Genomic DNA, 54,908 nt, shown 5'->3' with positions numbered 1-54,908 from the left:
GCCCCTTCCAGTTGCGGGGCGTCGTAGCCGATCCAGGTGATCGAGGCGACGTCCTTGCTGGGGTCGGCGGCCTTCGAGGCGGTCCACAGGTCCTTGGCCCGGTCGGCGTCGCCACCGCCGGCACCGCCGATCTTGGTGCCGAGGCCGGGCACGTAGGAGACCACGTCGGTGGCGGTGTCCGGGTTGCCGAAGGAGATCGCGGCCCGGCCCTGGCCGACCGTGTCGATCGCGAGCAGGTAGGGCTGCGGGTTGCTCTCCGGCATCTTCCGGTGCGCCTCGTCCTCGCTGGCCACCCGCTGCTTGATCGCCCGGAAACCGGTCAGCTGCTCCTGCTCCGCGGCGCTGAGTTGGCCCCGGTTCTCCAGCTGGCTGATGGTGCGGTCGAGGTTGGCCCGGTTGGCCTGGTCGCGGACCGGGGACGGGATGCCGTCGAGGTTGCCGATCTGCTGGGGGTGGTTCTGGAGCAGGCGCTGCTGCTCCTCCGGGGGGAGGCCCTTCCACCAGGCGTTGACCTGGGTCGGGGAGCTGCCCTGCTTGGGTATCGCGGAGTCGACCAGGTCCTCCTTGCGGAGGTTGCGCATCGCGTTGAGGCCGCCCGCGATCCGGGTGAGTCCCTTGCCGGTGCGGGCGTCGTCGGTGAGCGCGCGCAGGCGTTCGGAGATGACCTGGTCGGCGTGCTCGGCCTCCTTCAGGACCTGCTCGATCTGCATGCCGTAGGCGGTCGCCTGCATCTCGCGGGCCTGCTGCTGGAACATCTGGTCGATGGTGATGCCCTGGTCGGGCGCGGTGGGCGTGGCCGGCTGCCAGGAGACCGAGCCGTCCGCGCCGACCTGGTAGCCGTCGGCCTTGGCGTCCGTGAGGAGGGCGGCGAGCTTGTTCTGGGCGAGCATGAAGGCTTCGGCGCCCTCGCGCAGGACCGGGGCGATGCTGCACAGTTCGCCGGCCGCCGCCTGCACCTTGATGCCGGTCTCGCTCAGCGAGGCGTCCGCCTTGTCGGCGGCCTGGCCGGTCCAGCCGGAATTGCGGGCCCGGCCCTGGACGCCGTTGTTCCAGGTGCTGGAGTGGTCGGCGAAGGCGCTGCCGATCCGGTCGTACGCGTCCGCGGCCGCGAACATCCCGTCGTAGCGGCCGTCCTGCAGAGTCTTGATGTCCATCACAGGCCCCGGGCGTTGCGGTCGAAGTAGAACGCGCGCGGGTCGGCGGGCTGTTCCACGTGGTGGATCTCGAACTCGGGCTCGGGCGCGGGCGCGGGCGCGGGGTCGAAGGCGTCGCGGAAGCGCTCGGACTGCTCGGGCGGGAGCTTGTAGGGCGCGCCGGTGCCGAAGCCGTCGGGGACGACCGGGACGGGGTTCGGGGCGGGCGGGTCGAAGGCGCGGCGGAAGCGGTCGGACTCGCCCGGCGGGATCAGGTACGGCTTGGTGGTGACCTGCGGGCCGTCGAACGGGCCCGGGACGCGCGCCGCCTCGTCCGGGGTGAGCAGGTGCGGCTGGGTCGTGACCTGCGGGCCGTCGAAGGCGCCGCGCAGCAGCCGCTCTCCGACCGGGGTCGCCCGGCCCGGAGCACCCGCGCCCGCGCTGGCGAGGGACGGGCCGCTGAGGGCGCGCACGTTGGAGTCGGTCGGGACCAGGCCCTGGTTCGCGCCCTCCTCGCCCTTGCGGTAGTTCGCCGCGGTCTGGATCAGCTTGTCGCCCTGGGAGTCCATCTCCCGGGAGAGCTCGTCCAGCACCCGCCGCCACTCGTCCGTGCAGGCGTTCAGCTCGATCCCGGTCCGCCAACCCCGCAGGCCGCCCTCGGCCTGGTCGGAGGCAGCCAGAACGGCCGTGGTCTCACCGGGAATCGTCTCCGCAGTCTGCCGCGCCGTCCGGCCGGACTGCTCCAACTCGTCCGGGGAGACGGCGAAACCGCTGCCGCCCCCGCCGCCCCCCGTTTCGATCGGCTGTCGCCCCATCGTGCCCCCCATGGCTCGCGTTGCGTGTGGTCGCGTGTAGTTGTCGTGACGAATGTGTCGGCCACGCTATCGGGGAACGGGTGGGGCGGAAGGGGAAACGTGTACTGCCCACCGTTGCCGCAAGGCCGAAGCGGCACCTTTCGGGCGAACTGATGATCAGTCAAGGTCCGGCAAAGGAAGGCGAGTCGGGGCGAATCCAGACGTTCCACTTCGGCCCTCCGACCTGTGATCCGCCTCACAGCGGAGCCGCCCGCCCGGCAGGCTTCGGACGGCGGGCGGACGGCGGGCGGACGGGCGGTCGGGCCGGGGGTGGCGGACGGGTCGACTCGGGGTTGTGTGCGGGCGTCGCACGGATGCGTCGGTCGCGCCATCAGGGGGTGGGCGGGATGGAAAGGGGAACGTGTACGGTCGACCGGTGCGGCGGTGATTCGGGTTTACGGCTGACGCACAGTCAAGATCGGGCAAAGAAAGGCGAGTCGGGGACGGAGCGGACGTTTCGGCCCGGATCCTCGGCCCGCGCTCCCGTCGACGCCGTCAGCCCCGGTCCGGAGGGGTGTGCGTGAGGGGATTTGTCCGTAGCTGGGGCCCGGATCGGACCGGACCGGGCCGACGAGTGGTCCACTTATGCGGCGAACTTCCCTGAACTATGGTCGGATTGTGCTTCGGACCGCCGATGGTGCCGGTCCGTTCGTTCCTGGACCTGGTGGTGTCGACCCGGACTGCACGGGAGCCAACCGGGGAAGGTAGTGCGCGGACGTCGGGCCACGACCGGTGCCGGCGGCGCACTCCAGGGGGCGCAGTAGCGTTCGGGTACCCGGGACGGGGTGCCTCGGGGGAGGTTGGGCATGGCTGAGCAGGATCAACTGGCGGGGCGGGCCCCGGCTACGGGGTTCGGGAGGACCGCGGTGGACGTGGTGCCGGAGCAGCGCGGCCCCGACGGGCGGGAGCGGTACGCCTTCCCGTCCGGGGAGCAGCAGGCCGAGGGCGGCCGCGGCGCGAACTCGCGCCTGCGGGTGGACGCCCGGCGGAACCTGGAGAGCGTGCTGCGGGCCGCCCGCGAGGTCTTCGGCGAACTCGGTTACGGCGCGCCGATGGAGGAGGTCGCCCGGCGGGCCGGGGTCGGCGTCGGCACCGTGTACCGGCGCTTCCCGAGCAAGGAGGTGCTGGTCCAGCGGATCGCCGCCGAGGAGGTGTCCTGGCTGACCGCGCAGGCCCGGGAGTCGCTGTACGGCGGGCTGACCGGCCCGTGGGACGCGCTGGCGGGCTTCCTGCAGCGGGCGGCGGCCTCGGGCGCCGGGCGGCTGCTGCCGCCGGAGGCGTTCCGGTACGCCGAGGAGATCGGCCGGGTGCCCGAGCAGCGCGGCACCGAGCTGCGGGCGTTCGGCGGCGCGCCGGTGGCCGAGGGCGAGCAGGGCGCCGACCCGCGGCTGCTGCTGCAACTGCTGGCGGCCCTGGTGGCCCGGGCGGGCGCGGCCGGCGAGCTGCGCCCCGGGGTGTCGGTGGCCGACGTGGTGCTGGTGCTGACCGCGGCGGTGCCGGTGCACGCCTCGGCGGCCGTCCCGGTGCGCGAGGGCGACCCCGAGGGCGGGGCGGGGCACCGGCTGCTGCAGATCCTGTTGCAGGGGCTGCGCGCGGCCTGAACACCGCTGTCGTGCCGGGTTCTTGACGGCACGCGGGGTCTGCCGCGGCGCGCGGGGTCCTTGCCCGGGCACGGGGAGCCTTGACGGCACAGGGGGACTTGACGGTGCGTACGGATCGCCGCCCGGCGGGGGGCCGGGTCGCGGCTCCGGCGCGCCGTTCGGGTGACGGGGGGCGGCCGGGAGCGGCCCCCGGGGCCGGCGGCGCGCGGGACGTTCCGGGTACGCGCGGTGCCTGCGCCGCCGCGCCCCGAACACTTCCGCGAACGGCGGCCCGGACGGGTGGGAGGCGGCGGACCCGGCTACCGGTGCCCGCTGCGCTATGCCATTCTTTGCCCGTGGTTGGAGCCATTGTCCCGTTGCGCACCGTGACCGCCGTCGACTCCGGGGGGCGGTCCCGACCGTGCGCCGTGCACCGGGGCGGTGCCAGGTGAACCCCGACGAGCAGGGCGACCCGGGCGAGTCCGGCTCCGGCCTGGAGACGCCGGGCCAGGTCCCGGACCAGGGCGGCAGTCCGGCCCGCGAGTCGCTGCACGGCCGGGTGCCCGGCCAGGCGGCGGCCGGGCGGGGCGGCGTCGCCCCCGAGGCGTTCATCGGCGAGGAGTTCCCGGTGCGCGCCGTGGTGCCCGCCCCCGCCGATCCGGTGGACGGTGAACGGCCGCCCTCCGACTCGGAGTTGACGGCCCGGGTGCGGGCCGGGGACGACGCCGCGTACGAGGAGATCTACCGCCGGCACGCGGACGCCGTCCGCCGCTACGCCCGGACCTGCTGCCGGGACAGCTTCACCGCGGAGGACCTCGCGGGCGAGGTGTTCGCCCGCACCCTGCAGGCGCTGAAGGCGGGCAAGGGGCCCGAGTTCGCCGTCCGGGCCTACCTGTTGACCGCGGTGCGGAACGTGGCCGCGGCCTGGGCCAGGTCGGACCGGCGCGAGCAGCTGATCGACGACTTCACCGGTTTCGCCGAAGCCTCCGCCGCCACCGTCGAGTTCGACCTCGCCGACCCGGGCGCGGACGCCTGGGCGCTGGCCCTCGCCGACCAGCGGATGGTGATGCGCGCGTACGCCGAACTGCCCGAGGACGACCGGGTGGTGCTCTGGCACACCGAGGTCGAGCGGGAGTCGCCGAAGACCGTCGCGGTGATGCTCGGCAAGACCGCCAACGCCACCGCCGTCCAGGCCCACCGGGCCCGCGACCGGCTGGCCGCCGCGTTCCTGCAGGCGCACGTGTCGGGCAGCCAGGAGTCCGGCTGCGCGGGGTACGCCAACCGGCTCGGCGCGTACGCCCGCGGCTCGCTGCGCAAGCGCGCCTCGGCGGAGGTCGGCAAGCACGTGCAGGACTGCGCGAGGTGCACCGCCGCGTACCTCGAACTCGCCGACATCAACCACAGCCTGCGGGCCGTGCTGCCCGGCGGGGCGCTGCTCTGGATCGGCACCGGCTGGTTCACCGTCGCGGCCGCGGCCGTCGGCGGGGCCGCCGTCACCGGCGCGGTGGTCGGCGGGGCGGCGGTGGCCGGCGGCGGGGCTGCGGCGACGGCTGGTGGGACGACGGCGGGCACCGCCGGGGCGGCGGGTGGCGCCGGGTCGTCCGGCGGCGGGGCGGCCGGAGCGGCGGGGGAAGGGCTCGGCACCGCCGCGAAGGCCGGCATCGCGGCCGGCATCGCCGTGGTCGCGGCGGCGGTCGCCGCGTTCGCGCTCACCGGCTCGCCGGAGCCCGCGCCGCCGGAGGCCGCGCCGCCGGCGGTGAGCGCCGTGCCGGAGGCACCGCTGCCGCCCGCGCCCGCCCCGAGGCCGTCGCCCACGCCGCCGCCCGCCCCGACGCCGAGCCCCAGCCCGACGCCGTCCCCCACGCCGAGCCGCCCGCCGTCGCCGTCGCCGTCGCCCTCGCCCTCGGCGAAGCGGGTGCCGCCGCCGGCCGCGTCCCCGGACCCGGTGCCGACCCCGGTGCCGACCCCGGTGCCGACCCCGGCGCCGACTCCGACGCCGTCACCCACGCCGACGCCGACCCCGACGCCGAGCCCGAGCCCGACGGTGGCGCCGGCCCGCCAGTTCTGGCTGGACGAGGTGCCGCTGAACCGGGGCCACCGCGACGCCGCCGGCACGCCGAGCATCCGCGGCGGCGGCCAGGTGCTGCAGCGGCCGTCGGCCTGGCTGAGCGGCACCCGCTACCAGCACGTGCTGGCGGCCCGGGTGCCGTCCCGGGTGACCGTCGACCTGAACCGGCCGTGCCGCTCGTTCGACGCCGTCGCGGGCCTGGACGACTTCGGCGTCACGTACGGCGAGGTGGTGTTCTCGGTGCAGGACGAGGACGGGCGGGTGCTGTGGAGCTCCCCCGCGCTCTCCGCGGGGGACCGCCCGGTCGCCGTGCACGTGCCGCTGGACGGGCTGTCGTCGATCCGGCTGGTGGTCACCCCGGTGCGCGGCTCGCTGCCGGTGATCGACCTGGGCGACTGGGCGCAGGCCCGGATCACCTGCTGACGGGGGACGGCGGGCCCGCGCCGCCCGCCGTCCCGTCCGCCGCCGCGGGGTGCCGTGCCGTGCTGTGCCGTCCGCTCAGATCGCGCAGCTGCCGTCCTCGCAGGTGGCGGCGGGCGGGGCGAGCGGGGTGATCCGCTGGGCGGTCTCGGCCTCGACCTGGCGCAGCACCTGGAGGAAGGTCTCGGCCTCCTGGCCGCCCTGGACCGCCCACTTGCCCTCGAAGACGAAGGTGGGGACGGCGGTGACGCCGATCGCGCGGGCCTCGTCGAGGGCGGCGCGGGTCTCGGCCGCGCCCTCGTCGCCGGCCAGGTAGGCGGCGGCGCGCTCGCGGTCGATGCCGGTCTCGGCGGCGAGGCCGGCCAGCGCCTCGACGTCGCCGACGTTCACGCCCTCGGAGAAGTGCGCCTTGAGCAGCCGCTCCTTGAGCGCGGCCTGCACGGCCGGGCCGTACTCGGTCTCGGCGAGGTGCAGCAGGCGGTGCGCTCGGAAGGTGTTGACCTCGACGGCGGTGTCGAAGTCGTAGTCGATGCCGATGCCCTTGCCGACCTCGGTGATCCGGTCGTCCATGGCGAGGGACTGCGGCCCGTAGCGCTCGGCGAGCCACTCGCGGTGCGGCCGGGCCTGCTCGGGGGCGTCGGGGACGAGCTGGTAGGGGCGGTAGACGACCTCGACGCCGTCCTTGCCCTCGAACCGGTCGAGCGCCTGCTCGAAGCGCCGCTTCCCGACGTAGCACCAGGGACATGCGATGTCCGAGTAGATCTCGACCTTCATGGCGGGGTGCGCTCCTGTCCGGGGTGGCGGTGCGACGGCCGGGCGGCCGTTCGACAGAAGGTGAACGCTCAACCATCCGCGGACATTCCGGTCAGGGCCGCGCCGCCTCCGCCGTCTCCGCCGCGGGCGCCGGGACGACCAGCACCGGGCAGGTCGCGTGGTGCACGGCGGCGGTGCTGACCGAGCCGAGCAGCAGCCGGGAGAAGCCGCCGTTGCCGCGGGTGCCGACCACCAGGGTGTGCCGCCCGTCGGCGGCCCGCAGCAGCACGTCCACCACGTTGCCGAGGACGACGTGGAGGGTGAGCCGCCCGGCGTACGGGCGGGCCCGGGCGGACTGCACGGTGTCGACGGCCCGGCGCAGGCCGTCCGACATGCTCGCGGTCAGCCGCTCGACGCTCTCCTGGACCAGGTCGGCCATGCCGGGCGGGTAGCCGGTCGGCGAGGGGTTGACCACGGCGAGGACGTGCAGCGGCAGGCGGTGCGCCTCCGCCTCGGCCATCGCCCGGTCGAGGGCCCAGAGCGCGGCGTCCGAGCCGTCGCAGCCGACCAGGATCGCGGCGCCGGGCGGCGGCGGCGCGGCGTGGACGGGGAGGGTGGCGGTCATAGCGCGGGCTCCGGAGGGGGGACGGGCACGGGGTTCCCGACGCTATCCAGCCGCCGTCCGCCCGCCGCGCAGGCGCACCGGGCCTCCCCCGGCCTCCCCCGGCTCCGCCCCGGCCCGGCCCGGCCCGGCGGGCGGTTCAGGTCTCCAGCGCGGTGCGGCGCGGCGCGGGCAGGCCGGTCCAGGAGGAGCCGGGGCGGCGGGCGGCCAGCCGGCGCAGCCAGAGTTCGACGGCGAGCAGGTCGGCGAGCGCGGCGAGGGTGCCGGGCGGGGCGCTCTGCCCGGGGTCGGTGGCGGCGGCGAGGGTCTTGCGGGCGGCGGGGGCGTCGAGCAGGCCGGCCTCGCCGAGCAGCGGGCGGTCGAGCAGTTCGGTGAGCGCGGGCGCGGCGGCGCGCAGGCCGCGGCGGGCCGGGTCGTGCGGGTCGGGGCCCGGGGTGCGGCCCCAGCCGGCCGGGAGGTCGGTGCGGCCGGCGCCGGCCAGCACGGCGGCGAGCAGGGCGGGCCGGGCGCCGGGCTGGAGGCGCAGGTCGTCGGGGAGCAGGCGGGCGGCGCGGACCACCTGGTTGTCGAGGAAGGGGGCGTGCAGGCGCTGGCCGTGCTGTTCGGTGGCCTGCACCAGGGTGCGGTAGTGGGCGGCGTGCCGGTGCAGGGCGAGCCGGGCGCGGCGGGCGCCGGGGGGTTCGGTGGGGGCGCCGGCCCGGGCGGCGGTGCGCAGGTGCTGGGCGAGGGCGGCGAGCGGTTCGTCGGCGAGCAGGTGGGCGGCGGGCCCGGGGCGGTGCCAGGCGAGGTCGGCGGCCAGTGCGCGGCCCACCGTCCGCTGCTGTGAAGGCTCCTGACGGAGTGTCAGTTTCAGGGCCAGGTCGTCGAGGGCGTCGGCGTAGCGGGTGCGGGCCAGTCGGCGGGCGGCGCGCAGCACGGTGACGGGGGTGTGCAGGGTGCCGGTGAGGGCGCCGGCGGTGGCGCGGTCGGCGCCGGCCAGGGCGGCGAGCGGGGCGAGCAGGTCGAGCGGGCGGCCGGCGCGGACCAGGTCGGCGAGCCGGGCGGGGTGGCCGTCGAGGACCTGGCGGGCGCCGTGGCCGGTGAGGTGGTCGGCGCCGCCGGCCCGGTGCGCGGCGGCGTACCGGGCGGCGTCGACCAGGGCGGGGCCGGGTTCGTCGGTGAGCGGTCCGGCGAGCGGGTCGGCCAGGCCGGCGTACGGGACGACCGGCGGGAGGACCAGGTGGCGCAGGCGGGGGGCGTGCACGGCGAGGACGGGGGCGTCCTGCTCGCCGAGGGTGACGGCGGGCAGCGGCTCGGGTTCGGGGGGTTCGGCGCGGCGGGCCCAGGAGCCGCGGACGGCGCCGCTGCGGGCGGCGGGCCGGCTGTCGCCACCCGCTCCCCCACCCCCACCGCCGCCCCCGGCGGGCAGCGGGACGGCGGCGGCGAGCAGCGCGACGGTGGCGGAGGCGGTGCCGTAGGAGAGGTCGACGCCGAGCCGGGGCCGGTCGGCGGGCGCGGTGGCGCGGACCCGGCAGCGGACGGCGGCCAGCAGGGCGCGGGTGAGTTCGCGGACGGCGGGCGCCTCGCCGCGTTCGGCCGCCGGTTCGTCGCGGTGGTCGTCGTACGGGGTGTGGTCGGCGCGGCCGCCGCGGATGCCGAGCGCGTGGCCGGGCGGGACGCGGCGCACGCCGCGGTAGGGGGTGCGGTCGCCGAGCGCCTCGGGGGTGTCGGGGACGGCGAGCCGGGCGGCCAGGTGGGCGGCGTCGACGGGGGCGCCGACCAGGTCGGCGAGCGGGAGGGCGGCGGTGGCGTAGGCGGTGCCGCCGGCGAACGGGGTGTGGAAGGCCGGTTGGGCGCCGGACAGGTCGGCGAGCAGCACGGTGGAGCGGGTGCCGGTGCGCAGCACGACGGTGTAGCTGCCGGGCCAGTGGGTGAGGTGGCGCAGTGCGCCGCCGCGGGCGGCGGCGAGGCCGTCGGCGAGTTCGCGGTCGGTGGCGCCGCAGCGGCCGGCGACGGCGAGGCGCAGGGTGGCGGGGGTGTCGTGGTCGGCGTCGTCGGCGGCGTGGCGCGGGTCGAGTCCGCCGCGGACGGCGGCGGGGCCGCCGGGGCGGAGCACGGCGAGGCGGAGTTCGTCGGGGCGCCAGTCGCCGACCGCCCAGAGCGGGTTCGGGCCGCCCCAGAGCAGGGTGCCGGCGAGCGGGCGGACCGCGGCGAGGGCCGGGTCGGCGGCGGTCAGGCCGCTCCAGCCGGTGAGCCAGCGCATCGCGCCTCCCCTGTGGTGCCGTGGCGCGCGCTGAACTCCCGGGCGGGCGTTCGGGGTCGGCGCGCCGTCAGGAGACATCGTGCCACCGATGGGGCCGGTGGGAGCCGTGCTTTCGGGCACCGGGAGGGACGCACGGACCGGGCCTCCCCCTCCGGGGCCCGGGCCGTGCGGGTCTCGAACTCCCGTCCGGGGTACGGCCGGTGGCGACGGGCGGCGGTGCGGGAGCGGGTCACGGACGACACGGGCCGGCCGAAGTTGGCCGAAAGCCGTCGCACGGACCGGGAGGGCATCCGCATGCCCTCCCGGACGCGCAGCTGCCCGCGGGGAATTGAGGCAGCGTTTCCCCCGGCCCGCCGGGTCCTCGACGGCGGGCCGATCCACAGGCTTCAGCGAATCGTCCACCTGCCGTTGCGGCCAGGGGGCACGGGTGGCGCACGCGGGCACGGGACCGGAGCACGGGCGTCCGGCAACTGCCCGGGGAGCGGCCGGCGGGCGCCCCGCGGCGCGGTCCGGACGCGGCGCGTTCCCGCCAACCGGAATGCGGCCTCTTAACCGTCGGAACGCGGGCGACTACGCTAGGTGCAGCAGTCCGGCGGCGTACTGCGGTCCGGCCTGCCACGCCGCCATCCGCGCACGACGTCGCCCGGGGGTGCCAGCGCCACCATGACCGTCAGCTCACGAGGGCCGAACGACCGGCTCGGGGCCCTCCTCGCGCTTGCCCAGATCAGCAACGCCGGGCTCGCCCGCCGGGTCAACGACCTGGGCGCGCAGCGCGGCCTGACCCTCCGCTACGACAAGACCTCGGTGGCCCGCTGGGTGACCAAGGGGATGGTCCCGCAGCGCCCGGTGCCGCACCTGATCGCCACCGCGCTCGGCAACAAGCTGGGCCGCCCCGTCCCACTGGAGGAGATCGGCCTCGCCGACTCGCACCCGACGCCCGAACTCGGCCTGGAGTTCCCGCGCGAGGTGCCGGAGGCGGTCCGCTCCGCCACCGAGCTGTGGCGGGTCGACCTGGACCTGCGGCGCGGCCCCGGCGGCGGCCGGTGGAGCGACAGCCTGGCCGGCACCTTCTCGGTCGCCGCGTACGCCACGCCCGTCTCGCGCTGGCTGATCACGCCCGCCGACGGCTCGGTGGCCCGCGAGGCCGTCCCCGACCTGACCGGCTACCGGGTCGGGCACGCGGACGCCGCGAAGCTGCGCGAGGCCGCCCAGGAGGCCCGCCGCTGGGACTCCAAGTACGGCGGCGGCGACTGGCGCTCCTCGATGGTGCCGGAGTGCCTGCGGGTCGAGGCCGCCCCGCTGCTGCTCGCCTCGTACAGCGACGCGGTCGGCCGGGCGCTGTTCGGCGCCACCGCCGAACTGACCAGACTGGCGGGCTGGATGGCCTTCGACACCGGCCAGCACGAGGCCGCCCAGCGCTACTACATCCAGGCCCTGCGGCTGGCCCGGGCGGCCGGCGACGTACCGCTCGGCGGGTACGTGCTGGCCTCGATGAGCCTGCAGGCCGCCTACCGCTCCTTCCCGGACGAGGCGGTCGACCTGGCCCAGGCCGCCCTGGAGCGCAACCGGGGCCTGGCCACCGCCCGCACCATGAGCTTCTTCCACCTGGTCGAGGCCCGCGCGCACGCCAAGGCCGGCAACGCCGCCGCCTGCGGCACCGCGCTGGCCGCCGCCGAGACCGCCCTGGACCGCTCCCGCCCCGGCGACCCGGACCCGGCCTGGATCGACTTCTTCGCCTACGACCGGCTGGCCGCCGACGCCGCCGAGTGCTTCCGCGACCTCGGGGTCCCGTCCAAGGTCCGGCAGTTCACCCGCGAGGCGCTGGCCCGCCCGACCGAGGGCTACGTCCGCTCGCACGGCCTGCGGCTGGTGGTCTCGGCGATGGCCGAGGCCGAGGCCGGCGACCTGGACGCCGCGGTGGCGGCCGGCGAGCGGGCCGTCGAGGTGGCCGGGCGGATCTCCTCGCACCGCAGCCGCGAGTACGTGGTCGAGCTGCTGCGCCGCCTGGAGCCCTACCAGAACGAGCAGCGGGTCAGGGAGCTCACCGAGCGGGCCCGCCTGGTCCTCGCCACGTCCTGAGGCATCCGCCACCGCCCCCGCCCCCGCCCGTGGCACCATCGGGGGCGGGGAGCGGGTCTCACACAGCCGAGGGGTGGCGGGGTTGGAGCACGACGTCGAGGTCCTGGTGGTCGGCGGCGGCATCGTCGGCCTGTCCACCGCGTACGCGCTGACCCGCGAGCACCCGGGGACGCGGGTCGCCGTGCTGGAGAAGGAGTCCGCGCCGGCGGCGCACCAGACCGGGCGCAACAGCGGGGTGATCCACAGCGGCGTGTACTACCGGCCCGGGTCGCTGAAGGCCGCGTACGCGACCGGCGGGGCGCGCGAGATGGTCGCGTTCTGCCGCGAGCAGGGCATCGCGCACGAGGTCACCGGCAAGCTGATCGTCGCCACCGACCGGGCCGAACTGCCCCGGCTGGCCGCCCTCGCCGAGCGCGGCCGGGCCAACGGCATCCCGCTGGTCGAGCTCGACCCGGCCGGGATCCGCGGGTACGAGCCCGAGGTCACCGGCATCGCCGGACTGCACCTGGCCACCACCGGCATCTGCGACTACCCCGAGGTGGCCCGGCGCTACGCCGCGCTGGCCGGCGAGCGCGGCGCCGAACTGCGGCTGAACACCCCGGTGCTGGACATCGCCCGGCGCCCGGACGGCGTCACCGTCACCACCCCGCACGGCGAGGTCCGCTGCGCGGTGCTGGTCAACTGCGCCGGGCTGCACAGCGACCGGATCGCCCGGCTGGCCGGCGACGACCCCGGCGTGCGGATCGTGCCGTTCCGCGGCGAGTACTACGAACTCGCCGAGGAGCGGCGGAAGCTGGTCCGCGGGCTGGTCTACCCGGTGCCCGACCCGGCGTTCCCGTTCCTCGGCGTGCACCTCACCCGGGGCGTCCACGGCGACGTCCACGTCGGCCCGAACGCGGTGCCCGCGCTGGCCCGCGAGGGCTACGACTGGCGCACCCTGAACGTCCGCGACCTGGCCGAGACCGCCCGCTTCCCCGGCACCTGGACGATCGCCCGCCGGCACTGGCGGTACGAACTCGGCGAGCTGCGCCGCTCGCTCTCCAAGCGGGCCTTCACCGCCGCCGTCCGCCGTCTGCTGCCCGCCGTCACCGAGGCCGACCTGGTCCCCGCCACCGCCGGCGTCCGCGCCCAGGCGGTGGCCCGCGACGGCACCCTGCTGGACGACTTCGCCTTCGCCGGCTTCGACCCGGCCGACCCGCGCTCCCCGCGCCGCACCGTGCACGTCCTGAACGCCCCCTCCCCCGCGGCGACGGCCTCGCTCGGCATCGGCCGCGAGGTGGCCCGCCGGGCGGTGGCGGCGCTGCGGGCGGGGTGAGCGGCGCCGCGGGCGGGGCGCGGGCGGAGGCGTAACGGTTCTCTCCCGTACCGTCCGGATCGGGCCCTCCGGGCGGGCTGCGGACTCCCTTAGACTGGTGCGATTGTGACCTCCTCCGCCCCCAGCCCCCAGTTGTCCGCGTCGGCCCGGCTCTCCGCCGCCCCGGCGGCGTACCCCGCGCCGATGTACCCGCACAAGGCCACCGAGGCCCAGCACCGCGAGCAGCGGATCCGCAGCTTCCAGCCGCGCCGCGGCCGGATGACCAAGGCGCAGGCGAGCGCGCTGGACCGCGGCTGGGAGCGGTTCGGGCTGGCCATCGACGGGACCCCGCTGGACCTGCCGACCCTGTTCGAGGGCCGGCCGGTGACGCTGGAGATCGGCTTCGGGATGGGCGACACCACGGCGGCGATGGCCGCCGCGGACCCGACCGCGGGCATCCTCGCGGCGGACGTGCACACCCCGGGCCACGGCAACCTGCTGCAGTTCCTGGAGCGGGACGGCTCGGAGAACGTCCGGCTGGCGGCGGGCGACGCGGTCATCCTGCTCCGCGACATGCTGCCGGACGCCTCGCTGGCGGGCCTGCGGGTGTACTTCCCGGACCCGTGGCCGAAGCCCAAGCACCACAAGCGCCGGCTGATCCAGTCCTCGTTCCTGGAGCTGGTGCTGCCCCGGCTGGCGCCGGGCGCGCTGGTGCACTGCGCGACCGACTGGGAGCCGTACGCGGAGCAGATGGTCCAGGTCCTGGAAGCCTCCCCCGAGCTGGAGAACCTGCACCCGGAGGGCGACGGCTCCGACTGGCTGGAACCGGCCGAGCACCCGGCGGGCACCCGGCCCGGCTACGCGCCGCGGCCGGACTGGCGCCCGGTGACGAAGTTCGAGCGGACCGGCCTGGCCAAGGGCCACGTGGTGCACGACCTGCTGTTCCGCCGCCGCTGACCGCTCCGCGCGGGGAGGATCAGGCGGTGGCCTTGCCGGCGGCGACCAGCGCGCCGAGCGCCGTCCGCTGGACGTGGGCGAGCAGGGCCACCGTCACCGCGCCCATCGCCAGCGCGAACAGCACGTGCCCGAGCGCACCGGTCACCGCCGCGCCGAGCAGGCCCAGCACCAGATGGCTGCCGACCCGCAGGCCGACCAGGCCGAACGCGACCTTGCGGGTCCCCCGGCCGCGCCACAGCAGCCTGGCGAGCCTCAGGCGGCCGCGCATCAGGGTCAGCGAGACCGCCAGGTTGACGGCCCCCAGCGCGACCAGCGCGGGCCAGCACCCCGGCGCGGCGCGCAGCAGGTCGAAGGCCCCGGCCAGCAGGCCCTCGAAGCCGAAGAACCAGACCGGCAGCCGCAGCTCCGCGACGGTGGCGGTCGGCTCCACCCCCGGCACCGCGCCCGGCTCCACAGCCGGTTGCACGCCCGGTTCCACGTCTGCCCTCACGCCCGGCCCCACGCCCGGTTCCGTGGTCGCCGCCAGCACGCTGCCCATCCGGATCTCCCCCTGTTTCCCGGTCCTTCCCGACGTCCACCACTGTGCCCGCGCGGGCCGGACCGGCCCCAGGCCCCGGCGTCACCGGTCCGGCATGACGGATGTCACGGACGGTGGACGGGCCCCGGCGAGCTGACGATGGGTCATCGCGCGGACACGGATCGTACCGACCCCTCCCCCCGGAGCGCGGGCTTCCCCTACGCTTCTGCAGGTGAGCAGTCCGCCCGGCGGCGAGGCACCCCCCGGCCCGCCCGGGGTGGCCGCCGCCACGGCCGCCGGCTCCCCGACTCCCCCCACCGGCGCGCGGTCGCTTCCGGAGCCGACCGCGCGCCGGTCCGGCGGCCTGCTCCCGGAGCCCTCGCGGCGCCCGCCGCAGCCGGCACCGCCGGCGCTGCGCGGGCGGATCCCCGGCCAGCAGGGCGGCGGGACGCCGAGGCCGCCGGGGCCGGGCCGGGTCCGGTCGCTGGGGCGGCGGCTGTGGCCGCTGCGGCGGCCGGCGCTCTCCTCGGCGGTGGCGGCGCTGGCGCTGGCCGGCTCGGGGGTGCTGATCCTGCGCCTGGTGCAGCGGCAGACCGGGACGACGGGGCTGCTGGTCGGCCTGGGCCTGGCGCTGCTGCCGCTGCCGTTCGTGCTGGGGGCGCTGGCCTGGCTGAACCAGACCGCGCGGGTGCCGGTCCGGCACTCGCTGTTCTGCCTGGCGTGGGGGGCGTGCGCCGCGACCACGATGGCGATCCTGGCGAACGGGTGGGCGAGCGACTTCCTGATCGCCCACCGGGGCGCGCGCGGGGAGACGCTGGGCGCGGAGTTCGCGACGCCGCTGATCGAGGAGCTGGCCAAGGGCGCGGCGCTGCTGGTCCTGCTGCTGCCGCTGCGGCGGCGGCACCGCTGCGAGGAGGGCCGCCCGTGCGGCCGGCTGCGCCGCCTGCTGTGGCACCGGCCGGGCCGCCCGGCGCACTTCCGCCCGTCCCCGGCGGGCCGGGTCCGGGCCCGCTCGCGGCCGCGCACGCTGGCCGCCGGGGTGGTGCTGGGCGGGGTGACGGCCTGCGGCTTCGCGTTCACCGAGAACGCGCTCTACCTGGGCCGGGCCTTCACCGCGGACCGGCAGGCCCGGCTGGACGCGATCGGCCTGGGCGAGTCGCCCAGCCTGCGGGACTTCGACGGGACGGTGCACACCTTCGTCCTGCGGGCCCTGCTCTCCCCGTTCGCGCACCCGCTGTTCACCGCGCTGACCGGCCTCGGCCTCGCCCTGACCCTGGCCACCGGCCGCCGCTGGCTCGCCCGCCTCGGCGCCCCGATCGGCCTGCTGCTGGCGATGGGCCTGCACGGCGTCTGGAACGCCGCCGCCGGCCTGGGCACGGACGGCTTCCTGCTGGTCTACGGCCTGGTGATGGTCCCGTGCTTCGCCGCCCTGGTCTGCTTCGCGGTCTGGGCCCAGACCCGCCGCACCCGGCAGCCGTCCCGCCCCGACTGAGCTGCGGGAACGCCCCGGACGGAAACCGATTTCCCTTTCCGTCGGGGCTCCCGTAGAGTCGTGTTCACCGACGCGGGGTGGAGCAGCTCGGTAGCTCGCTGGGCTCATAACCCAGAGGTCGCAGGTTCAAATCCTGTCCCCGCTACTCAGTAGCCCGAAGGCCCGGAGGCACCGCCTCCGGGCCTTCGGCGTTCCCGCCAGGGAGCAGTTCCGCAACCTCGGCCGCGGCCGCGGCCCGGGCCTGGTCGATCGGTTCCGGCTCCGGCCAGCGCGGGCGGTGCTCGGCCCGCCAGGCGGCGAAGTCCTCGGCCAGGTGGCGCGGGTCGACCGGCTTGAGGCGCAGTTGCGGACGATCGTCGGCCCACCAGACCTCGTACTCGGCCCGTTCGCCGACCCGCGGCCAGCGCTGGGCGTCCGCCGGCAGCAGCAGGACGTCGACGAAGCCGCCGACGGGCAGGCCGACGTCGACGAAGATCCCGGTCGCGCCCGGGTTCGGGACGGCGGTGACCGTCCCGGTGAGCCGCTGTCCGAACCGCAGTCCGGCGCGGATCCGCGCCCATTCCGTGGGGTTCACCATCCGGGCATCCTGGCAGCCGCCGGGTGGCGGTGGTGCGGCTCCCCCGTCGCGGTGCTGTAGGGTGGTGTTCACCGACGCGGGGTGGAGCAGCTCGGTAGCTCGCTGGGCTCATAACCCAGAGGTCGCAGGTTCAAATCCTGTCCCCGCTACTCAGTAGCCCGAAGGCCCGGAGGCACCGCCTCCGGGCCTTCGGCGTTCCCGCCGGAGGATCCCGGCGAATAAATCCGTTGCCCGGGACGGTGGGCGGTGCCTATGGTGGCCGCACACTGAAAGGAGGTGATCCGTGCGACGCGGAAGTCGCTGCCTTTCAGCGGCCCACAGCCAGGAGAGAGACGTGGGCCCCGACCCGTGACCGATGGTCGGTCCCCAGCCTCGGGTGCGTCGGCGGTAACGCCGGGGTGCTGAGCCGAGGTGGTCAAGCCCAAGAGCAGGACGGGCCATCGTCCAGCAACAGGCGAAGGGGAAGCTCGGACGGGAGAGCGAAAGCGAACCCTTGTTCTTACAGGTCGTTATCCTTACGCCGCGTCAATGGCATGTAGTCGGCGGCGGAAACCTCTGGTGCTGCGAAGCACAACACGGCGCGAAGCCTTTTTACTGGCTCATGGGGTTGAATCACCCCGCGCGTAGGTCACCGTGGAGGTCGGCTTAAAGAGGGCTCCCACCCCGAGCGCAACTGAGGGCAGTGGAACGCGGAAACCCCGTATCGGTCCGGTGTGTCAGCCGGTAGGCCGGAGGCAACGAAGGCTGAACTCCGGTGCGGGAACAGGAAGGTCCAAGAAGCGAACGCCGCCAGGGCGAAAGCCCGGGGGAAACGCCGGAATCAAGGGAACTCTCTCCCTCCGGCCATAACCCGGCGGATACCGGCAGGTGCCGGACGCGAAAGCGGGCAGACGTGGACCTGGTAGGCCATGTAGTGATGATGAGGCGGAGACTTGCACCGAGGCGCAAGTTGGACTGAGAGGGGGACGCACGTGCTCGACACTGGCGTGGGCCCCTCGATGAACGGAACCGAGGGCGACGCCGAATTCTGGCACAGCATCGACTGGCGCCAGGAAGAGGAGTCCGTAAAGCGACTCCGTCAGCGAATCTACAGGGCCGCTCGTGCAGGAAACCTGAAGCAGGTGCGCAACCTGCAAAAGCTCATGCTGAGGTCCAGGGCCAACACACTGACGAGTGTCAGGCGGGTCACCCAGCAGAGCACCGGAAAGAAGACGGCGGGGATCGACGGGGTAACGGCCCTCGATCCCGAGAAGCGGGGAAGGCTGGCACGGCAGGTCATCGCCGTAGCGGAGATCCCCGCCACACCCGTCAAGCGTGTGCACATCCCGAAGGCGAACGGCAGGACGAGACCGCTCGGCATCCCGGTGATCCGGGACAGGGTCCACCAGGCACGGGTCAAGAACGCTCTTGAGCCGGAATGGGAGGCCCGGTTCGAGGGGCGGAGCTACGGCTTCCGCCCTGGACGGAACTGCCAGGACGCGATCGAGTCGATCTTCAAGGTCATCGCCAAGAAGGACTGCCGCAGGCCGTGGGTTCTCGACGCGGATCTGTCGGCGGCCTTCGACCGCATCAGCCACCAGCACCTGATGGACTCGCTCGGTCTCTTCCCGGGGCGCGAGCAGGTCCGGGGGTGGCTGCGGGCCGGTGTGATGGAGCAGGGCACGTTCGCCCACACAGTGGAGGGCACCCCGCAAGGCGGGGTCATCAGCCCCCTGCTGCTGAACGTGGCCCTGCACGGGATGGGCGACGCCATCGGCGCGAACCTCCCCACCGGAGGGAAGCACATGGCGTCGCCGGCTCTTGTCCGGTACGCGGACGACTTCGTGGTGCTGTGCGGCACGAAGGAGGAAGCGGAGGATCGCAGGGGTGAACTCGCGGAATGGCTGGCACCCAGAGGGCTTTCCTTCAACGAGGAGAAGACGCGCGTCGTCCACCTCGACGAAGGATTCGACTTCCTGGGGTTCAACGTCCGTAAGTACAACGATAAGGCGATCATCAAGCCAAGCAAGGACGCGGTACAGCGGGCCAGGAAGAGGATCAAGGAGACCATCCGCAGGCATCGGGGTCAACCGGCTGAAAATCTGGTCGATAAACTGAACCCGTACGTCCGGGGCTGGTCAACCTACTACCGGCACGTTATCTCGAAAGAAACCTTCGGGAATCTCGACACCTATACCTATTGGGCCTTGAGGCGATGGGCGCTGTACTGCCATCCGAACAAGACCGGCCGATGGATTCGGGAAAGGTACTGGGGTCAGCATCGGAAGGGGAGGAACGACAGGTGGGTGTTCGGCAATTCCGACAGACACCTGACGAAATTCTCCTGGACGCCGATCGTCCGACACATCGCGGTCAAGGGGGATTCGTCCCGCGACGACCCGGCGTTGGAGGACTACTGGAGGAACCGGGCCCGGAAGCGAATGCCCAGCGTGGAATCCAAACGGATTCTGGCGATGGCAGACCGGCAGAAGGGACTGTGTCCCAGGTGCGGACAGGACCTGATCGAGGGCGCGGGGTACGACCCCGATGACGTCCGGGATTGGGCGAGGTGGTTCACCGCCTCGTATCGGGGAGTGCACGTGCACCACCTGACCTACCGCAGTAAAGGTGGCAGCGACCACCCGAGCAATCTGGAGCTGATTCACACGCTGTGCCACCGGCAACTCCATGCCGGCGACCGGAGAAAGGACCTGAACAGTGGCCAAAAGCCCGCTTGAGCCGGATGCGGTGAACAGCCGCACGTCCGGTTCTGAGGGGGCCGGGGCGCAGCAATGCGCTCCGGCTACCCGACTGAGTTGAGTAACTACGCAACTGCGCACGTAAGCGCGTCTGACTCGCTCGGGCGCGCCTCCGCTGAGGTTACGGCCTAGCCGTAGCCCAGCGGACGGGAACGCGCAGAAGTTGTCGTGCCCCCGGGACCCCCTCAAATCGAGGCCCCGGGGGTTCGGCATGTCGGGGCCCGGCCGCCCGTGGGGGACGTGGTGACCGCCGGGCCGGTCTGGGTCAGCCTCGGACGGGAACCGGGTTCTCCGAATGGTCCAGCCACACCGTGTGGCCGTTCGGGGTCACGGTGAGTCCGAAGCGGTCGAAGTCGGGACGGCCTTGGTCGTCCCACCAGCGCCAGGCGGCCTCCACCTCGTCCCAGAGGTTGCGGGGGCCGGACTGGTACACCTCGTACTCCGTGCGGTCCCGCTCGTAGTCGGCGGAGGCCCACGACCGGGTGTCCCGGCTGTAGAGCCACAGCGTGTACGCGCCGTTGTCGTAGCGCTCCGCCCGCCAGAACGTCCCGGGCACGGCCGCCCCGATGACGAACTGCTCGAACCACCCACCTGTGTCCGGAGGGGCCAGCGTGGTGGTGCTTCTCGCGGCGTCGGCAGGCCATTCCCGGCCACGTAGGTAGTCCTCGAAGGGCGGCCGGTCGGTGCGCTGCTGGCGCAGCCGCATGAACGCCGAGCTTCGGGTGAACGTGCCGTGCGCGCTGGTCCCGTCGTCGTTCACGGTCAGCCGGACGATCTGCTCTCCGCCGTACTCGGTGCCGAACGGGGCAACGATGATCCCGCCGGGGGCCGTCTGCTCCAGCCAAGCCGCAGGGATCTCCAGCAGGGAGCACGTGGCGATGATCCGGCTGTAGGGAGCGCCCTTGGCCCACCCCGACCGCCCGTCTCCCTCGATCACGGTTGGCTCAAGTCCGGCCCGGTCCAGGTTCGACCGAGCGCCACGGGAAACGTTCGGGTCGTACTCGACAGTCACCACGTTGGCGTCGCCCTGGCGGTGAGCCAGCAGGCCGGCGTTCCAGCCCGTCCCGGTCCCGACCTCCAGCACCGTGTCACCGGGGCGTACGTCGAGGTCTCGGAGCATCGAAAACACCATCGTGGGCATGGAGTTGGATGAACTCGGGGTCGTGCCCAGCCCGTCGCCCTCGTGTTCTCCGTCGTCCCACTGCGTGGTCAGCGGGATGTCCGAGTAGACCGCCCTTCGCCACGCCTCGGGATCCTGCGACCGGTACACGACGGGGTTCTGTTTCGTGCCGTCCGCGATGCCCGGCCAGATGCGATCCGGGACGAACAGCTCACGGGGCACGGCCTTGAAGGACGGGAGCCAGTCCGAGGAAAGCGCGCCGCTGGCCACCAGCGCGGAGGCGAGCCCCTGGGGACCCGCCTCCTTGAGCGTCTCGCCGGTCACTTGCCGCCCGCCGGGCTCTGGCCGTCCGAGGTGTTGCCGCCCTCGTCGGACCCGCCGCCGCCGTGCCCGGAGCCCTTGTTGCTGTCGTCCTGCTGCTTGCCGCCGTCACCGGCGCCCGTGCCGCCGCCGCGCTTACCCATCTCAGTACCTCCGTGCCGTTTGACCCAACTGGCTTTTGCCTGCCGGGTTTTGCGACCCGTCCCGGCCATTCCTTCCCCAGGTGGCCGGGACGGGAGTTCTGTTGGGCGCGTCAGCGCCTCGGGTGGTTCGCCTCACGCACCCGGGCCAGCAGCACCGCCCGGCGCTGCCGATCCTCCGGCGACAGGGGCACCTCGGTGTGCTCCTCCGGGCTGAGAACGGGCCGGGGCCCGGCGGGCCGCCTACGGGGCCACGGGTGGGTCCTCAGCCACTCGAAGGGGCCACGGGTTCAACGTCCCCGGAGGGGACCTGTACGGCCGCCTGGCGGTCGTCCTGGCGGTCACTCATCCGGGTCCGCCTCCGGGTTCGTGCACTCGCCGTCGTCGGCGTGCCGCTGCCGCCACCTGACCAGGTGCCGCGCAATGGTGGGGTTCGTGTCGGCCGGGTACTGCGCTTCGACCCCGTCGAAGTAGGCGCATTCAAGACAGGGGTTCTCCGGCGCACTGACAGCCGGGGCGGAAGCCGTGGGCAGCGTCATGCGGCCCCCTTGTCGGGGCACACATCGGCACCGCAGGTGCAGAACGGCCAGTCCTTGGGGATGCCTCGCTCCATGGCCTTGGCGGCGTACGCCGGGTCGTAGTCGGCCAGCGCATCGCCGACGGGAGCGCGCTGGCGTTGCTCGGCCCGGTACTCGGCGCGGGTCTTGGTCTTGCGAGTGTTGGTGCTCACCGCCATGGGGCCACTCCCTCGGACTGCTCAGAACCGATGAGCAACACGCTAGGGACCTAGGCGAGTTGGACTCTACAAAGTTGCATGAGATTGCACGGATTCACCCCAGTGCCTCAATCGCCGACGTGATCAACGCCCTTGCCTGGGACCCGTGGACTGCCAGCTCTGCCAGCCTCTCGAACGCGCGCCCGTACTCTGCAATCTCGCTGGGAGTCTTGACATTGACTCCTGCCGTGAGCAGTTCCACGGCGACGTGCTGATCATCGAAAATGTAGAACGCTTCCAGCGGCCAAATTCGGCGCGGTGCCGTAAACGGAATAATCCCGAGACTGACCCGAGGAAGCGCCATCACTGCGAGGAGATATCCCAGCTGGGCCGCCATAGCCTCGGAATCACCAATTCGATAGCGCAGAACAGTTTCTTCCATCAACAATGCGAATCGGTGATTTCCTTCGCGGATCACATGAGCCCTAGCCATGCGGGCCTCTACGGCCTCCGCCACATCATCCGGCGTGCCCTGAAATTCAGTGATGGAGGCCATCAGGGCAGTGGCGTATCCCGGCGTTTGAAGCATTCCCGGCACAACATTGGAAGCGTAAACGCGAAATTGGCGCGTGCGCTCCCAAAGGGGAACGACCTCTTCTTGCGCGCGGCGCATTCCATTGCGCTGCAACTTTTTCCACTGAACGTACATAGAGTCCGCAGTGCGATTTGCCGCAATGAGGTCATCCGCCTGCCCGGCAGCTCCGCACGCTTCACACCAGGAACGTATGTCAGCATCGGAGGGTGGGGTCTTCCCGTTCATAATCCGAGAGGACTTCGAGGGATGCCACCCACAGCGGATAGCCAGCTCCCGCCCCGTCAACCCCGCATCTAGGAGCAGTTCCCGCAGTCGGGCCGCCACGGCTTCGCGGGCGTCTTGAGCACTAGATGATGGAGATGAAGGCATGAGCTAGCTATCCGATATGTTGATGGGTCAGACTTTGTACTCGTCGTGCGGGATTCCCGAATCCCATACCGCCGTAAATGCAGACGCGCACAGCTGGGCAACGTCCGGGACAGCGCTCAGCTCCTGTCCCGCCCAATCACCGTTTCCAGTGAAGTGGTTGAACAGAACGATTTTCTCGTCAAAGAGCCAGAAGTCGTTTCCGGGGAGCGCGATCCCGGACGCCAGCCGACGGGGAAGCCATCGAATCTCCTCGCCCGCCGCAATGTTCACGACCGTGCCGGCGTGCTCCCACCGGATGTAATCCGTAACCGGCTCCGAAACAATGCGAGCGCGGCGAACCTTGACGCCCCGGGCTACCGTCTCAGAAATGACGGATACCCAGGGAGCCCAGTACGGCGACGTGGGATCAGAATCCCGCTTTCCGGAGGTCACCCAGCGGTCGAAGTCCTCGGACTCGTCGCCGACGCCGTATGCATCACGCATTTCTAGATGAACTGCGGAGTGCCTGGCCTCTTTCAGAAGCTCAAAGAAGTCCGGCTCGCTCTGCGGCATCGCACGCCTCCCTCAGAATAGGAATCATTCGCGTGGGGAACCTGATCACGTCCTCGTTCTCAGGGATTTCGGTAGCGTGCCCGGGTGCCGTGTTCTGTTCACACTGTTCCTTCAAGGCCGGAGACGCCTTCCAGCCCAGGAACACGAGTTCCTTCTGCTCTGCGTCCACCCAGACAGTCGGTGATCCCTGCTGCTGCGTCTCGGGGTCGATCCCGATGAACTCTAGTGTCATCGTGCCCTCCGTGCTGTGCTGGTTGCATGGATGTGCACGACCATCACTCAAAGCGGCGATGTCGTCAAGGCAGCATGCAAGTTGATCATGCGTCAGGCACGGAGGCGCACGCCCGAAACAACGAAGGGCCCCCGTCCTGCCCAGCGAGGGGCGGAACGGGGGCAAGGGCGCGCTCAGAGATCCGGGTAGGGCTTCCGGTGCCAGAGGCCCCGGGCGTCCTGCCAGAGTGCGGCCGTGGCCGGTGGGAGGCACCTCCGGGCGTTGTGCGGGCCGGTTCGGTGGGCGTCGCCTGCTCGGGTGCTGGCGAAGGTCTCGTGACAGGCCGGGCAGTGCTCGGCGCGCTGGCCGCTCCACTGCCGACCGCATGGCGGATGGACGAAGGGTGTTCGGATGGGCATCTCCAGTCTTCTAGCCACGGTGGGTACTTGGCGGGCCGTGGCGGGTTCGGTGGACCCGTTGGGGCCCCGGCCGGCTGCCGGGTCGACCAGGGCCCCGGGTGGCGGCTCTGTAGGGGTTCTGGGCCTGGCGGGCCCCACGCGTGCGCGGGCGGGCGCGCAGGTGCACCCGCGCTGTGCATGCGCGGGTGGGCCGGACGGCGAATCAGGCGCCGGGCCAGGTCACAGCGGGTGACAGGCGGGCCCGGCCGGAACTCCCAGACCCGTAGAGAGGCCGATTCCTGCTATCGACACCGATCCCTGAGAGAGACCAAGGGAGCCCTCCCCCACCCCTCCCCTGCTACGCAACGTAACCAGGGTGCTCGGGTGGCTTGCGCAGCCGTGAGTACCGGCCGCCGGGCTTCCGGCCAGCAGCGGCGGCCAGACCGCCGTCACGGCCCGACTTCACCCCGTGGTGGTAGCTGCACAGCGCTTGCAGGTTGCTCGGGCTGTGGTCGTCGCCGGGGATCACGTGGTCACAGTCGGACGCCACCTCGGGGCAGCGCTGGCCCGTGTCCGCCCGCATCCATTCGCACTGCCAGCCAGCGCGCTGCATGATGCTGCGGCGAAGCGTGACCCAGTTGCGCGGCAGCCCTGCCCGCCGGTCGCTGCCCTCCCATGCCTGGCCCACGGTCACCATCCTCGGGTGCCGAAAGCTGCCGACGGTACGGCCAGCGGGTTGTGCTCCTCCGCCGGGTCGGCGTCGGGGCTCAGCCGTCCAGGCAGGCCGCCGGGGTAGGTGGTCGAGTACTCCAGCCGGTCAGAGGCGATCCGGTCCAGCGCTCGCCGGTCGGTGTCCCACGTGATCCCGCCACGGGGGGCCATGATCCGCCACTGCCGCTCGTTCGCTCCCCACGGCTGGGCAAGGTCGCCATCCATGTCCTCAACTGCCGTTGCGTAGATGCTGAGTTGATCCATGAGAGCCGTAAGCCGAGCGGTCGTGGCCAGCGCCTCGGTACGGGTCTTCTCGACTTCCTCGCAGATCGTCTGTCGCCAATCCGCACGGACGGCGATGGCTGCGGCCTTCACCGCGTGAGCCGCTTCGACGGCCAGTTCGTACAGCGGCACCTGCTGACGCTCGGCCTCGGCAAGCTTGTTCTCCAGCGGTCCCCGGTTCGTGGCCTTGGGCAGTGGCTTGCCGTCGCGGAGCGCGTCCTTGGCGGCCCTGGCGTCCTTCTCGTCCAGGCCCGCCAGCTCCACGCGGAGCGCGCCCACCAGGTCGTTCACGGCGTCCCGGCGTTCCCGAGTGCTCTCCAGCTCGGCGAGGGCGGCCCGGACGGAATCCGGGGTCATCAGGTCAACGTAATGCGGGATGGCCATTTCGGCCTGGGTGTGGAGCATTTCAAGGCGCTTTGCGCGCTCCTGCTCGGGCGTCAGGTTCTCAGTCAAGGGTGTTCTCCATGGTCGTGTTGGCGGAATGCGATGCAATGAATTCGCGGTTCTCGGCAATGAGCGCATCGGCATTGCTGATCACGTCAGCGCGCTGCGCCACCTTTTGGCTGGCCATTTCGGCAGCGTGCTCGGCGGCCTCACGCTCGGCGCGCGCGGCATTCTCGGCAACCTCTCGGGCCTCAGCCTCGGCGGCTTCCTGCTTCTCGGAAATCTCGGCCGTCAGCTGCTCGACTACGTCCAGGACGGCGCCGTAATTCCGCTGAGCCTCGGCCCGACTTGGCGAGACCCCCAAAAGGAATTCCTCGGCCGGCGCGGGGGTGCTGTTCCCCGTTTCCTTCGGGGAGAAGTCGGCGGGGAACATTCCGCGTGCAGCCCCGCTGACTGTCAGTACCAGCGGAATGGCGTACGGAATCGAGTGCCCGCCGGTCTTCTCGGCGTGGCTGAGTACAGGATCTGACAACCAGCCGACAACGGGCCGGTAGGCCAGGACCGGACGGCCCTCCGGTGAGAACGTGAGAATGCTCGCCGTCGCCTCCAGGTTGAGCAGGAAGTGAGCGTTGCGGAACTCGGTCATTCGCAGTCACCTGCCGTTTCATCGGCGTCAGTAGGGTCGGCCCAGAAGTGCCAGCCGAAGCCCCCATTCCCCTTTGAGCCCTCTGGGTTGAGGACTCGAATGGTGAGATCCGGGTTTTCCGGCGGTCCGCTGTTCTCGGTCATTGACGTTCAGCTTCCCAGTCGGCGGGCCATGATGGTGGCCGCGAGCTTTATCGGGTCAATGTCCAGATGTGACGGCGGCTGATCAACTGCGCCGCCGGTCGGCAGAATGGACTTCGGCTGAGTGCGCAGGTTTGCGGGCATGGCCCGAATTTCCTCCATGAGGCGATCGGCGTCCGCCTTGATTTCAGCTTCGGTAGTTCCGCTCAGCCGGCCAGCCAGTCCCAGAGAAAGGCCGGAGGACTTCGCCGCCTTCTCCCGCATGGCGGTGATCTCCGGCGAGTTCACGTCCGGCGAAGCAGCCTGCGCGGCGCGACCTTCCTTGACATCCTCTTCTGCCATGACATTCGCCATGACCGAGCTGACGAATTCCCTGCGATCCATCGCAGCTTCCTTTCTGTTTGTGCATGCAAAAGCCCTGCGCTGCCGGAGATCGGCGGAACAGGGCGAAGTCATAAGCTATTCAGTTAGCGCCAGGGGACGCCGAGAAGCCGGGGGTCTCACCACCCCGGCACCTGTGGCTACTCGGAGCGGCTAACGTCCTCCCGTCCGTCCCCTGGCGTCAGAGTCGACCGGGGAGCCATAACGGCAGCAGCGGCAGCGGCCTTACGCAGCCGGTACGCCTTCTGGCTGTGGGCGTTCGAGCAGTACTTGCGGGCCCGCCCCAAGCCGTCCCATCCGGCGTTGTTCTCACAGTCCACAAGGGCGCACACCGCATCCCAGCGCGCTGCCTCGGCGTCCTCGCGCCGGGCCCTGGCCGTATGTACCTCACACCAGGCCCCGTGGCCGTTGGCGTAGTCGGCAGCGTCCCCGCAGACATCGCAAGGGCGCCCCATGAGATCAGCGGTGGTCCGCTTCTCGGCCCGCTTGATCGCCTGCCGACACGCGTTCGAACAGACGGCGCGCTGGCGGCCCCGCAGGGCCTTCCCGCACCGGTCGCAGACGGTTCCGATGATCAGCAGAACCGGGCTCCCATGATGGTGTTGGGAAAGTGGGGTGGCGGTGACACAGGTTTCCCAGTTACCCCTACAGAGCTATTTCTGAGTACTGCTATAGCTAGATACGGAAGTAGGTACAACACTTACTCTCTTTCCTAAGAACTCGTAACACGATCACGGCGTCAGCTTCTGAACTTGAACTCGTGATGTCGGTCAGCCATCCATGATCAAGCCGGTCCCGACGAGGCAGCCGTCGACGAGGTGGGGACGGTACTGGATCATCTTGAGCTTGCGCTTGACGGCCCGGGTCAGCTGGCCGAGGTCGGCGGCCGCGAGGTTTCCGATGTCGCGTTTGACCAGCGACCAGATACCCTCCTGCGGGTTGAGGTCGGGCGCGTAGGTGGGCAGCTGAAAGACGGTCAGCCAGTGCGCGTTGGCCTCGAAGAACGCCCTGAGCGGTGGCACGAGGTGGATGCGGGCGTTGTCCCACACGAGGACGAGCGGGCCGCCGAGCTGGACGCGGGCGCGGACGACCAGGTCGCGGAAGTCGCGCCAGCCGAAGCCCTTCGGCTCGCCCTTGCGTCCCCGGTACTCGCGGATCGCGTAGATCAGCCGGGACCGTTCGCCCGGCTTGTAGCAGGCCATGCCCGCCATCGAGACCCGGCCGGATCCCCGTCCGCGCACGCGGACCACCGGCGTGCGCCCGATGCGGCCCCAGGTTCTGGCGCGCGGCGGAGTCATCGACTGCCCGGCCTCGTCCTCGAAGACGACCCAGGCGCCGAGGGCCGCCGCGGTGCTCTTACCAACGGCCAGGTCTCCTTCTTCCACAACTCCACCGCCGCGTCGTCGCGCTCGATCGCCCGGCGGGCCGGCTGCTGCCACGACCAGCCGTGCCGCTTCAACAGCCGCCAGGTGCCCTCCACCGTGTACGACACGTGGAACAGCCGGCCGATCAGCGTCTTCACCCGCGCCAGCGTCCACCGCTGATCGGCCCAGCCGTGGACCAGCGGGCCGCGCTCCAACTCCCGCTCCAGCCTGGCGATCTGCTTGTCACTGAGCCTCGGGCGCCCGGGCGATCCCTTGGACAGGACCCCGGCCTCCCCACGCTCGCGCCAGGCCCGGCGCCACCGCTCCACCGACCGCTCACTCACCCGCAGCCCGGCAGCGATCTCCCCGTTCTTCTGCCCGCCCTCGAAGCGTTCCACAGCCTGCAGCCGCAACCGCTCCCGCGCGGCCCTCCCGGCGTCGGTCAACCCACCGCCCTGCGCATACCTCATGTCCCAGGGCTACCGGAACCAGTTCGGCCCTGTCGGGCGAACAGCTCCGACATCACCCAATCAAGTTCAGTCGCTCGGGAACGGCCCTTGAGAACGTCCTGGAGCTGGTACCACCTGATCGGCTCCATGAGCCCCTTGTGGGCTGCCATCGGAGCCCCGGTCTTGTCCCGCATGATCTCCCTGCGGCGGCGCTTCCCGTCCGGGTCCGTGACCCACTCAGCGGCGAAGCCACCAAGGGCGGGGTGGCGCAGCAAGGTGTTCAAGGTGCCCACATCCCAGAGCGGCGGGCAGTCAGGGTCAGCCGGTGTGATGTTGCTGCGCGACCGGCCGGACCGCTTCCGCCCGGCGGCCAGCGCCAACGCTCCGGGGGACGGCTCACCCTTCTCGTTGAGGCTCTGCACGATGCCTGACACCGTCTCGCCGTCCATGACGCGATCAACGATCTTGAGCACGGTCGGGGCCGTCTCGGGGTCCGGTACGAGCTGAGAGCGGACCAGCTTCCCTTCCTTGACCCGCTCGGTCTTCATGCCGAACGGCGGGCGGCCAGACACGTGGCCACCGATGGCCTTCAGCTCAGCCTTGGCCTCGGATATGTGCGCAGACTTCAACTCCGACTCCTGCTGAGCCAGCGCAGCGATGAGGGCGAACACCGCCACCCCGATGGGGTGCGTGGTGTCAAGGAACGGCTCCTCGACAGAGACCAGGCGCACGCCGTGCTGCATGAACACGTCGTTGATGCGCATGGCCTCCATGGCGCCCTGGCGGGTCAACCGGGCCAGCGAGAAGACGACCACCACGTCTACTTCGCCCGCGCGCACCGCCGCCATCATGGCGTCGAACCCGGCCCGTTCGGTGTCGGGGTCCCATCCGGACTTACCGATGTCCTGGAAGACGCGACCGGTCTTCCAGCCCTTGCCGTCGGCCAGGGCAGTGCCCCGGGCGATCTGGGATTCGGTGGAGGTCTCCGACTCGTCCACGCGTCGCTTCGACTGGCGGGCGTAGATCACTGCGCGAACGGACTCTAGTTCTGTCTGCCGGATGTTCCGGCTCACGTACGGGGTCATAGTGCGCAGCATCCTATGAACATGAGTTCTTTCAGGATGCGTGAGGTGGCTGCTCGCTAGAGCCGCCCCTGCCTGTGCAGCGGTGAGGCCGTCGAGGTCTCCGGCTCAGGCTAATTCCCAGCAGTCACCCGGCCCGTGGGCTCACCGGTACATCCCCGGTGCCCCGGCCGCCGTCCCCAGGGCCCGGGGGCGGCGGCCGGGGAGCAGCCCACGGGTCGTCTGCGTTTCCGGGCCCGGGGTCAGTCTCGGATCGGTACGGGGTGGTCCGGATGGTCCAGCCACGGCACCGTGCCGTCCGGTCCGACCGTGAGGCCGAACCGGGCCGGCCCGGGCCTGCCCTGGTCGTGCCACCAGGTGAGCGCCTGCTCCACGGCCTGCCAGAGCCTCCGGGGACCTGCCTGGTACACGGTGGTTTCGGGCTGGTCCTTGCGCCACACCACGGCCGCCCATGACCGGTCGGACAGGCTGTAGGACCAGGCCACGGTGGTGTCCTCGTCCTGGTGGTGGACCAGGTGCGTCACGTCGGGCACGGCCAGCCCGGTGACGAACCGCTGGACTGCCCAGCGTCCGCCGAGATCGTCCGCCGTGAGCGTCGTCCGGTCCTTCGTATCGGCGTTGCCGGGGAACTCCGGTACGTAGGAGGCGTGTTCGGGGAAGGCGAGGCGCTGGTTCCGCGACTTCATGAACTCCACCATCTCGGTGAAGTGGCCGGACGCCGTGTCGTCGGGGGCGACACGGAGCTTGACCACGGCGTCCAGCGGGCTGAAGTCGGTTCCCCAGGGGGCCAGGATGACGCCGCCGGTCCGAGACTGTCCGATCCACGCCTGAGGGATCTCGCGGACCCCGTACGTCGCGATGATCCGGTCGTACGGTCCGCTCTTGGGCCAGCCGAGCTGACCGTCCCCGGTGATCAGCTCGGGTGCGAGTCCGGCGCGTGCCATGTTCTCGGCGGCCGTGGCCGACACGTCCTGGTCGTACTCGACGCTGACGACCTGCTGTGAGCCGAGGCGGTGTGCGAGCAGTGCCGCGTTCCACCCGGGCCCGGTGCCCGCGTCGAGGGCCCGCATGCCCGGCTTGACGTCCAGGTCGCGCAGCATCGACATGACGACGCTCGGCATGCTGAGGCTGCTGGTCGGCACGGTGCCCGGCTCCGGCCCGTCGTGCTCGCCGTCATCGAACTGCGTGACCAACGGGACGTCGGCCTCCGTGGCGGCCTGCCAGGCTGCCGGGTCGGTGTCCCGGTCCACCAGCGCGCTGCGGCCGGTGGCCATGTCGTGCGACCAGACGCGCGAAGGCGTGAACAGCGAGCGGGGCACGGCGTTGAACGTGTCGGCCCAGTCCGGGGACATGTGGCCGGTGGAGAGCAGGAACCGCCCCGGCTCGGAGCCGGGGCGGTCCGCACCCTCCTCGCGGAGGGCGTCGTTCACTTCCGGTGGCCCCCGTCTCCGGGCGGAGAGCTACCGTCGGGGGACGGCGGCGGCGGGGGCGGCGGGGGCTGGATCGGGGCCGGGTTGCCCCCGTGCCCGCCATCGGCGTTGAGCATGAGAGTCGCCTCCCTGCATCGGCGGAGCCGGCGGCCGGGTGGTCGCCGGGTCATGCGGCCCGTCCCTTGCGGGGACGGGAGTCTGTGACGGCGCAAGAGGGCCGGTCTTGTGCCCGCCAGGGCACTGGGGCCGGAAGGCCGTCGCGGGCTCGGCGCTGCCCCGCCCACAGGCCGCCGATGCCATGCAGCCTCACGACGCACACCCCTTGGTGCACTGCGCGTTGTGCTTGTCCCGAAGCGCCTGAACGTCCCGCACGGCGGACTCGTCCTGCAGCTCCGGCGGGGCCTCTGCGAACACAGCGGCCATGCGGTCGAACGACTCCCCCACGGCGCACACTGCGGGGGCTTCAGCGGTCGTCGCTGCCGTCGTCACACGGCCCCCTTGTCGGGGCAGTGGTCCGCGCCGCAGGTGCACACCGGCCAGTCCTTCGGGATGCCCCGTCCGGACACCCTGGCTGACACCTGGGCGTCGTAGTCGCCGAGAGCATCACTACGGGCCGCACGCTTTCGACACTCGGCCTTGTAGTCGGTGAACGTCCGGGGGGCTCGCGTCTCCACCGGCATGGGCCGCCTCCCGCCAAGTTGGAACCACGATCTGGCAGCGCCCCTGGACGGTGAAACCTCACGCAAAGGACACTTCAGAACGTCCCTCGCGCGGTAGAACGTCCCTACAAGAGTCCGGGCTGTGCGGGGAGACAGGCCAAATGCCGAACGAGAGACTGAAAGCCGTGATGGCGTCGGGTGGTTGGACGTGCGCCGCCCTGGCAGAGAAGGCCGGCGTGGACACCAAGTCGGTTGAACGATGGGCCAACCAGAATCGGACGCCCCGGTTAGGGACAGCCCGTCTGGCTGCCGAAGCTCTGGGAGAAGACATGTTCGCCTTGTGGCCAAGTCTGCGACAGCGACGCGCCGCCAGAGCGATAAGCCCCGAACTGGTGGCGCTCTATGAGCAACGCGCAGACCTGCCGGTGTCTGTGTTCGTGGACTTGATGGCGAAGGCCACGGAGCGCATCGACGTACTGGTCTACGCCGCCGTGTTCCTTCATGAGGCGTACCCACGCCTCAACGATCTACTTCGGGAGCGCGCCGCGGAAGGGTGTGCGATCCGGATTGCGCTTGGCGACCCCGAGAGCGAGAACGTCAGACAGCGTGGGGAGGAAGAGAAGTTCGGTCACGGCATCGAGTCCCGGTGCAGGCTCGCCCTCATGCACTACCGCCCGTTGCTGGGCACGCCGGGCATCGAGATCCGGACCCACGGAACCACGCTGTACAACAGCCTCTACCGGGCAGATGACCAGATCCTGGTGAACGCGCACGTGTGGGGGGTCAATGCCTTTGGGGCCCCGGTTTGGCACCTGCGGCAGACCGGCGCTGGCACGCTGTTCGACACCTATGCTGCGAGCTTCGATGCGGTATGGAACGCCGCCCTACCGGTTGAGGAGAGTTGATCACGTGGCACGCACGGAGTTCTACGATGATCCCAACGCGCCCGAGCCGAACCGGCTTGTGGTTGCAGCCTCCGCAGTCGTGACCGACGCCGAAGGGCGCATCCTGCTTCAACGACGCACCGACAATGGCCTGTACGCGCTGCCGGGGGGCGCGATGGATCTTGGTGAGTCGCTCCCGGGAACGGCCATCCGGGAGGTCCGTGAAGAGGCCGGCCTTGACGTCGAGATCACTGGACTCGTCGGCACGTACACCGATCCCCGCCACGTGATCGCCTACTCGGACGGCGAGGTGCGCCAACAGTTCAACGTCTGCTTCACGGCGCGCATCACGGGCGGAGAACTCCGGATTTCCGATGAGTCGACCGACCTCCAGTTCGTAGCTCCGGACGACATGGGAAACCTGCCGATGCACCACACCCAGCAACTCCGACTTCGGCACTTTCTAGAGCACCGGGCCACTCCGTACCTGGGGTAGGGCCGCAAACGACGAAAAGCCTTGACGGTCGTATGGTCGACTTAGCCGAGCCCGGCCGCCACCTCCAGCACGGGCACGATGCGGCGCCACTCGGCGGACGCGACTTCCCTGCACCGAATGTTCGCTTGCTGCTTCTCGGTGGCCGGTGCGTCCTTGAAGATCTCTCGCCAGGACTGCCCGGCCTCGTCCTCGAAGACCAGCCACGCGTTGCGCTCCGCCGCGATTCCCTTACCCGCGGCCAGGTCTCCTCCCGCCACACCTCGACAGCACCGCCGTCGCGCTCGCTCGCGCGACGGGCCGGCCGCTGCCACGACCAGCCGAGCCGTCTGAGCAGCTGCCACGTGCCCTCGACCGTGTACGAGACGTGGAACAGCCGGCCGATCAGCGTCCTGATCCGCGCGAGTGTCCACCGCTGGTCCGCCCACCCGTGGGCGAGCGGGCCGCGCTCCCACTCCCGTTCCAGTCCGGCGAGCCGGGCAGGTCCGAGCCTCGGGCGCCCAGGGGACCCCTTCGACCGGACGCCGGCTTCTCCGCGCTCGCGCCAGGCCCGCCGCCACCGCTCGACCGACCGCTCGCTCACCCGCAACGCGGCGGCGATCTCCCTGTTCCTCTGCCCCGACTCGAAGCGTTCCACGGCCTGCAAGCGGATCCGCTCCCGCGCGGCCCTCTCGGCGTCGGTCAACCCGCCACCCTGCGCGTACCTCACGCCAACAGAGCCACCGGAGGAGACCGGTGGCCGTCAGGCAAACAGCCCCGACATCATCCTTTCAGGTTCAGTAGAGCCGCCCCTGGCTGTGCAGCGGTGAGGCCGTCGAGGTCTCCGGCTCAGGCTAATTCCCAGCAGTCACCCGGCCCGTGGGCTCACCGGTACATCCCCGGTGCCCCGGCCGCCGTCCCCAGGGCCCGGGGGCGGCGGCCGGGGAGCAGCCCACGGGTCGTCTGCGTTTCCGGGCCCGACGGTGTCAGCGCGATCCTCCCCGGTGGCCGGGCGGGAAGCCGTGGCGGCGGGCCAGCGCGGTGGTGGCGAGGACGGGTAGCAGCAGGGCGAGGGCGGTCCAGGGCAGGGCGCCGGGGCCGAGCGGGGCGAGCAGGAGTCCGCCGGCGGCGCCGCCGAGGCCCATCGCGGTGTTCCAGGTGGTGACCAGCAGGGTCTGGCCGCGGTCGCCGCCCGCGTCGGAGACGGCGGTCTGGAAGAGCGGGGCGACGCCGCCCCAGCCGAGGCCCCAGAGGGCGGCGGCGAGCAGCACCGGGGGCGCGGCGGGCGCGGGCAGCAGCAGGAGTCCGGTGGCGGCGAGGAACGCGGCGGTGGCGGCGAGCGTGAGGTGCCGCAGCCGCCGGTCGACCAGGGCGCCGGTGACGGCGAGGCCGAGCACCGAGGAGAGGCCGAGGACGAGCAGCAGCAGGTCGCGGCGGCCGCCCGCGCCGTGGTGGTCGAGCAGCGCGGCGACGTACGTGTAGAGCACGTTGTGGGCGAGGACGTACCCGGCGGTGACGAACAGCACGGGCCGGACGCCGGGCAGCCGCAGGGCGGCGCGGACGGGTTCGGGGCGGTGGCCGGGCGGGCGGCCGGGGGCGTCGGGGACGGCGGCGGCGATCCACAGCAGCAGGGCGGCGGCGAGCACCGCGACCAGCGCGAAGGTGGGCCGCCAGCCGATCAGCCGACCGGTCCAGGTGCCGAGCGGGATGCCGAGCGACAGCGCGAGCGGCACGCCGGTCCCGGTGACGGCGATGGCCCGGCCGTGCAGCGCGGGCGGGGTGAGCCGGCGGGCGTAGCCGACGAGTTCGGACCAGATCGCGGCGACGGCGACGCCGGCGGCGATCCGGACGGCCAGGGTGAGCGGGTAGGACGGGGAGAGCGCGGTGACGGCGTCGGCCAGCAGCAGGACGGCGACGGCGGCGAGCACCAGCCGCTTGCGCGGCCAGCGCGCGGTGGCCCGGGCCAGCGGGATCGCGGACAGGCCGGTGGCGAGCGCGTAGCCGGTCAGCGTCTGCCCCATCGCGCCCTCGCCGACCCCCAGGTCGCGGGCCATCTCGGGGAGGACTCCGGCGGGCAGCGCCTCGGTGACGATGCCGAGGAAGGCGGCGGTGGCCAGCGCCAGCAGCGGGGAGAGCCGCAGCCGGGGGCGCTCGGCCGCGGCCCCGGCGCGGGGGCGGGGGCGGGGGCGGGGGCGGCGGCGGCTTTCGGGGTGCGTGGTTGCCATGCCGGTTATGGTCGAACTCTCACACCGGTGTGAGAGTCAAGTCCTTCCGGCGGACGGGGGAACGGGTGCGGATCGGCGAGCTGGCGAACCGGACGGGGGTGGCGCCCCGGCTGCTGCGCTACTACGAGGAGCAGGGTCTGCTGAAGCCCGGGCGCTCCGCGAACGGCTACCGGGAGTACGGGGAGCCGCTGGTGGAGCGGGTCCGGCAGATCCGCTCGCTGCTGGCCTCCGGCCTGTCGACCCGGACCATCCGCACGGTGCTGCCGTGCCTGCTGGACGGGCAGTTCCACGTCCGCGACCCGGCGCCGGAGACGCTGGCCGTGCTGGAGCACGAGTACCGGCAGTTGGCCGAGCGGGTCGAGTGCCTGTCCCGCAGCCGGGACGCGGTGGGTGCCTACCTGGGCGCGGTGCGCGCGCTGAACGGCGGTTAGGGCGAGGTCAGGGCGCGGTCAGGACGAGGACCCGGCCGGTCGGGCCGGTGCGCAGGACGCGGTTGGCGATCCGGTGGTGGCGCAGGGCGGCGCGCAGTTCGGTCAGGTGCGGGCAGGGGCGGCCGCGGCCGTCGTTGAGCGGGTAGATCCGGGCCTCGCCGCCGGGGGCGGTGACCCGGGCGAGTTCGCGCAGGGCGCGGAGCTGGTCGGCGGGGCCGAAGACGGCCGGGTAGGCGAACAGCAGGTAGGAGCTGAGGGTGAGGGCGAAGGTGCCGTCGGCGAACGGGAGCCGGGGCAGCGCGGCGGCGACGTAGCGGTCGGGGTGGGCGGTGGCGTCGGCGGTGAACAGCCGGCGGGCCCGGTCCCAGCTGCGCAGGTACGGGTCGGGGCGGTGCCGGCGGTCGGCCGGCAGGTGGCGGCGGGGGTCGCGCCGGATCGCGTCGGCCATCGCGGCGCGGCCGCCGGCGGCGAGCGCGGCGAGGCGGCCGGGGCCGAGCGCGTAGCCGGGGTCGGCGGCGACCACCTCGCAGCCGAGTGCGCGGGCTTCGGCGGCGAGTCCGGCGGCGCCGCCGGGGCAGTCCAGGACGGGGCCGGGCAGCCGGCCGAGTCCGGCGCGGGTGAGGCCGAAGCCGGCGCAGTACTCGTCCAGCGGCCGGGAGGTGACGAGTACCGGCGGGGCCGGGGCGGGCCGGGGCGGGGCGGTCGGGCGCATGCGGGCCTCCGGACGTTCGGCGGGCCCGGGGTGCGGCCCGGGCCCGTGGTCATCCGACCACGGGCCCGGGGGCGGCGCACGTCCGGCCGCGGCTCAGTCGGTGCTGGAGAGCAGGGCACGGGCGGCGAACCGGTTGACCGCGTTGAGGCCGCGGACGGCCTGCGGGGTGAGCACGACGAGGACCAGGCCGACCAGGCTGACGCCGGCGATCTGCCAGAACGAGGTGATCTCGTAGACGTGGTGGACGCCGTCGGAGCCGGTCCAGTCGGCGACCCGGTAGCCGTCCCAGTCGGTGTAGCGGGGGAACACCCACTGGTAGGCGGGGAACAGGGCGAGCGACCAGCCGACGGTGAACAGCACGGTGGAGAGCACGAAGCCGAGGACCGCCCAGGGGAAGATCGCGACCTGGTACAACACGGCCTTCCAGCCGGCCGGGTCGGCCAACCGGGCGGTGATCCGGCCCCAGAAGCCCTCGCGGGTGACCACCACGGCGGGCGGGGCGGGCAGCTCCTCGCCGAGCAGGCCGCGGATCCGGGCCCGCTCGGCGGCGCCGAGGCCGCGGGCGACGGCCAGCAGCAGGGCGAGCACGGGCAGCCCGATGACGGTGATGGCGAGGCCCAGGCCGGTGAAGAACAGCGGGAGGACCAGGCAGAAGCCGAACACGGCCACCGGCAGGCCGGTGAGCGCGTAGCCGAGCTCCCGGAAGCCCTGCCGGGAGAACGGGGCGCGCCAGAAGCCGGGCTGGTCGGGGCGACCGCCGGGAGTGGTGGCGGGGTGATCGGCGGTGGACATCCGCGGTCCTTCGGCTCGTCGGGCGGCTCCGCCGGTCGGCGGTGCCGGGCACACGTACCAATCTGCCGCCCCGGCCCCACCCGGCGTAATGACGCCTGCTGCCGACTCCGTGGTGGGGTTAACCCCCGCCCCGCCGGGGTGCCCGGCCCAGGGGCGGCCCGCCGGCCGCCCGCACGCCCGCCGCCGCCCGCACGCCCGCCCGCCCGCCGCCGACCCTGCCGGGCGGCCCGCCGGGGACCGGCTACCGTACCGGGGTGGACGACGAAGACCTGCACCTGCTGCCCCGCACCCGGGCCGACGACCTGCTGAGCTGGGCGGCCGAGGAGGGCCTCGACCCGGTGCCCGAGCCCGCGGTGCGGACGGTGCTGACCCTGCTGGAGCTCGGCGGGGCCCGGCTGCACGACGGCCTGCCGGAGCTGACCTCCCCGGTGCTGGAGCACCTGCTGTACGAGCAGCTGCACCTGTACGTGCAGCCGGACGGCGATCCGGCGGCGTACCCGGCGGCGGTCCGGCTGCTGATCGAGTGGCAGCGGGCGGCCCGCCGGCTGAACACCAAGCGCACCGAGAAGCTCCGGGCCGAGACCGACTGGCAGGGCGAGGTGCTGCTCTCCCTGCTGCGCCGCGCCGACCTGGTGACCTGGCCCCGGCTGTACGCGCTGCTGCTGCGCGCGGACGAGGTGCCGGTCGACGACCCGGACGCCGTCCGGGCCTGGCTGACCGCGTTCCGCGCCCTCCCGGAGGCTGACCGCTTCGCCGCCTTCGACCGGCTCCCCGGGCTGGACGGCGACGGCCAGTGGGACCAGCCCGGCCGCCCGCTGCTGATCGGCGTCTCCACCGACGGGGCCCGCCGGCTGCTGGAGCAGGGCCTGATGCGGCGCAGCTACCGCAACCTGGCCGAACGGTCCGCCCGCGGCCTGCCGATGCCGGACGAACTCGCGGGCGGGTTCGAGGAGTTCGAGGAGGCGGTGGCGCAGGCCGCGATCGACCTGTGCGGCGAGTGGACCGTCCCGGGGCTGCCGCGGCTGCTCCTGGAGGAGTTCCCCGACCTCGCCCCCGAGGAGTACTGAGGGTCCGCCGGGGCCGGGCTCGTCCCCCCGGACGACCCCGGACGGCCGGGAGATCGCCCTGCCGGGCCACCCGCCGGGTACGTGCGGAGGATCCGCCCGGCGGCCGCCCGGCGGCAGGGTGGGGGCCATGACCTCCACCGCCCGCACCGCCCGCACCGTCCGCGTCCCGTACGCCGCGTGTGCCGCGTACGCCGCCGCCGCCTGGTCCGCCCTGTTCGCGCTGGTGCACCTGTACTGGCTGCTGGGCGGCCGGCTCGGCCTGCCCGACGGGCTGTCGGTGCGGGACAGCACCCCGCTGCTGGTGATCGACGTCGTGGCGGTCCCGCTCTGCGCGGCGGCCGCCGGGCTGGCCCTGGCCCTGGTCCGCCCCTGGGGCGCCCGGCTGCCGGCCCGGCCGCTGCGGGTGGCCGCCCGGGGCACCGCGCTGCTGCTGGTGGCGCACGCCGTCCCGTCCGTCCCGGACTGGATCGCCCTGGCCCTGGGCCGGAGCTCGCCCGCCGGCCTGGACGCGATGGCCCGCTTCGCGACCTTCCTCTACGAGCCGTTCTTCCTGGCCGGCGGCCTGCTCTTCGCCCTGGCGGCGTTCCCGCGCGGCCCGCGCGGGGCGTGAGGCGGCGGGGCGCTACGGCTGGAGGCCGAGCTGCCGGAGCCAGGGCAGCGGGTCGACGGGGGCGCCGCCGGCCGGGCGGACCTCCAGGTGGAGGTGCGGGCCGGTGACGTTGCCGGTGGCGCCGACGGTGCCGAGGACGGTGTCGGTGGTGACCGGACCGGCCGGGGTGCTGATCCGGGAGAGGTGGCAGTACCAGAGCTCGGTGCCGTCGGGGAGGGTCTGGATGACCCGGTAGCCGTACGCGCCGGACCAGCCGGCCGCGGTGACGGTGCCGGCGGCGACGGCGGTGACGGGGGTGCCGGTGCGGGCGGCGAAGTCCAGGCCGGTGTGCAGGTGGGCCCAGTGGGCGCCGGCCTGGGCGAACTCGGCGGTGAGCCGGTAGCCGGCGACCGGCAGCGCGGCCTCGGGCCGTCCGGTGGCGGCCTCCGCCTCGGCCTCGCGTTCGGCGCGCTTGGCCTCGGCCTCCTCGGCGGCGGCGACCCGGGCGGTCTCGTCGGCGGCGGTGCGCTGGCCGTCGGCCTGCTGCAGGATGCGGGCGGCGAGGGCGAGGCCGGGGTCGGCGGCGAGCGGGCCGTCGGCGGCCTGGTCGGCGGCGCTGACCGGAGCGGGCGCGGTCGCGGCCTGGACGGCGGGGGCGGCGGCGAGGCCGGTGGCGCTGAGCGCGGCGGTCATCGCGGTGACGCCCAGCAGCGGGGCGCCGGTGCGGGGCTGGCGGGGCAGCCGGTGCCGGGCGGCCTCGGTCTCGGCCGGGTGGTCGAGCAGCTGGGTGCCGGTGCTCTCGGTGTAGGTCGACGCCACGGGGGCGCGCTCCTTCCTTCCCTGCCGCCGACCGGGTTAGCTGACGGGTTCGGAGGTGGAAGGTCTCCTACGGTCGGGCCCAGGGCCGTCCCGATTCACCCCGGTGGAACGTGGTTCCCCGGCTCCTGGGCCGTCCGCGAGGACGGGCCCGGATGGATTAGGCGTGGCGCACGGTGCCGCATGGTTACGGCGTTGCCGACCGCGCTGCGTTATCAAACGTTAATCCTATGGACCCCATGATTCCAAGCGCCTGCCGAGGTGCGGTGGAACTTTCCTGACGCCCTACGGGCGGTTTGTGACGGTTTGTCGACCACCGGGTTTTCGGCCACCCGGCCCGGGTGACGGATCGTGACGGGCCGGATGAGTATCCGTACTCACGACCGGCGCCCGACCCGGCGGGACCCTGGGCCCATGACCGCACCCGTGCCGCAGCGCACCACCTCCGCGTACTTCCTGCAGGCCGTCGCGTCCTTCGGCTTCGCCCTGGTCGCCCTCGCCCTGGGGATCGCCTACCTCCCGGTCAGCGCCTGGATGCGGGCCTTCCTCGCGGTCGGCCTGCTCTACGTCGTCACCTCCGCGTTCACGCTGGCCAAAGTGGTCCGGGACCGCCAGGAGGAGGGGGCGCTGACCAGCCGGGTCGACCAGGCCCGACTGGAGAAGCTGATCTCCGAGCACGACCCGTACCGGGTGGAGGGCATCTGAGGCCGCGCCGGGCGACCGCGCCGGGCGACCGCGCCGGGTTGACGGCTAAGGCTATTAGCCTTAGCTTTATGGCTATCGGCAGCAGCCGGGCCGGAAGCGCCCGGTGCGCCGGACCACGCCCGCCCAGGAGGCCCGCGATGACCAGCACCACCGGCACCACCACCCGGTACCTCGACGTCACCGGCGGCCGGATCGCCTACGACGACGCCCCCGGCGCCGGCGTCCCGGTCGTCCTGCTGCCCGGCATGCTCGACCAGCGCGCCGTCTACCGGCACCTCGTCCCGCTGCTGTCCGCCGCCGGGCACCGGGTGGTCACCATGGACCTGCGCGGGATGGGCGAGTCCTCGACCGGCTTCACCGACCACACCCCGGCCGCGATCGCCGGGGACCTGGCCGCCCTGCTGGCCCACCTGGACCTGCGCGGCGCCGTCCTGGTCGGCAGCTCGTACACCGGCGCCACCGTGGTCCGCGCCGCCGCGCTCGCCCCCGAGCGGACCGGCGGGGTGGTGCTGATCGACGCGTTCGTCGAGAACCTGCCGCTGAACGGCTTCCAGAAGGCGCTGTTCGGCCTGGCCGCGCCGCTGGTCAGCACCTTCCCCGGGCTGTGGGGCGCGCTGCAGAAGTTCTACTACCCGGCCGGCGCCCGGCCCGCCGACTTCGACGCCTACCGGGCCGGCCTGTCCGCGATGCTCCGCGAGCCCGGCCGGAAGGCGGCGCTGCGCGGCTACCTGAAGGGCGACTCGGCGCCGGTCGGCTGGTGCGCGGCGGTCGACGTGCCCGCGCTGGTGCTGATGGGCGGGAAGGACCCGGACTTCCCCGCGCCGGAGCTGGTCGCGGACCGGCAGGCCGCCGCGCTGCGCGGCCGCAAGGTGATGATCGGGGGGGCGGGCCACTACCCGATGGCCGGCCGCCCGCAGGCCGTCGCCGACGCCCTGCTGCCGTTCCTGGCCGAGCGGGCCGGCGCCCACGGCGACGACAAGGCCGCCCGCTGATGCCCCGCGCCGGACTCTCCACCGCCGCCGTGGTGGACCACGCCCTGGACCTGATCGACGAGCGCGGCGCCGACGCGCTGACCCTGGCCGCCGTCGCCGCCCGGGCCGGGGTCGCCACCCCCTCGCTGTACAAGCACGTCGCCGGCGGCCTGCCCGAGCTGCGCCGGCTGGTCGCCGTCCGCACCACCGAGGAGCTGACCGACCACCTGGCGGCGGCCGTCCTGGGCCACTCCCGGGACGCGGCGGTCCGGGCCCTGCTCGCCGCCTACGCGGGCTACGCGCTGCGCCACCCGCTGCGGTACGCGGCGCTGCCGCAGGCGCCGGACCCGGAGCCCGGGCCCGAGCTGGCGGCGGCCGCCGAGCGGCTGGTGGGCGTGCTGTTCGCGGTGCTGCGCGGCTACGGCCTGGCGGGCTCGGAGGCGGTGCACGCGGTGCGGACGCTGCGGGCCGCGGCGCACGGCTACGCCTCGTTGACCACGGCGGGGGCGTTCCGGCTCGCCGAGGGCACCGACGTCACGCTGGAGCGGCTGACCGGGGTGCTGGTCGAGGGGCTGGCCAACTGGCCCGGCGCGGAAGGCGGGTGAGCGCCCCGGCAGCGCGCCGGGCCCCCGTGACCTCCTGGGGGCCTGCCGCGTTCTACCCGGTATGAAGAAGCGCAGCATGCTCGCCTTTGCCTCGCTCGCCGTCGGCGTGGTCGCCTCCCTGACCGCCCCCGGCGCGCACGCCGCGGCGGAGCACCGGACCGGTCTCGGCCCGCTCAAGGACACCGTCTCCGCCCCGGACCTGGCGGTGGACGAGGACGACGCACGGACGGTCGCCGAGCAGCAGGGGATCTGACCCGGCGCCGGGGAGGCGCGCACCCGCGCGCGGCGCGCGCCGACCGTGCGCCGGGCGCTCCGGGACCTCACCGTTTCGCAACCTCTCCCCCACCATTCCGACACCACTGGTGCGTAACACTGTCCTCCGGTCGGGAAGTCATACCGCGTGGAGCCCTTTCCACGGGTGCGGCCGACAAGCACGGAGGAACAGCGACATGCCACAGGCGACCCAGCGCACCGAGCCTGGCACGGGACTGATCCCGGCACCCCGGACCGCACCGGACGGCGCCCCCGCCGGCCCTCGGCGGCACCCCGCGGCGCCCGCCGACGGCTGGGGCCGGGCACTGCTGCGCGGGGTCTCGGTGGCACGCGGGCTGCGCTCGCTGCGGCCGGTCGCGGCGCGCCCGCAGCCCGGCTACGGCGAGGTCGACGGCCAGTAGCGCGGCCCGCGCGCCGCCGGGGCCCCGGCCCGGCCCCGTTCCGCCACCGGCAGGGTGTCGGGAATGTCGCGAATCCCCTACGTGTCGTGAAAGCGCCCGGTTGCCCGGTGCGTCCATAAGATGGTCAGCACTGGCACGTCGACCGGAAGGGCCGGGCGCTTCCCATGGACCAGAGCTCTCCGCGTCGGGCCAGCCGTTCCGAGCTGCGGTGCGTGCGGTCCCTGCTGCGGGCGTCGAGCGCGGCCGAGCTGCTGGCGGTGCTGCTGGCGGAGGGCCCGGCCTGGATCACCGGCGCGGGCTCGGCGCTGTACCTGCTGGACGGCGGGATGCTGCGGCTGACCGCCTCGCACGAGCTGCCCGAGTGGGCGCACCGCAAGTACGGGGTGGTCGACCCGGCGAGCGAGCTGCCGGCGGCGCTGGCGCTGCGGCGGCGCGAGCCGGTGCTGCTGAGCCCGCAGCAGACCAGCACGGACTACCCGAACACGGCGGCCGGGCTGGGCACCGGCCTGGTCGCGCTCGCGGTGCTGCCGCTGCTGGTGGACGACGCCCCGGTCGGCGCGCTGGCGCTGGCGCTGGCGCACCGCGGGGCCGTCCCGCAGCGGGACGTCGAGCTGCTGGAGACCTTCGCCGAGGCGGTCGCGCACCGGCTCGCGCACCTGCTGCACCACGTCCAGGCGGCGGACCCGGCCGCCGACCGGCCGGTGCACGCGCTGCCGTCCGCCGACGGCGGGCTGTTGTCGCTGGCGGTGCGCTCGGCGGGGGCCGGGGCGTTCGAGCGGGACCTGGTCACCGGCGAGACGCTGTGGGACGCGCAGGCGTACCGGGTGGTCGGCCTGGAGCCGCCGGGGGCGACCGGGCGGGCGCCGGAGCTGGCCGGGGTGGTGCACCCGGAGGACCTGCCGGACGTGCAGGCGTCGCTGGCCGAGGCACTGGCCACCGGCGGCCCGTACCGGCTCTCGTACCGGGTGGTGCGGCCGGACGGCCTGCCGTGGCGGGTGGACGAGGCGGGCGAGGTGCTGCTGGACGTGCACCAGCGGCCGGTGCGCTCGGCGGGGCTGCTGACCGGGCGGGAGTGGCGGCCGGAGGAGCGGACCGGCGGTTCGGCGGCGGCCGCGGCGGCGGGCGCCCGGTCGACCCTGCTGCTGGCGCTGACCCGGGCGCTGTCCCGGGCGGTGACGGTGCGCGAGGTGACGACGGCGCTGACCGACGTGGCCCGCCCGGCGCTGGGCGCGGCCAGCGTGGTGCTGGACCTGGTGGACGAGGGCCGGCTGACGCCGGTCTCGCCGGCGGTGTTCGGCGGCCCGCACCGGGCCGAGCAGCACCGGCTGCACGAGCTGGCGGGCGGCGTGATGGAGCACGTGCTGGCCCGGGCGACGCCGCTGTTCAGCGAGCCGGGCCAGGAGCGCCGGGGCCCGGCGGCGCCGGCCGCCTGGACGGTGCTGCCGCTGGTGGCGTCGGGCCGGCAGGTCGGCTCCTGCCTGATCACCTTCGCGACCGAGCGCGCGTTCAGCCGCGAGGACCGGACGATGTTCTCGGCGTTCGCGGGCATCCTGGCGCAGTCGCTGGAGCGGGCCCGGCTGTACGACGTGCACCACGAGCGGGCCAGCGAGCTGCAGCGGGCGATGCTGCCGCGCTCGCTGCCGGTGCTGCCGGGGATCGCCTCGGCGGCGCGCTACCTGCCGTCCACCGAGGGGATGCAGATCGGCGGCGACTGGTACGACCTGCTGCGGCTGCCGGACGGGCTGGTCGGGCTGGTGATCGGCGACGTGCAGGGCCACAACGCGGAGGCGACCGCGGTGATGGGGCAGCTGCGTTCGGTGCTGTGGGCGTACGCGACGGAGGGGAACGACCCGGCGGCGGCGCTGGAGCGGACCAGCCGGCTGCTGTCGGAGATGGAGACCGAGCTGTTCGCCACCTGCCTGTACGTGGTGCTGGACCCGGCGACCGGGCGGCTGCGGGCGGCCCGGGCCGGGCATCCGCAGCCGGTGCGGATCGGGGCGGCCGGGGCGGCCGAGCTGGAGCTGTCGGGCGGCCCGCCGCTGGGCGTGCTGCCGGGGGTGCGCTACCCGCTGGTGGAGGCGCGGCTGGAGCCGGGCGAGACGCTGCTGGCCTACACGGACGGGCTGGTGGAGGTCCGGGACGAGGACTACGACGAGTCGGTGCAGCGGATGCTGGGCGGTCTGGAGCTGTGGACGGCGGAGGCGGGCGGGGCCGGCCGGCTGGGGCGGCCGGAGGCGCTGGAGCGGCTGGCCGACCTGCTGACGCTGAACGTGACGGAGCGCGAGGTCCGGCAGGACGACGTGGCGCTGCTGCTGATGCACCGGTCGGTTGCCTGAGCGGTGCCCCCGGCTGTCCGTCCTGTCCGAAATTGACGGCATCTGAACAGCAGAAGTCGTATCCGTTCATACGCCAGTAGTAACAGCACCATAAACTCCGCGTGTGACGACCACTCAATGGTGCCTGGCGGCAACCGCATTGCTCGCCCTCTGCGCTCTCGCGGCGACCGCCCGCTCCGCTGCCGTCACCCACGCCCTGCGCCGCCGGCTGTCCGCCCGCGAGGACGAACTCGCCGAGCTGCGCGAGCGGTTGGCCGCCGAGCTGGCCCACCGCCAGGCCGGCGCCGAAGCCGCCCTGCAGGAGCAGGAGATGAACGCGGCGACCCGCCGGGCGTTCCTCAGCGTGGCCCGCCGGATCCTGGTGATGGCGCACGACCAGCAGGCCGGGCTGGACGAGATGGAGCGCACCCACGACGACCCGGTGCTGCTCGACGGACTGCTCCGGGCCGACCACGCCGCCGCCCAGCAGGCCCGGCTCGCCCAGACCCTGGCCGTGCTGTGCGGCGCCCGGGCCGGCCGGACCTGGCCCGAGCCCGTCCCGCTGGAGGACGTGGTGCGCGGCGCGCAGGGCCGGATCCTGCCGTTCCAGCGGGTGGTGGTGCACAACCGGATCGACACCGCCGTGCTCGGCGCGGCCGCCGAGGCGCTGATCCACGCGGTCGCCGAACTGCTGGACAACGCGACCCGCTACTCGCCGCCCAGCTCGCAGGTGTACGTGACGCTGATGCCGGTGCACAACGGCGCGGTGATCGAGATCGACGACTGCGGCGTCGGGATGACCGACGTGACGGTCGCCAAGGCCGCCGCCGCGCTGGCCGGCGGCGGCTCGCTGGAGGTCTCCCGGATCAGCGAGGTCCCGCAGCTGGGCCTGGCCGCGGTCGGCCGGCTCGCCCAGCAGTACGGCTTCCGGGTCACCGTGCACTCCACCCCGTCCCCGTACGGCGGCGTGCGGGTGGTGGTGCTGCTGCCGAACGCGCTGCTCACCGACCCGCTGCCGCAGCACGGCCTGCCGGCCCCGCAGGCCGAGGCGCCGCAGCCGCCGGGCCCCGCCCCGCTGCCCACCCGTCCGACCCGCCCGGTCATCCCCCGGACCGCGGCGGGCCAGCCCCCGGCGGTCCCCGCGCGGGGCGGCACCCTGCCGCGCCGGACCAACCGCCGGAGCGGCAACCCGCAGCGCCCGTTCCCCCCGGAACAGGCGGTGCCGCCGCGCTCCGCCCGCGAGGCCCAGACCTTCATGTCGCTGTTCCAGAACGGCACCGCGGACGGCCGCTCGGCCGCCCAGCAGAACCGGCGGTCCGCCCCGGGCCGCCCCGACGTATTCCCCGCTTCCCCCCTGGGAGACTCCCGTGACGACCAACCCTGACCTCGGCTGGCTGCTGACCGACATCACCGCCGTACCGGAGGTCCGGCACGCCCTCGTGGTGTCCAACGACGGCCTGGAGATCGGCCGCAGCCCCCGGATCGACCGGGACGACGCCGAGCGGCTGGCCGCCGCCTGCTCCGGGCTGCAGTCGCTCTCCCGCGGGGTCGCGTCCGGCTTCGGCGACGGCAGCACCCGGCAGATCGTCATCGAGTACGGCGGCGGCTACCTGTTCGTGGTCGCCGCCGGGGCCGGGGCGCACCTGGCCGTGGTCGCCGGGGACTCGGTCGACGCCGGCCTGGTCGCCTACCAGATGCAGGTGCTGGTGGGCCGGATCGGCGAACACCTGACGGCCGCGCCCCGGCAGGGCGCGGCGCTCGCCGGGGAAGCGCGGTGACCCGCGGGCCGGTTCGCCCGTACGTCATCACCGGCGGGCGCAGCCGGGCCTCGCTCGGCAACCTGGGCGAGCTGGAGTTCGAGAGCCTGGTGCGGACGGTGCCGGGCGTCGCGGTCGACCCGATGACGGTGAACCGGGAGCAGCTGGCCGTCCTGGAGCTCTGCCGGGAGCTGCTGTCGATCGCCGAGGTGGCGGCCCACCTGGGCCTGCCGATCAGCGTGCTGAAGGTGCTGGTCGGCGACCTGTGCGAGCTGGGCGCCGTCCAGGTGCTGCCGCCGGCCCGGCCGGCCGAGCGGGCGCCGCTGGCGCTGATCGAGGAGGTGCTGGTTGGCCTCCGCCAGCTCCACTGAGCCCGTGTACCTGCCGCCGAGCGTGCAGGGCGCGGTGAAGATCCTGGTCACCGGCCCGTTCGGGGTCGGCAAGACCACCCTGGTCGGGGCGCTCAGCGAGATCGACCCGCTGCGCACCGAGGAGACCATGACGGCGGCCGGCGAGGACGTCGACGACCTGACCGGGCGGCCGCACAAGTCGACCACCACGGTGGCGCTGGACTTCGGCCGGATCACGCTGAGCGACCGGCTGGCGCTGTACCTGTTCGGCACGCCCGGCCAGCAGCGGTTCTGGCCGCTCTGGGAGGACCTGTCGCGCGGGGCGCTGGGCGCGATCGCGCTGGTCGACTCGCGCCGGATCGAGGAGTCCTTCGACGTGCTGGGGCTGCTGGAGGAGCAGCGGATCCCGTTCGCCGTCGCGGTGAACGTCTTCCCCGACACCCCGGACTACCCGGAGGGGGAGCTGCGGACCGCGCTCGACCTGCTGCCCGGCGTGCCGATCCTGACCTGCGACGTCCGCGACGAGGACGCCGCGCACCGCCTGCTGATCGATTTCGTCGACCACCTGCGGGTCGGCGCCCTGGAGCTGTCATGACCGTTCCCGAGCACCTGGCGGCGGGCTGTCCGTACCCCGGCCGGGCCGACGCCGCCCCGCTGTACGGCCCGGCGGTCTCCGACGACCCGCACGGCCTGTACGCCCGGCTGCGGGCCGCGCACGGCCCGGTCGCGCCGATCGAGCTGGAGCCCGGGGTCGAGGGCTGGCTGGTGATCGGCTACCAGGAACTGCTCGAACTCACCCGCAACGAGCAGCAGTTCTCCAAGGACTCGCGGTACTGGCGGGTGCCCCGGGAGGGCCGGCTGCGCCCGGACTCGCCGCTGGTGCCGATGACCATGTGGCGGCCCACCCTGCAGAGCATGGACGGCGCCGAGCACCGGCGGCTGAGCGCCGCGGTCGGCGAGACGCTGGGCCGGATCGACCACAGGCTGCTGCGCGAGACCACCGAGGCGGCGGCGCTGGCGCTGGTCGAGAGCTGGGGGCCGGACGGCACCGCCGACCTGGTCGCCCAGTTCACCCGGCGGCTGCCGCTGCTGGTCTTCACCATGCTGCTCGACCTGCCCGAGGAGGACGGTCCGCAGCTGCTCGCGATGATCACCGGCATGGTGGACAGCGGCGCCGAGTCGCAGCGCGCCGCCGCCGCGTTCGCCGGACTGCTCGGCCGGCTGGTCGCCGAGCGGCGGGCCCGGCCCGGCGACGACCTGGTCTCCTGGCTGCTGGCGCACCCGGCCGGGCTGAGCGACGACGAGGCGGTGCACAACCTGGTCGTGCTGCTGGTCGCGGGCAACGAGTCGACCATCAACTGGATCGGCAACACGGTGCGGCTGCTGCTCACCGACCGCCGCTTCCGGACCAGCCTGACCGGCGGCCGGGCGACCGTCGCGGACGCCCTGGACGAGGTGCTGTGGCGCGACCCGCCGGTGCAGAACTTCCCCGGCCGGTGGGCCACTTCGGACACCGTGCTGGGCGGCCAGTACATCAGCGCGGGCGACCTGCTGGTGCTCGGGCTGGCCGGCGCCAACGACGACCCGGCGGCGCACGGGCCGGAGGGCCTCAGCGGCAACCGGGCGCACCTGGCCTGGGGCGCGGGCCGGCACGTCTGCCCGGCCAAGGACCCGGCCCGGCTGATCGTGGAGACCGCGGTCGAGACCCTGCTGCACTGTCTGCCCGACCTGCAACTGGCCGTCCCACCTCACGAGTTGACCTGGCGACAGTCGCCGTGGTCGCGCGCCCTGGTCAGCCTGCCGGTGCTGTACAGCTCGTTCACCCCGCCCCGGCCCGCCGCGTACGACCCGGCCGGCCAGACCCAGCCCGCCCCGCTCGCCCCGCTCACCCCGTTCGAGAGGACCGCATGGACGCCGCCGCCGCCCCGGGGGTCTGCCCCTACCGGCTCGACCCCGCCGGAGCCGACCAGCTCGCCGAGAACGAGCGGCTCCGCGCTCGCGGACCTGCGACGCAGGTTGAGCTCCCTGGCGGGGTGGTGGTCTGGTCGGTGAACCACCACGAGGCCCTGCAGCAGCTGCTCGCCGACCCGCGGGTGGCCAAGGGCCCCGAGCACTGGACGCTGTACCGGGAGGACCGGCTGCCCGAGGGCTGGCCGCTGCTGACCTTCGTGACCGTCCCCGGGCTGACCACCTCCGACGGCGCCGACCACCGGCGGCTGCGCGGCCTGGTCTCCCAGGCGCTCACCCCGCGCCGGGTCGGCGAGCTGGCCCCGGCCGTCCGGCGGCGGGTCGACGAGCTGCTGGACGGGCTGGCGGCGGCCGCGGCGGCGGCCCCGGACGGGACGGTCGACCTGCGGACCTCCTTCGCCTACCCGCTGCCGATGGCCGTGATCGGCGAACTGCTGGGCCTGCGGCCCGAGCAGCAGGACCGGCTGCACGAGCTGTCGGACATCGTGGTGAACTCCTCGGCCGTGCCCGGCGCGAGCGCGGCCGCCGCCCGCGACATGGGCGCGCTGCTGGCCGGCCTGGCCGCCGAGAAGCGGGCCGCCCCCGGCGACGACCTGACCAGCGCGCTGATCGCCGCCCGCGAGGAGCAGGACCGGCTGACCGAGCCCGAGCTGATCGGCATCCTGCTGCAACTGGTGATCGCCGGCCACGAGACCACCCTCAACCTGGTCTGCAACGCGGTGCTCGCGCTGCTCGGGCACCCCGAGCAGCTGGCGCTGGTGCGCGACGGCCGGGTCCCGTGGTCCGCGGTGGTCGAGGAGACGCTGCGCCGCGACTCCCCGGTCGGCCACTTCCCGATGCGGTACGCGCTGGAGGACATCGAGCTGGGCGGGACGGTGATCCCCGCCGGCGACGGCATCCTCGCCTCGTACGCGGCCGCCGGGCGCGACCCCGGCCACTGGCCGGACGCGGACCGCTTCGACCTGACCCGCTCCCCGCTGCGGCACCTCTCGCTCGGGCACGGACCGCACTTCTGCATCGGCTCGACGCTGGCCCGGCTGGAGGCGGAGACCGCGCTGCGCGAGCTGTTCACCCGCTTCCCCGGCCTGCGGCTCGCCGAGGGCGCGGGGCCGCGGCCGATCACCTCCTTCCTCAGCAACAGCGTCACCGGCCTGCGGGTGCGGCTGTCCTGAGCCGGGGCCGGTCGCGGCGCCGACCGCCCCCGCCGGGTCAATCCACGTGACCGGGCGGGGGCGCCCCTCGTTGGACCTGCCATGAAGAAGCTCACCGCACTCGCCGTCCTGTCGATGGCCGGCCTCGCGCTCGCCCAGGCCCCCGCCCAGGCCGCGCCGATCGCCCAGGCCGGCAGCCTCGGCCAGGCCCAGGGCCTGGACACCGGCTACCACGGCACGCTGCCCACCACCGCCGAACTGTGCCACCGCGACCTCGCCCAGTACCCGGTGGTCGGCCCGCTCGCCGACTCCACCACCGGTGCCTGCGAGGCGCTCGGCGCGACCGTCGACGGGCAGTAGCCGCACCCCGGACACCCGAGCCGTTATGGTGCGAATGTCCGTTTCGGTGACGGTGCCCGGCGGTGGCACCCGGCGTGAGGTGATCCCGTGGGCAGCGTGGCCGACCAGATGGTGGAGGTGCTCCGGCAGGCCGGGGTCGAGCGGGTGTACGGGGTGGTGGGCGACAGCCTGAACCCGGTCGTCGACGCGATCCGCCGCGCCGAGGGCATCTCCTGGGTGCACGTCCGCAACGAGGAGGCCGGGGCGTTCGCGGCCGCCGCCGAGGCCGAGCTGACCGGGCGGCTGGCGGTCTGCGCGGGCAGCTGCGGCCCCGGCAACACCCACCTGATCCAGGGCCTGTACGACGCCCAGCGCAGCGGCGTCCCGGTCCTGGCCCTGGCCTCGCACATCCCGTCCGGGCAGATCGGCACCGGCTTCTTCCAGGAGACCCACCCCGAGCGGGTGTTCACCGACTGCAGCTCCTGGTGCGAGGCGCTCTCCAACCCGGCCCAGCTGCCCCGGCTGCTGCGGGTCGGCGTCCAGCACGCGCTCGGCTCCCCCGGCGTCTCCGTCCTGGTCTTCCCCGGCGACGTCGCCGCGCTCACCGCCCCCGCCGCCACCGGCCACAGCACCTTCCTCACCGAACAGGCCGTCGCCGCCCCGCCCTGGTCCCAGGTGCAGGCCCTCGCCGAGGCACTGAACTCGGCCCGCACCGTGACGCTCTTCGCCGGCGCGGGCGTCCGCGGGGCGCACGAGGAGCTGATGCACCTCGCCGACACCCTGAAGGCCCCGATCGGCCACACCCTGCGCGGCAAGGAGTGGGTGCAGTACGACAACCCCTACGACGTCGGGATGAGCGGCCTGCTCGGCTACGGCGCCTGCCACGAGGCCCTGCACGAGGCCGAGCTGGTCCTGCTGCTCGGCACCGACTTCCCGTACGACTCCTTCCTCCCGCAGGCCCGCACCGTCCAGGTCGACCACGACGCGACCCGGCTCGGCCGCCGCACCCCGCTCGAACTCGCCGTGCACGGCGACGTCGCCGCCACCCTGCGGGCCGTCCTGCCGCTGCTGGAACGCAAGACCGACCGCCGGTTCCTGGACGGCCTGCTCGACCGGCACTGCAAGGCGCTGGAGACCGTGGTCGGCGCCTACACCAGGGACATCGAGAAGCACCGGCCGATCCACCCCGAGTACGTCGCCTCGATCCTGGACGACGTCGCCGCCGAGGACGCCGTCTTCACCGTCGACACCGGCATGTGCAACGTCTGGGCCGCCCGCTACCTCACCCCCAACGGGCGCCGCCGGGTCATCGGCTCCTTCCTCCACGGCTCGATGGCCAACGCCCTCCCGCACGCGATCGGCGCCCAACTCGCCTTCCCCGGGCGGCAGGTGGTCTCGATGTCGGGCGACGGCGGGATCGGCATGCTGCTCGGCGAACTCCTCACCGTGGCGAAGTACCGGCTGCCGGTGAAGACCGTGGTCTTCAACAACGGCGCGCTCGGCATGATCAAACTGGAGATGCTGGTCTCCGGCTACCCCGAGTCCGAGATCGACAACGGCGACGTCGACTACGCCGCCATCGCCCGCGCCTGCGGCATCCCCGCCAAACGCGTCACCGACCCCGCCAAGGTCCGCGAAGTCCTCGCCGACGCCCTCGACCGCCCCGGCCCCGCCCTCGTCGACGTCGTCACCGACCCCAACGCCCTCTCCATCCCCCCGCACATCACCGCCGCCCAACTCAAGGGCTTCGCCCTCGCCGCCGGCCGCACCGTCCTCACCGGCGGCGTCGGCAAGATGATCGACCTGGCCCGCTCCAACCTCCGCAACATCCCCCGCCCCTGACGGACGGGAAGAAGCGGGCGGGGGACGGATGGGAGAAGCGGACGAGGAGGGACGGGGAGCCCGCCGGGGGCGGGGCGGCGTGAGCCGGGAGCCCGCCGGGGGCGGGGCGGCGAGAGCCGGGAACCCGCCGGGGGCGGGGCGGCGTGAGCCGGGAACCCGCCGGGGGCGGGGCGGCGTGAGCCGGGAACCCGCCGGGCGGCGTGAGCGCGGGAAGGCCAGGCGGCGCCGAGGTGACCGACCGGCATGGGCGCGAAGCGATGGGGGCGGGGGAGGGCCGGTCGGCCTCTGGTGGGTGGGGTGGGTGGGGCGGGAGACTGGGGTGCCGCCAGGAGGGGGGATTTGCCTGTGAGGCACGTTTGTTGCCTCGGGGGCAGGAAAGGTGTCCACTGGTCACATGACGGACAGCCCTCTCGGTGAGGACCAGGAGGTCGCGGGCCTCGGCGCGCGGCTGCGGGAACGGCGGGTCTCCAGCCGGTTGACGCTGGAGGTGGCGGCGGCCCGGGTCGGTCTCTCGCCAGCTTACCTTTCGCGTCTGGAGACCGGGCGGCGGCAGCCCTCGCTGCCGGTGCTGCTGGGCCTGGCCCGGGCGTACGGGACGAGCGTGGCCGAGCTGCTCGGGGAGCAGCCCGGCGAGCCGGACCCGGTGATCCGGGGTGGGGCGATCGAGCCGGGGCGGGCGGGCGGCTGGGGGTACCGGCGGGCCGGTGCGCCGGGCCGGGCGATGCAGGCGCTGCGGGTGCACGTGCCGCCGAGCACCCAGGACGCCGTGGTGCGAGTCCATCCGGGAGAAGAGTGGCTGTACGTCACCAGGGGCCGGATGAAGCTGACCCTGGGCGACCGGGTCCACCTGCTGGACGAGGGCGACTCGGCGCACTTCGACTCGATGACGCCGCACGTGATCGCCGCGGACTCCGCCTCCGGCCTGGACCTGGTCTTCGTCCACACGCTGTTGCAGAGCCCCGGCGGCGACCTGTGCCTGGGCGACGCCCCGCGCCTCTAGCCCCGAGCCCCGAGCGATCAGCGATCAGCGATCAGCGATCAGCGATCAGCGATCACCTTCACCCGAGGAGGAACCCACCATGGCCGACACCGGAAAGCCCGCCCCCCACACCCCCGTCCCGCAGTACGCCGAGACCGTCGACGCGGGTTACCGGGCCTCGAACCGGGTGTGGATCCGGGTGTGGATCTACATCGTCGCGGGGCACCTGTTCGCCGCCTTCCTGTTCCTGCTGTTCTACGTGGGCAGCCACCAGGGCTGAGCAGTCACCAGGGCCCAGCCGCCGTCAGGGCGCGAGCAGCGCGCACAGGGCGTCGAGCGCGGGCTCGAAGGCGTGCTCGGGCGGGCTGCCGTAGCCGATCACCAGGCCGGGGGGCCGTCCCGGGGCGGGGGTCGCGCCGGGGGCGAGGCTCCAGCCGAGGGTGTTCAGGGCGAGGCCGGCCCGGCGGGCGCGGTGCAGCAGTTCGTCCTCGCCGGGGCCGTCGGCGGGCAGTTCCAGGACGGCGTGCAGGCCGGCGTTGAGGCCGGTGACCCGGACGTCCGGGGCGCGGGCGGCCAGCACCTCGACCAGCCGGTCGCGGCGGCGGCGCAGCAGGTGCCGGCTGCGGCGGACGTGCCGGTCGTAGCCGCCGGAGTCGACGAGTTCGGCGAGGGTGAGCTGTTCGAGGGCGCCGCTCTGCCCGTCGGCCAGCCGCTTGTGCCGGGTGACCGGTTCGACCAGGGCGGTGGGGAGGGCCAGCCAGGCCAGGCGCAGGCCGGGCGCGAGGGACTTCGAGGCGGTGCCCGCGTACACCACCCGTTCGGGGTCGAGGGCCTGCATCGCGCCGATCGCGTGCCGGTCGTAGCGGAACTCGCCGTCGTAGTCGTCCTCCAGCAGGTAGCCGCCGGTCTGCCGGGCCCAGTCGACCGCCGCGGCCCGCCGGGCGGCCCGCAGCGGGACGCCGGTGGGGAACTGGTGGGCGGGGGTGAGGACGGCCAACCCGGCGTCGGTGCGGGCGAGTTCGTCGGTGCGGGCGCCGCCCTCGTCCAGCGGGAGCGGGCGCAGCGCGAGGCCGCGGGCGGTGATCGCGGCGTGCTGCGGGGGCAGTCCGTGCTCCTCGACGGCGACGGCGCGCAGGCCGTGTTCGCGCAGCGCGGCGCAGAGCAGGCCGAGGCCCTGGAGGTAGCCGGTGCAGACCAGCAGCCGTTCCGGGTCGGTGCGCACGCCGCGGGCCCGGGCCAGGTAGCCGGCCAGGGCGCGGCGCAGTTCGATCCGGCCGCGCGGGTCGCCGTAGCCGAACGCCTCGTGCGGGGCGGTGGCCAGCGCCCGGCGGGCGGCCGCCAGCCAGGCGGTGCGGGGGAAGCGGCTGAGGTCGGGCGAGCCGGGCCGCAGGTTGTGCGCGGGGGCGGCGGGGGCGGGCGGTCCGGGTGGCGGGTCGGCGGGGCCGGGTCCGGGTCCGGGCCGGGCGACCACCGTGCCGGAGCCCTGGCGGGAGGCCAGCCAGCCCTCGGCGGCGAGCTGGGTGTACGCCTCGGCGATGGTGTTGCGGGCGATGCCGAGGTCGCCGGCGAGCGCCCGGGAGGACGGCAGCCGGGTGCCGGCGGCGAGCCGGCCGTCGCGGACGGCGGTGCGCAGCGCGTCCTCCAGGGCGGCGCGCAGGCCGAGGCCGCGGGCCCGTCCGGCGTCCAGGTCGAGGTGCAGGTCGCCGCCGAAAGTGGCCCAGGAATCCATCCCCCCAATGAACCACGCCGCTGGTCCACCGCGCGCCTACGGTGGGCCGTATGACCGACGAATCCACCGTTCCCGCCCCCGCTCTCCGCATCTCGCTGCGCGAGCACGCCCCCGAGTTCTACCGCCCCCTGCTGGACGCCGCCCGGGCCGCGGCCGCCGGCCTGGCCGACCCGCTGCTCGCCGAGCTGGTCAACCTGCGGGCCTCGCAGATCAACGGCTGCGCGTACTGCCTGGACTCGCACGCGAGCGGTGCCCGCGCG

General features: G+C 73.7%; 56 protein-coding genes, 2 tRNA genes, 1 pseudogene and 1 riboswitch (2 of these 60 running past the window's edge). Of the genes and pseudogenes, 31 read left to right on the top strand and 28 right to left on the bottom strand.

Going from position 1 to position 54,908, the window contains the following annotated elements; translation table 11 throughout:
* Both KSE_RS21340 and KSE_RS21335 read right to left on the bottom strand, forming a co-directional pair.
* Positions 1–1,154, bottom strand: the 5' portion of a protein-coding gene (locus tag KSE_RS21340; RefSeq protein ID WP_051055306.1) for an alpha/beta hydrolase. 664 nt of this gene lie to the left of the window's left edge; only the first 1,154 of its 1,818 coding nucleotides appear in the window; its start codon is at positions 1,152–1,154; the stop codon falls past the left edge of the window.
* A complete protein-coding gene (locus KSE_RS21335; RefSeq protein ID WP_014137412.1) occupies positions 1,154–1,948 on the bottom strand; it encodes a WXG100 family type VII secretion target in 795 nt (264 codons plus the stop codon). Before KSE_RS21335 ends, KSE_RS21340 begins: the two co-directional genes overlap by 1 nt.
* 845 nt (positions 1,949–2,793) lie before the next feature.
* On the opposite strand from KSE_RS21335, the gene KSE_RS21330 reads away from it, so the two are divergent.
* Together KSE_RS21330 and KSE_RS21325 are read left to right on the top strand one after the other, a co-directional pair.
* The gene (locus KSE_RS21330) at positions 2,794–3,588 is read left to right on the top strand and encodes a TetR/AcrR family transcriptional regulator (protein WP_081539540.1); all 795 of its coding nucleotides are present in this window, start codon (positions 2,794–2,796) and stop codon (positions 3,586–3,588) included.
* A gap of 427 nt (positions 3,589–4,015) precedes the next feature.
* Entirely contained in the window at positions 4,016–6,058 is a 2,043-nt protein-coding gene (locus KSE_RS21325; RefSeq protein WP_014137410.1) for a sigma-70 family RNA polymerase sigma factor, read from the top strand.
* 75 nt (positions 6,059–6,133) lie between these two features.
* Here KSE_RS21325 and KSE_RS21320 read toward each other — a convergent pair whose 3' ends face one another.
* The 3 genes from KSE_RS21320 to KSE_RS42260 all read right to left on the bottom strand — a co-directional run bounded on the left by KSE_RS21320 (position 6,134) and on the right by KSE_RS42260 (position 9,672).
* Positions 6,134–6,829, bottom strand: coding sequence for a DsbA family oxidoreductase (locus KSE_RS21320; RefSeq protein ID WP_014137409.1), 696 nt, complete (start codon positions 6,827–6,829; stop codon positions 6,134–6,136).
* A gap of 91 nt (positions 6,830–6,920) precedes the next feature.
* On the bottom strand, positions 6,921–7,433 hold the full coding sequence (locus KSE_RS21315; RefSeq protein WP_014137408.1) for a universal stress protein: 513 nt from the start codon (positions 7,431–7,433) through the stop codon (positions 6,921–6,923).
* Positions 7,434–7,569: 136 nt separating this feature from the next.
* Positions 7,570–9,672 carry an asparagine synthase-related protein gene (locus tag KSE_RS42260; RefSeq protein ID WP_014137407.1) on the bottom strand — a complete coding sequence of 701 codons (2,103 nt, stop codon included), beginning with the start codon at positions 9,670–9,672 and terminating at the stop codon, positions 7,570–7,572.
* A 663-nt stretch (positions 9,673–10,335) separates the two neighbouring features.
* On the opposite strand from KSE_RS42260, the gene KSE_RS21305 reads away from it, so the two are divergent.
* From KSE_RS21305 to trmB, 3 genes are all read left to right on the top strand, one after another.
* Positions 10,336–11,751 carry a hypothetical protein gene (locus KSE_RS21305; RefSeq protein WP_014137406.1) on the top strand — a complete coding sequence of 472 codons (1,416 nt, stop codon included), beginning with the start codon at positions 10,336–10,338 and terminating at the stop codon, positions 11,749–11,751.
* A gap of 82 nt (positions 11,752–11,833) precedes the next feature.
* Positions 11,834–13,066, top strand: a complete 1,233-nt coding sequence (gene lhgO / locus KSE_RS21300; protein WP_014137405.1) for an L-2-hydroxyglutarate oxidase — start codon at positions 11,834–11,836, stop codon at positions 13,064–13,066.
* A gap of 105 nt (positions 13,067–13,171) precedes the next feature.
* The gene (gene trmB, locus KSE_RS21295) at positions 13,172–14,002 is read left to right on the top strand and encodes a tRNA (guanosine(46)-N7)-methyltransferase TrmB (RefSeq protein ID WP_014137404.1); all 831 of its coding nucleotides are present in this window, start codon (positions 13,172–13,174) and stop codon (positions 14,000–14,002) included.
* A gap of 19 nt (positions 14,003–14,021) precedes the next feature.
* Here trmB and KSE_RS21290 read toward each other — a convergent pair whose 3' ends face one another.
* Positions 14,022–14,468 (bottom strand): hypothetical protein, encoded by a 447-nt coding sequence (locus KSE_RS21290; protein ID WP_148283139.1) that lies wholly within the window; start codon positions 14,466–14,468, stop codon positions 14,022–14,024.
* Between the two features lie 283 nt (positions 14,469–14,751).
* On the opposite strand from KSE_RS21290, the gene KSE_RS38690 reads away from it, so the two are divergent.
* Positions 14,752–16,011: a PrsW family intramembrane metalloprotease gene (locus KSE_RS38690; RefSeq protein ID WP_051055301.1), complete on the top strand. Its 1,260-nt coding sequence runs from the start codon at positions 14,752–14,754 to the stop codon at positions 16,009–16,011.
* A gap of 71 nt (positions 16,012–16,082) precedes the next feature.
* Positions 16,083–16,156: transfer RNA gene (locus KSE_RS21280), tRNA-Met, on the top strand.
* Here the strand turns inward: KSE_RS21280 and KSE_RS21275 are convergent.
* Positions 16,154–16,588: a S1 domain-containing protein gene (locus KSE_RS21275; RefSeq protein ID WP_063748435.1), complete on the bottom strand. Its 435-nt coding sequence runs from the start codon at positions 16,586–16,588 to the stop codon at positions 16,154–16,156. The two genes, KSE_RS21280 and KSE_RS21275, sit on opposite strands and share 3 nt — an antisense overlap.
* A gap of 75 nt (positions 16,589–16,663) precedes the next feature.
* Between KSE_RS21275 and KSE_RS21270 the strand changes: the two genes are divergently transcribed.
* Together KSE_RS21270 and ltrA are read left to right on the top strand one after the other, a co-directional pair.
* Positions 16,664–16,737 (top strand) — tRNA-Met (locus KSE_RS21270).
* An 822-nt stretch (positions 16,738–17,559) separates the two neighbouring features.
* Positions 17,560–19,305 carry a group II intron reverse transcriptase/maturase gene (gene ltrA, locus KSE_RS21265; protein WP_331457826.1) on the top strand — a complete coding sequence of 582 codons (1,746 nt, stop codon included), beginning with the start codon at positions 17,560–17,562 and terminating at the stop codon, positions 19,303–19,305.
* Positions 19,306–19,591: 286 nt separating this feature from the next.
* On the opposite strand, the gene KSE_RS21260 is transcribed toward ltrA, so the two are convergent.
* The 15 genes from KSE_RS21260 to KSE_RS21190 all read right to left on the bottom strand — a co-directional run bounded on the left by KSE_RS21260 (position 19,592) and on the right by KSE_RS21190 (position 30,616).
* Positions 19,592–20,770, bottom strand: coding sequence for a methyltransferase domain-containing protein (locus KSE_RS21260; protein WP_014137399.1), 1,179 nt, complete (start codon positions 20,768–20,770; stop codon positions 19,592–19,594).
* Positions 20,767–20,910 (bottom strand): hypothetical protein, encoded by a 144-nt coding sequence (locus tag KSE_RS43410; protein WP_014137398.1) that lies wholly within the window; start codon positions 20,908–20,910, stop codon positions 20,767–20,769. The genes KSE_RS21260 and KSE_RS43410 overlap by 4 nt, the downstream gene beginning before the upstream one ends.
* 338 nt (positions 20,911–21,248) lie before the next feature.
* Entirely contained in the window at positions 21,249–21,446 is a 198-nt protein-coding gene (locus KSE_RS21255; protein WP_014137397.1) for a hypothetical protein, read from the bottom strand.
* Positions 21,443–21,643, bottom strand: coding sequence for a hypothetical protein (locus KSE_RS21250; protein ID WP_014137396.1), 201 nt, complete (start codon positions 21,641–21,643; stop codon positions 21,443–21,445). Before KSE_RS21250 ends, KSE_RS21255 begins: the two co-directional genes overlap by 4 nt.
* A 94-nt stretch (positions 21,644–21,737) precedes the next feature.
* Positions 21,738–22,586 (bottom strand): helix-turn-helix domain-containing protein, encoded by an 849-nt coding sequence (locus KSE_RS21245; protein ID WP_033260162.1) that lies wholly within the window; start codon positions 22,584–22,586, stop codon positions 21,738–21,740.
* Positions 22,587–22,613: 27 nt separating this feature from the next.
* Positions 22,614–23,138 (bottom strand): DUF6879 family protein, encoded by a 525-nt coding sequence (locus KSE_RS21240; protein WP_014137394.1) that lies wholly within the window; start codon positions 23,136–23,138, stop codon positions 22,614–22,616.
* Positions 23,110–23,370 carry a hypothetical protein gene (locus KSE_RS21235; RefSeq protein ID WP_014137393.1) on the bottom strand — a complete coding sequence of 87 codons (261 nt, stop codon included), beginning with the start codon at positions 23,368–23,370 and terminating at the stop codon, positions 23,110–23,112. The genes KSE_RS21240 and KSE_RS21235 overlap by 29 nt, the downstream gene beginning before the upstream one ends.
* Positions 23,371–23,543: 173 nt before the next feature.
* Positions 23,544–23,768 (bottom strand): FDXHR family putative zinc-binding protein, encoded by a 225-nt coding sequence (locus tag KSE_RS46510; RefSeq protein ID WP_014137392.1) that lies wholly within the window; start codon positions 23,766–23,768, stop codon positions 23,544–23,546.
* A 337-nt stretch (positions 23,769–24,105) separates the two neighbouring features.
* The gene (locus KSE_RS21225) at positions 24,106–24,435 is read right to left on the bottom strand and encodes an HNH endonuclease (RefSeq protein WP_014137391.1); all 330 of its coding nucleotides are present in this window, start codon (positions 24,433–24,435) and stop codon (positions 24,106–24,108) included.
* Positions 24,436–24,437: 2 nt separating this feature from the next.
* Positions 24,438–25,193, bottom strand: a complete 756-nt coding sequence (locus tag KSE_RS21220; RefSeq protein ID WP_033260160.1) for a hypothetical protein — start codon at positions 25,191–25,193, stop codon at positions 24,438–24,440.
* The gene (locus KSE_RS21215) at positions 25,186–25,770 is read right to left on the bottom strand and encodes a hypothetical protein (protein WP_014137389.1); all 585 of its coding nucleotides are present in this window, start codon (positions 25,768–25,770) and stop codon (positions 25,186–25,188) included. The genes KSE_RS21220 and KSE_RS21215 overlap by 8 nt, the downstream gene beginning before the upstream one ends.
* Positions 25,771–25,919: 149 nt before the next feature.
* Positions 25,920–26,294: a hypothetical protein gene (locus tag KSE_RS21210; protein WP_033260159.1), complete on the bottom strand. Its 375-nt coding sequence runs from the start codon at positions 26,292–26,294 to the stop codon at positions 25,920–25,922.
* Between the two features lie 767 nt (positions 26,295–27,061).
* Positions 27,062–28,125 (bottom strand): IS630 family transposase gene (locus KSE_RS46505; protein WP_456236163.1). Its coding sequence is split into 2 segments (ribosomal slippage): positions 27,062–27,678 and positions 27,678–28,125, totalling 1,065 coding nucleotides; the frame shifts between segments, so codons are not numbered across the junction.
* Entirely contained in the window at positions 28,122–29,189 is a 1,068-nt protein-coding gene (locus tag KSE_RS21195; protein ID WP_014137386.1) for a recombinase family protein, read from the bottom strand. Before KSE_RS21195 ends, KSE_RS46505 begins: the two co-directional genes overlap by 4 nt.
* Positions 29,190–29,428: 239 nt before the next feature.
* Positions 29,429–30,616 (bottom strand): methyltransferase domain-containing protein, encoded by a 1,188-nt coding sequence (locus KSE_RS21190; RefSeq protein WP_014137385.1) that lies wholly within the window; start codon positions 30,614–30,616, stop codon positions 29,429–29,431.
* Between the two features lie 820 nt (positions 30,617–31,436).
* Here KSE_RS21190 and KSE_RS21180 point away from each other — a divergent pair.
* Both KSE_RS21180 and KSE_RS21175 read left to right on the top strand, forming a co-directional pair.
* Positions 31,437–32,180, top strand: coding sequence for a helix-turn-helix domain-containing protein (locus KSE_RS21180; protein ID WP_014137384.1), 744 nt, complete (start codon positions 31,437–31,439; stop codon positions 32,178–32,180).
* Between the two features lie 4 nt (positions 32,181–32,184).
* A complete protein-coding gene (locus KSE_RS21175) occupies positions 32,185–32,655 on the top strand; it encodes an NUDIX domain-containing protein (RefSeq protein ID WP_014137383.1) in 471 nt (156 codons plus the stop codon).
* A gap of 170 nt (positions 32,656–32,825) precedes the next feature.
* Here KSE_RS21175 and KSE_RS40255 read toward each other — a convergent pair.
* Positions 32,826–33,361: pseudogene (locus KSE_RS40255) on the bottom strand (winged helix-turn-helix domain-containing protein); the annotation flags it as partial.
* Between the two features lie 256 nt (positions 33,362–33,617).
* Positions 33,618–34,856: an MFS transporter gene (locus KSE_RS21165; RefSeq protein WP_014137381.1), complete on the bottom strand. Its 1,239-nt coding sequence runs from the start codon at positions 34,854–34,856 to the stop codon at positions 33,618–33,620.
* A 29-nt stretch (positions 34,857–34,885) separates the two neighbouring features.
* Here KSE_RS21165 and KSE_RS21160 point away from each other — a divergent pair, with 29 nt between their 5' ends.
* Positions 34,886–35,287: a MerR family transcriptional regulator gene (locus KSE_RS21160; protein WP_231873199.1), complete on the top strand. Its 402-nt coding sequence runs from the start codon at positions 34,886–34,888 to the stop codon at positions 35,285–35,287.
* 7 nt (positions 35,288–35,294) lie between these two features.
* On the opposite strand, the gene KSE_RS21155 is transcribed toward KSE_RS21160, so the two are convergent.
* The gene (locus tag KSE_RS21155) at positions 35,295–35,999 is read right to left on the bottom strand and encodes a class I SAM-dependent methyltransferase (protein ID WP_014137379.1); all 705 of its coding nucleotides are present in this window, start codon (positions 35,997–35,999) and stop codon (positions 35,295–35,297) included.
* Between the two features lie 93 nt (positions 36,000–36,092).
* Positions 36,093–36,791 carry a sensor domain-containing protein gene (locus KSE_RS21150; RefSeq protein ID WP_014137378.1) on the bottom strand — a complete coding sequence of 233 codons (699 nt, stop codon included), beginning with the start codon at positions 36,789–36,791 and terminating at the stop codon, positions 36,093–36,095.
* A gap of 254 nt (positions 36,792–37,045) precedes the next feature.
* Here KSE_RS21150 and KSE_RS21145 point away from each other — a divergent pair, with 254 nt between their 5' ends.
* Positions 37,046–37,858 carry a hypothetical protein gene (locus KSE_RS21145; RefSeq protein WP_014137377.1) on the top strand — a complete coding sequence of 271 codons (813 nt, stop codon included), beginning with the start codon at positions 37,046–37,048 and terminating at the stop codon, positions 37,856–37,858.
* A 127-nt stretch (positions 37,859–37,985) separates the two neighbouring features.
* Complete coding sequence (locus tag KSE_RS21140) at positions 37,986–38,468, top strand: DUF3995 domain-containing protein (protein ID WP_014137376.1); 483 nt, start codon at positions 37,986–37,988, stop codon at positions 38,466–38,468.
* A gap of 12 nt (positions 38,469–38,480) precedes the next feature.
* On the opposite strand, the gene KSE_RS21135 is transcribed toward KSE_RS21140, so the two are convergent.
* Positions 38,481–39,266, bottom strand: a complete 786-nt coding sequence (locus KSE_RS21135) for a M23 family metallopeptidase (protein ID WP_014137375.1) — start codon at positions 39,264–39,266, stop codon at positions 38,481–38,483.
* 10 nt (positions 39,267–39,276) lie between these two features.
* Positions 39,277–39,440: riboswitch (cyclic di-AMP (ydaO/yuaA leader) on the bottom strand.
* Positions 39,441–39,677: 237 nt separating this feature from the next.
* Here KSE_RS21135 and KSE_RS21130 point away from each other — a divergent pair.
* The 16 genes from KSE_RS21130 (at position 39,678) to KSE_RS44880 (ending at position 53,199) form a co-directional block, all read left to right on the top strand.
* Positions 39,678–39,968: a YiaA/YiaB family inner membrane protein gene (locus tag KSE_RS21130; RefSeq protein ID WP_033258863.1), complete on the top strand. Its 291-nt coding sequence runs from the start codon at positions 39,678–39,680 to the stop codon at positions 39,966–39,968.
* A gap of 137 nt (positions 39,969–40,105) precedes the next feature.
* Positions 40,106–40,960 (top strand): alpha/beta fold hydrolase, encoded by an 855-nt coding sequence (locus KSE_RS21125; RefSeq protein WP_014137373.1) that lies wholly within the window; start codon positions 40,106–40,108, stop codon positions 40,958–40,960.
* Positions 40,960–41,544 carry a TetR-like C-terminal domain-containing protein gene (locus KSE_RS21120; protein WP_014137372.1) on the top strand — a complete coding sequence of 195 codons (585 nt, stop codon included), beginning with the start codon at positions 40,960–40,962 and terminating at the stop codon, positions 41,542–41,544. The genes KSE_RS21125 and KSE_RS21120 overlap by 1 nt, the downstream gene beginning before the upstream one ends.
* A 61-nt stretch (positions 41,545–41,605) precedes the next feature.
* Positions 41,606–41,797, top strand: a complete 192-nt coding sequence (locus KSE_RS40250; RefSeq protein WP_014137371.1) for a hypothetical protein — start codon at positions 41,606–41,608, stop codon at positions 41,795–41,797.
* A gap of 196 nt (positions 41,798–41,993) precedes the next feature.
* On the top strand, positions 41,994–42,218 hold the full coding sequence (locus KSE_RS21115; protein ID WP_014137370.1) for a hypothetical protein: 225 nt from the start codon (positions 41,994–41,996) through the stop codon (positions 42,216–42,218).
* 212 nt (positions 42,219–42,430) lie between these two features.
* Positions 42,431–44,554 carry a SpoIIE family protein phosphatase gene (locus KSE_RS38685; RefSeq protein ID WP_051055299.1) on the top strand — a complete coding sequence of 708 codons (2,124 nt, stop codon included), beginning with the start codon at positions 42,431–42,433 and terminating at the stop codon, positions 44,552–44,554.
* 103 nt (positions 44,555–44,657) lie between these two features.
* On the top strand, positions 44,658–45,917 hold the full coding sequence (locus KSE_RS38680; RefSeq protein ID WP_148283138.1) for a sensor histidine kinase: 1,260 nt from the start codon (positions 44,658–44,660) through the stop codon (positions 45,915–45,917).
* Positions 45,901–46,311, top strand: a complete 411-nt coding sequence (locus KSE_RS21100; protein WP_014137367.1) for a roadblock/LC7 domain-containing protein — start codon at positions 45,901–45,903, stop codon at positions 46,309–46,311. Before KSE_RS38680 ends, KSE_RS21100 begins: the two co-directional genes overlap by 17 nt.
* Positions 46,308–46,661, top strand: a complete 354-nt coding sequence (locus tag KSE_RS21095; protein WP_014137366.1) for a DUF742 domain-containing protein — start codon at positions 46,308–46,310, stop codon at positions 46,659–46,661. Before KSE_RS21100 ends, KSE_RS21095 begins: the two co-directional genes overlap by 4 nt.
* Positions 46,639–47,235: a GTP-binding protein gene (locus KSE_RS21090; protein ID WP_033258862.1), complete on the top strand. Its 597-nt coding sequence runs from the start codon at positions 46,639–46,641 to the stop codon at positions 47,233–47,235. Before KSE_RS21095 ends, KSE_RS21090 begins: the two co-directional genes overlap by 23 nt.
* Positions 47,232–48,692 (top strand): cytochrome P450, encoded by a 1,461-nt coding sequence (locus tag KSE_RS44885; RefSeq protein WP_014137364.1) that lies wholly within the window; start codon positions 47,232–47,234, stop codon positions 48,690–48,692. Before KSE_RS21090 ends, KSE_RS44885 begins: the two co-directional genes overlap by 4 nt.
* Positions 48,689–49,780: a cytochrome P450 family protein gene (locus tag KSE_RS21080; protein WP_231873198.1), complete on the top strand. Its 1,092-nt coding sequence runs from the start codon at positions 48,689–48,691 to the stop codon at positions 49,778–49,780. Before KSE_RS44885 ends, KSE_RS21080 begins: the two co-directional genes overlap by 4 nt.
* Before the next feature lie 81 nt (positions 49,781–49,861).
* Positions 49,862–50,119: a hypothetical protein gene (locus KSE_RS21075; RefSeq protein WP_014137362.1), complete on the top strand. Its 258-nt coding sequence runs from the start codon at positions 49,862–49,864 to the stop codon at positions 50,117–50,119.
* A gap of 108 nt (positions 50,120–50,227) precedes the next feature.
* Positions 50,228–51,940: a pyruvate dehydrogenase gene (locus KSE_RS21070; RefSeq protein ID WP_033258881.1), complete on the top strand. Its 1,713-nt coding sequence runs from the start codon at positions 50,228–50,230 to the stop codon at positions 51,938–51,940.
* Positions 51,941–52,334: 394 nt separating this feature from the next.
* Entirely contained in the window at positions 52,335–52,940 is a 606-nt protein-coding gene (locus tag KSE_RS21065) for a helix-turn-helix domain-containing protein (protein ID WP_014137360.1), read from the top strand.
* 79 nt (positions 52,941–53,019) lie between these two features.
* A complete protein-coding gene (locus KSE_RS44880; protein ID WP_014137359.1) occupies positions 53,020–53,199 on the top strand; it encodes a DUF6126 family protein in 180 nt (59 codons plus the stop codon).
* 24 nt (positions 53,200–53,223) lie between these two features.
* Here the strand turns inward: KSE_RS44880 and pdxR are convergent, their stop codons facing one another.
* On the bottom strand, positions 53,224–54,648 hold the full coding sequence (gene pdxR / locus KSE_RS21055; protein WP_014137358.1) for a MocR-like pyridoxine biosynthesis transcription factor PdxR: 1,425 nt from the start codon (positions 54,646–54,648) through the stop codon (positions 53,224–53,226).
* A gap of 50 nt (positions 54,649–54,698) precedes the next feature.
* On the opposite strand from pdxR, the gene KSE_RS21050 reads away from it, so the two are divergent.
* Positions 54,699–54,908, top strand: the beginning of a protein-coding gene (locus KSE_RS21050) for a carboxymuconolactone decarboxylase family protein (protein WP_014137357.1). 264 nt of this gene lie beyond the right edge of the window; the window shows 210 of its 474 coding nt (coding positions 1–210); its start codon is at positions 54,699–54,701; the stop codon falls past the right edge of the window.

This window comes from Kitasatospora setae KM-6054 (assembly GCF_000269985.1).
Taxonomy (GTDB): Bacteria; Actinomycetota; Actinomycetes; order Streptomycetales; family Streptomycetaceae; genus Kitasatospora; species Kitasatospora setae.
Note: the sequence above shows the minus strand (reverse complement) of the source record. Positions and strands in the feature narration are given on the sequence as shown.

Bases quoted from the DNA above. Each gene is read 5' to 3' on its own strand.
- KSE_RS21320 (WP_014137409.1), bottom strand. From the start codon at position 6,829: ATGAAGGTCGAGATCTACTCGGACATCGCATGTCCCTGGTGCTACGTC.
- KSE_RS21305 (WP_014137406.1), top strand. From the start codon at position 10,336: ATGACCGTCAGCTCACGAGGGCCGAACGACCGGCTCGGGGCCCTCCTC.
- pdxR (WP_014137358.1), bottom strand. From the start codon at position 54,648: ATGGATTCCTGGGCCACTTTCGGCGGCGACCTGCACCTCGACCTGGAC.
- KSE_RS21335 (WP_014137412.1), bottom strand. From the start codon at position 1,948: ATGGGGCGACAGCCGATCGAAACGGGGGGCGGCGGGGGCGGCAGCGGT.
- KSE_RS21125 (WP_014137373.1), top strand. From the start codon at position 40,106: ATGACCAGCACCACCGGCACCACCACCCGGTACCTCGACGTCACCGGC.
- KSE_RS21140 (WP_014137376.1), top strand. From the start codon at position 37,986: ATGACCTCCACCGCCCGCACCGCCCGCACCGTCCGCGTCCCGTACGCC.
- KSE_RS21245 (WP_033260162.1), bottom strand. From the start codon at position 22,586: ATGCCTTCATCTCCATCATCTAGTGCTCAAGACGCCCGCGAAGCCGTG.
- KSE_RS21115 (WP_014137370.1), top strand. From the start codon at position 41,994: ATGCCACAGGCGACCCAGCGCACCGAGCCTGGCACGGGACTGATCCCG.
- KSE_RS21215 (WP_014137389.1), bottom strand. From the start codon at position 25,770: ATGACCGAGTTCCGCAACGCTCACTTCCTGCTCAACCTGGAGGCGACG.
- KSE_RS21250 (WP_014137396.1), bottom strand. From the start codon at position 21,643: ATGGCGGTGAGCACCAACACTCGCAAGACCAAGACCCGCGCCGAGTAC.
- KSE_RS21180 (WP_014137384.1), top strand. From the start codon at position 31,437: ATGCCGAACGAGAGACTGAAAGCCGTGATGGCGTCGGGTGGTTGGACG.
- KSE_RS40250 (WP_014137371.1), top strand. From the start codon at position 41,606: ATGAAGAAGCGCAGCATGCTCGCCTTTGCCTCGCTCGCCGTCGGCGTG.
- KSE_RS21240 (WP_014137394.1), bottom strand. From the start codon at position 23,138: ATGCCGCAGAGCGAGCCGGACTTCTTTGAGCTTCTGAAAGAGGCCAGG.
- KSE_RS43410 (WP_014137398.1), bottom strand. From the start codon at position 20,910: ATGGGTAAGCGCGGCGGCGGCACGGGCGCCGGTGACGGCGGCAAGCAG.
- KSE_RS21150 (WP_014137378.1), bottom strand. From the start codon at position 36,791: ATGTCCACCGCCGATCACCCCGCCACCACTCCCGGCGGTCGCCCCGAC.
- KSE_RS21210 (WP_033260159.1), bottom strand. From the start codon at position 26,294: ATGGATCGCAGGGAATTCGTCAGCTCGGTCATGGCGAATGTCATGGCA.
- KSE_RS21070 (WP_033258881.1), top strand. From the start codon at position 50,228: ATGGTGGAGGTGCTCCGGCAGGCCGGGGTCGAGCGGGTGTACGGGGTG.
- KSE_RS21255 (WP_014137397.1), bottom strand. From the start codon at position 21,446: ATGACGCTGCCCACGGCTTCCGCCCCGGCTGTCAGTGCGCCGGAGAAC.
- KSE_RS21165 (WP_014137381.1), bottom strand. From the start codon at position 34,856: ATGGCAACCACGCACCCCGAAAGCCGCCGCCGCCCCCGCCCCCGCCCC.
- KSE_RS21155 (WP_014137379.1), bottom strand. From the start codon at position 35,999: ATGCGCCCGACCGCCCCGCCCCGGCCCGCCCCGGCCCCGCCGGTACTC.
- KSE_RS21065 (WP_014137360.1), top strand. From the start codon at position 52,335: ATGACGGACAGCCCTCTCGGTGAGGACCAGGAGGTCGCGGGCCTCGGC.
- KSE_RS44880 (WP_014137359.1), top strand. From the start codon at position 53,020: ATGGCCGACACCGGAAAGCCCGCCCCCCACACCCCCGTCCCGCAGTAC.
- KSE_RS21130 (WP_033258863.1), top strand. From the start codon at position 39,678: ATGACCGCACCCGTGCCGCAGCGCACCACCTCCGCGTACTTCCTGCAG.
- KSE_RS46510 (WP_014137392.1), bottom strand. From the start codon at position 23,768: ATGCCCATCCGAACACCCTTCGTCCATCCGCCATGCGGTCGGCAGTGG.
- KSE_RS21075 (WP_014137362.1), top strand. From the start codon at position 49,862: ATGAAGAAGCTCACCGCACTCGCCGTCCTGTCGATGGCCGGCCTCGCG.
- KSE_RS21195 (WP_014137386.1), bottom strand. From the start codon at position 29,189: ATGACCCCGTACGTGAGCCGGAACATCCGGCAGACAGAACTAGAGTCC.
- KSE_RS21275 (WP_063748435.1), bottom strand. From the start codon at position 16,588: ATGGTGAACCCCACGGAATGGGCGCGGATCCGCGCCGGACTGCGGTTC.
- KSE_RS21330 (WP_081539540.1), top strand. From the start codon at position 2,794: ATGGCTGAGCAGGATCAACTGGCGGGGCGGGCCCCGGCTACGGGGTTC.
- KSE_RS21315 (WP_014137408.1), bottom strand. From the start codon at position 7,433: ATGACCGCCACCCTCCCCGTCCACGCCGCGCCGCCGCCGCCCGGCGCC.
- KSE_RS44885 (WP_014137364.1), top strand. From the start codon at position 47,232: ATGACCGTTCCCGAGCACCTGGCGGCGGGCTGTCCGTACCCCGGCCGG.
- KSE_RS42260 (WP_014137407.1), bottom strand. From the start codon at position 9,672: ATGCGCTGGCTCACCGGCTGGAGCGGCCTGACCGCCGCCGACCCGGCC.
- KSE_RS21235 (WP_014137393.1), bottom strand. From the start codon at position 23,370: ATGACACTAGAGTTCATCGGGATCGACCCCGAGACGCAGCAGCAGGGA.
- KSE_RS21120 (WP_014137372.1), top strand. From the start codon at position 40,960: ATGCCCCGCGCCGGACTCTCCACCGCCGCCGTGGTGGACCACGCCCTG.